This is a genomic window from Lentzea sokolovensis, assembly GCF_033949975.1.
Classification (GTDB): Bacteria; Actinomycetota; Actinomycetes; order Mycobacteriales; family Pseudonocardiaceae; genus Lentzea; species Lentzea sokolovensis.
The window spans coordinates 55,632-113,302 of the sequence record NZ_JAXAVU010000001.1 but is presented as its reverse complement, the minus strand read 5'-3'; the positions used below and the strand labels follow the sequence as shown (position 1 = coordinate 113,302).

The window sequence follows — 57,671 nt, the reverse complement described above, 5'->3', positions numbered from 1 at the left end:
CGGCGATCGCACCGTGGGCGGGCAGTGCCATGGCGTCGTGGCTCGGCGGCTATCCGGCGGTGTTCGTCGTGCTGGGCGCGATCGGGGTGCTGGCGGCCGCGTTGTCGACCGCCAGCGTTCCGCGTTAGTCGAGCAGTTCGGCGACCAGACCGCGCACTCGGCGGTCGATGTCGTCGCGGATCGGACGGACGGAGTCGACGCCCTGGCCCGCAGGGTCCTCGAGTTCCCAGTCGAGGTAGCGCTTGCCCGGGAACACTGGGCAGGTGTCGCCGCAGCCCATCGTGATCACGACGTCGGACGCCTCGACGTCCTCGGTCGTGAGCTTCGAGGGCACCTCGGCGGTGATGTCCAGGCCCCATTCGGCGAGCGCCTCGGCGGCGGCCGGGTTGACCTTCTCGGCCGGGGCCGAGCCGGCGGAGCGGACCGCGATCCTGCCCATGCCGTAGTGCTGCAGCAACGCGGCGGCCATCTGGGAGCGGCCCGCGTTGTGCACGCAGACGAACAGCACCTCGGGGGTCTTGGACACGGTCATCTCCTCGTTGCGGGTGGCGTTTCACGAGGGAGGCGCCCTCGTCGGGACATCAGATCTACTTGAACTGAAGTTTGTCGATGCAGATCACACTGCGTGTATCGACTTTTGTCAATCCAAGCCGCTATGGTCGTCGTCATGACGAGCCCGGACCAGACGCTGCTCGACTCGACGACCGCCGCGCGCCTGTTCAAGGCGCTCGGCGACCCGATCCGCGTCGAGCTCGTCAGCCTGGTGCGCCGGACCGAGGGTCAGGAAGCGTGCTTCTGCGACCTCGCCGACCAGTTCGACATGCCGCAGTCCTCGCTCAGCCACCACCTGAAGATCCTCGTGCGGGCCGGCGTGCTCAGCCGCGAGCGCCGCGGCACCTGGAGCTGGTACCGCATCGACAACGCCGCGATCGACACCCTCGCTGCCGTGCTGGCGCCGGGAGGACCGCTGCGCGACGCCGGCGCCTGCTGCGACTGATCCGGACGGCCGAGCCCACCGATGACCCGTCGTCGGGCGATGACACCTGCCCTCACCCTGGAGAACTGTTGAGCACCAAGGAAACCGCGGCACCGGACGTGCTGCACCGACTGTCCTTCCTGGACAGGTTCCTGCCGGTGTGGATCGGCGTCGCGATGTTCGGCGGACTGCTGCTGGGCCGGTTCGTGCCGGGTCTGCAGGGCGTGCTGGACGCGGTGAAGGTCGACGGCGTCTCGTTGCCGATCGCCCTGGGGCTGCTGCTGATGATGTACCCGGTGCTCGCGAAGGTCCGCTACGACAAGCTCGACACCGTCACCCGCGACAAGCGCACGATGGTGCTGTCGCTGGTGCTGAACTGGGTGCTGGGTCCGGCCCTGATGTTCGCGCTGGCCTGGATCTTCCTCGCTGATCTGCCGGAGTACCGGACCGGCCTGATCATCGTCGGTCTCGCGCGCTGCATCGCCATGGTCATCATCTGGAACGACCTCGCGTGCGGTGACCGCGAGGCCGCCGCGGTGCTCGTCGCGCTGAACTCGGTCTTCCAGGTGGTCATGTTCGGCGTGCTCGGCTGGTTCTACCTCGACCTGCTGCCCGGCCGGCTCGGTCTGGGCACCGCGTCGGTGGACTTCTCCGCGTGGGAGATCGCCAAGTCCGTGCTCCTCTTCCTCGGCATCCCGCTGCTGGCCGGCTACCTGAGCCGCAGGGTGGGGGAGCGGACCCGCGGCCGTGACTGGTACGAGTCGAAGTTCCTGCCACGTGTCGGCCCGATCGCGTTGTACGGACTGCTGTTCACGATCGTCATCCTGTTCGCGCTGCAGGGCGAGACCATCACGAACCGCCCGCTCGACGTCGTCAGGATCGCACTGCCGCTGCTGGTCTACTTCGCCATCATGTGGGCCGGTTCCTACGCGCTGGGCAAGGCCTCCGGGCTCTCCTACGAGCGCACGACCACGCTGGCGTTCACCGCTGCGGGCAACAACTTCGAGCTCGCCATCGCCGTCGCGATCGGTGTGTTCGGCGTGACCTCCGGGCAGGCGCTGGCCGGCGTGGTCGGGCCGTTGATCGAGGTGCCGGTGCTCGTCGCGCTCGTCTACGTCAGCCTCTGGCTCCGACGTCGATGGGTGGCTCGTGCTCAGGTCTGACGTCGTGGTGATCGGCGGCGGTCAGGCAGGGCTGGCCGCCGCCTTCTACCTGCGCCGCGCGGGCATCGACCACGTGGTGCTGGACGCCCAGCCCGTGCCGGGTGGGGCGTGGCCGCTCACGTGGAACTCCTTGAGGCTGTTCAGCGTTGCCCGGCACAGCTCGTTACCGGGCCGGCCCATGCCGTCCTTTTCGGACGGATACCCGACGGCGCAGCACGTCGTCGACTACCTGACCGCGTACGAGAAGCGCTACGACATTCCCGTTCAACGTCCTGTTCAGGTCGGCTCGGTGACCCGCGACGGCGACCGGCTGGTGGTGCACGCCGATGCCGGGACCTGGTCCGCACGGCACGTCATCAGCGCGACCGGCACCTGGTGGCGGCCGTTCCGGCCGTTGATGGACCTGCCCGGCCGTCAGCTGCACACCGTGGACTACCGCGACCCGCTGGAGTTCGCCGGGCAGAAGGTCGTGGTGGTCGGCGGCGGCAACTCCGGCGCCCAGATCGCCGCCGACCTCGCGCCGCACACCGAGCTGACCTGGATGACCCGCCGGCCGCCGCGGTACATGCCGGACGAGATCGACGGCAAAGCGCTGTTCGACATCGCGACGCGGCGCGGCGGCGTCGGCGAACTCGGCGACATCGTGGCCGTACCGTCCGTGCGCGAAGCCCGCGACAACGGACTGCTCGTTGCCACCTCGATGGACAGCGAAGCCCTGTCAGCGGCCGACGTCGTGGTGTGGTGCACCGGATTCCGGCCCGCCCTGAGCCCCCTCGCGCCGTTGCGACTCCGTGACGCCAAGGGACGCATCGCCGTCGACGGCACTACCGCAGCGGAAGAACCGCGCCTGCATCTGCTCGGCTACGGCGGCTGGACCGGACCCGCGTCCGCGACCCTCATCGGGGTAGGGCCGACCGCGAAGGCCACGGTCGCGAAGATCGCCGCGACGATCAGGCCGTGATCGCACGCCGTTCGCTCACGCCGCTCAGCATCGCGGCCATCCGATCGGTCGTCTCCGGACGCACCCAGTAGTAGACCCACGTGCCCCGGCGCTCGCAGTCGACCAGCCCCGCCTGCCGCAACAGCTTGAGGTGATGCGAGATCGTGGGCTGGGACAGCTCGAACGCCGGGGTCAGCTCACAGACGCAGACCCCGGCATCGGGTCCCGAAGCGATCATCGACAGCAGTCGCAGGCGCACCGGGTCGCCGAGCGCCTTGAACATCGACGACAGCTCCGCAGCCTGAACCGCTGCCAGCGGATCCTCCTGCAGTGGTGCGCAGCAGCCAGCCTCTTGCTTCGACATATTTCAATATTGACGGCACTCGGGGTTTCGCGCAACACTGCATAGACAAACTTCGATACAGCCTGGAGGTAGACCGCTCATGAGCGAGCAGACCGAGCTGCGCGAGACCGTCCGCGCCCGCTACGCCGCAGCCGCGACCGCCGTCGTCCAAGGGGGAGGCGGGTGCTGCGGACCGCAGACCGCGCAGGTCGACGAGACCTTCGGCGCCACGCTCTACCCGGCGGCCCAGCGAGACGAACTGCCCGCCGAGGCCGTCGCCGCCTCACTCGGCTGCGGCAACCCCATCGCCGTCGCCGAACTCCGCGAAGGCGAGCGGGTGCTGGACCTGGGATCGGGCGGCGGCATCGACGTCCTGCTCTCCGCGCGCCGCGTGGGCGCCACGGGCAAGGCCTACGGCCTGGACATGACCGACGAGATGCTCGCGCTCGCCCTGTCCAACGCGGAGAAGGCAGGCGCCGCCAACGTCGAGTTCCTCAAGGGCGACATCGAGGCCATCCCGTTGCCCGGCAACACCATCGACGTGGTGATCTCCAACTGCGTCATCAACCTCTCGGTCGACAAGCCCGCCGTGTTCGCTGAGACGTTCCGCGTCCTGCGTCCCGGTGGCCGCATCGGCATCTCCGACGTGGTGGCCGACGACCACCTCACGCCCGCCGAACGAGCCGAGCGCGGCTCCTACGTCAGCTGCATCGCCGGCGCCCTCACGTTCACCGAGTACCACGAGGGCCTGGAAGCCGCGGGGTTCACCGGCATCGAGATCACACCGACGTTCGAGGCGGCCGATGGCATGCACGGGGCCATCGTTCGCGCGGTGAAGCCACTCGGCATCGACCCCGTCACCACAACGGCTCCGGTGCAGGCCGAAGGCTCCTGCTGCGGTGTCAGCGCCTGCTGCTCCTCGGACGAGCAGTCCGTCGACCCCGGCGTCACCGTCGCGGAGGCCAAGACCGCGTCTGGTTGCGGTTGTCAGAACTAGCGGTGTCAGGGGAGTGGCGCTCGGTTTCGCAGGGCTGGACCGAAGAGATCGCCGAGTTCTGCTAATCGCCCGCGCAGGAGGTGTCTCCAGGGGAGCGGACCTTGGACAGGAGTGAACGCAGCTGGTCGGCGTCCGCAGGGGACAGGTCGGCCAGCAGTTCGCGTTCGATCGTGTCGATGGTGCCCTGCATGGCCGTCAGTGCGGTGCGGCCCTGTTCGGACATCTCGACGATGTGCCTGCGGCGGTCCTCGGGATCGCGCTTGCGCTCGGCGAGTCCGGCGTTCTCCAGGTCGTTGAGGATCGCGACGAGGACGCTGGGGTCGACGTCCAGCACGTCCAGCAGGCTCTGCTGGCTCGTCGGGCCGTTGTCGCACAGGTGAGACAGCGTGAAGCCGTGCCTGGGCGTGAGGCCGTAGACGCTCAACTGCCTGCGCAGCCGGGCGTCGACATCCCTGCCCAGGTGCATCAGGAGCATTCCAACCCGTTCCCCGTCCACCCCACAACTATAGCCGTCGCCTAAACCATTGATCTGGTTCAACGATCTGCTATGTTCCATCGTATGTTCATCGCAACGCTTGTTCTCAGTGCACTACTCGCCGTCGCCTTCATCGGGGCCGGGGTCTCGAAGGTCATGAAGGTGCCTGCGATGGTCGCCGCCGCCGAGACGCACGGGTTCACCGCGGACGGCTACCGCAACATCGGCCTGCTCGAGGTCGCGGGCGCCGCGGGCCTGCTCATCGGTCTGTGGTGGGCGCCGCTGGGTATCGCGGCGGCCCTCGGTCTGACGCTGCTGATGGCGGGTGCGGTGATCGTCCACGTGCGCGCTGGGGACAAGGTCGCCGAGACCGTGCCGGCGGTCGTGCTCACGCTGCTCGCGGGAACCGCATTGGTGCTGCGGATCGTGACTGCCTGAGGAAGGTCGCAGCCCACAGGAAGAAGCAGCGAACCGCGGCAGCGTCGCGGTTCTACCGGCTGCCCGCACCACCAGTCAGACCAGGGATCAGGTTCAGCCGGCCGATCAGCGGGACGTCAGGAAGAAAGCGCGTGAGGTCGAAGGCCCAGCCTGACTTCTGCTGTCAGCGACGCTGACTCGTCGCACACCCCGTGCTTGAATCCGGGTTTGAGCTTCGCGGCCGTGATTGCCGCGCACGACCGATCGCTGCGGTTGCTGCCCGTCGGTCATCAGCTCACCGGTCAACTGGCGATGATGTTCACAATGGCCTGCTGCACGTTCGCCGGGCTGCACCGGCTGTTCGGCTTCCCCCGTCGCCCGCATGCAAACCTGCGGCAGCTTGATCCGCAGGTCAGGTTGGTGCCGGGTCAGGGGCCCGAGCAGGCGAACATGCCGATGGGGCCGCCTTCGGAAGTTGCTCCGAGAACGGCCCCGTCGTGACCTGTCATGCCTGGTCGGTCCACCACTTCTGGCCGGCCGCGCCAAGCGTGGAGATCGGGTCGTAGTAGGGGTAGCGGCGGTCCAGCGCCTCGGGGTCTTCGAGCTCGATCCCGGTCCGGTAGTTCTTGGTCCAGTAGGAAATCCCGAGCTCACGGTCGTACTCGGCGAGCTGGTGCACCCACCGCTTCCCGACGTACGGCACATCGCACACGATGCGAGGCGTCGCGTATCCCGGCAGGTAGCCCATGATCGCGTGCTGCAGCTCCTGCGCCTCCCACACCGACACCCGCCAGTGCTCCGCGTTCGGGATCATGTCGCACATGATTCGGCGGCACGCCGGATGGACGGTCTGACCTGGCTGTTTATGAGAGCTTGGCGCTAGTTGATGATCATGGGGCCCCTGTGGGGCCCCTGGCCGAGAGGTTGAGATCTCGAATTCGAGATCGCTCGCCCGCGAGAAGGTCCTGAGACCGTCCTCAAACAGGCGGTGCAAACAGTGTATCTGCGGCCAGCCTGGCTCGTCCGTAGCTCGACGGCATGAGATGAGCATAGGTCTTCAGAGTGAAGGCCTCGCTTGAGTGGCCGAGGAACACCGACAGTTCCTTGATGCTGACGTTCGAGGCGAGCATGTGCGACGCGTACAGGTGCCTCAGGGCGTGCATCCCGTCGTCGCCCTTGATGTAGGGGATCCCGGCGACTGAGAAGGTTGGCTTCCAGATCTGATTGAGAAACATCGATCCGCGCCACGCGGTCACACCGCGGTACGGCAGGATGAGGTTGGCGGTGTGGGTCTCCTTGCTGTCGTTCTCTCCCCAGGGAAGTGTGACTTCCACTGACGGATAAAGCTCGCAATGATAGTCGATGTGGTGCAGCGTCCCGCCCGAGATTGGAACGATGCGGGTCTTGTGACCTTTCGGGAGCTTGAACTTCAACTTCCCGTTGATGTAAGTAACCTGCAGCCTGCAGTGATAGGTCATGTCCTTGCGGTTGATGTCCTCCCTGTTGAAAGCGAGAATCTCGCCCTGTCGGAGCCCTAGTCCGCCGCCGATTGGCACTACCACCTGATGTTCAGGCGGAAGGGAGTCGTGGATCCCTTGGAGCTTCTCGTCCGTCCAAGGTGTGATCAGTTTCTGCACCGGTTTGGGTGCCGAGATGGTGCCGAGCTTGCACGGGTTTCGGTGAATCTTTTCGTCCACGACCGCTGCGTCCAACATCGCGGACAGGTTGATCCAGACCTGATACTGGTAGTTCACCGCGATCCCGGACACGTTGTTCATCCAGGCCAGCCAGTTCCTGATCACGGTCCCATCGAGCGCGACCTCGTTCAGTGACATGTCGCCCATGAACGGGTAGACCTGGCAGGCGAACAGGCTGTCGAGCGAGGCTCGGCTGCGTTCGTCAGGTGACCTGCCGTTCTTGTAGCTCTCCGCGTACTCGCGGACCTTCATGTCCCCGGCTTTGGGCGAGACGTATGCCTTGGTCCTCAGAGAGTTTTCGATCTGGGTCTTGAAAGCCTTGGCTTCCTTGTGCTGCTTGTCAGGGAAGCTCTTGTTGTCCTCCTTGCCTCCGGGAAGCTTCCAGCGGACGCGGTAGCGGTCGCCTTTGCCGTAGCGCGAACTCTTCTCCATCACGGGACGACCCTTTGCGTCCCGGACTACTTCTTTGGTGACCGGATCCTTCTTCTCTTGCCACCAACGGTCGTCGATGTACGCCATGATGCCTTCTGCAAGTCGAGCATGTGAATGATGGGCGCACGGCTCGGCGACGGGGAGTGGTCGCTCATCAGCCTTGTTTGCCCAAGGAGTACGCCAGTGTGGCCTGCTGGCGGTTTAACGTGCGCTCAACGCCGACCGGATCATTAAGTCGCGGTCAAATGCGGCGGTGTATGAAGCTGGTAGCGCACGAATACCTGATGGTTGAGCGCAGTCAGGTCAGCGGCTCTGCTCGGCTTCGCCTGCAGGCTCGTTCGCGCCTGAGCGTGTCGCCGAGAACTGTTGGTACAGCTCGGTGGGATAGAGCCTCGCGTGCAGCGCAACTTCCAGGCCGGATATCGACCGCAGATCGGGCAGCGTCTGCCCGTCGAGGATCCTCGTCACGGTCGGATGCGTGACGCCGGCCTCCTTGGCGATCGACCGCAGGCTCCCGCTGCTCGCATGCACCGCGGCTTTTAGTGCCTTGGCGAACGCGACGGCGAAGTGCGCGCTGACGGGAGCGTCCGCGCGGAGCTTGACGTCAGGGAATGTCCCTTCGATCACGTAGGCGGCGGGCGGTTGGTCGCCGCTGCGTCGTGGCACCTGGCCCTCCCGTGGGTGATCGAGCATGTGAACCCCTCCCATTCTGGCGGTATGCCTCGCGGGTGGCCTCGCGAGGCCGTCTCTGGTACATCTAAGTACCGATGGTACATAGATGTACCAGTTTTGAGTAGTCCTGAGGGTTGTGGCATCGCGCTGCGTGGTCGAGGGAGGGGTGGCCGGGTTCGACCTTGCCGAGCGCTGCCTGTTGATATGGCTGTCAGCCGCTTGTTCTCGCTGGGTTCGCGTTGTGCTTGGGATGACAGTTGGGACATGCCTGAACACGACCGTCGTCGCGTTGGATCAACCTGCGGTGCGGTTCGGGGCCGTCGCAAGTTCCACACCATTCGGGCCGGGCAATGGAAGTCCGGCCGTGCGTGGGCTTGGGCGGCAGGTTCCGCAGTCGCGAATGGATCACGGCTATCGGGGAGCGGGCGCTGTGAAGGTTCTCCGCCAGGTGCCGGAGGATCTGGTCGGGTTCGTGTCCTGCCGCCAGGGAATCCCGGACTTTGAGTTCCAGGGCTCTCTGGTCCTGATGCGAAATCGGTGCAACGGCATGGATTTTGTCGATGATTCCCGCTGCTGCTCTTGCTGACTCAGTCGTTGCCGCGTCGTCGGTGTCGCCAGGGTGAGCGCGAGATGCTGGGGACGGGGAGAGGGCTGTGTGGGACGGGTTGGGGGACATAGCTGTGTCGTGGCTGCGGTGGTCAAGCACTGTCGCCCCTGGGGTGGCGCCGGTGTCACGGGTGACAGATTGTCCGGGGTGGCGTTCTGCCGGGAGTGTGTCGTCGTCATCTGCGGTCCTCGATGATGGGCTGACAAGAAGTTCCAGGTCGATGGTGTATCGGTTGCTGCGTCGGCCGCCGCCTGGCTCGATGGCGACAAGACCTGCTGAGCTGAGGCGCTGGAGGAGTCGCTGGACTGTTCGCTTGTTCAGCCTGGTCTTGCGGGCGAGGGTGTCGATGGAAGGCCATGCATCCGTGCCGAGATCATTTGCCTGATCGGCGATCGCCAGAAGCAGGAGAAGCTCGTTGCCTGCCACGGGTGCGTACTCCCAGGCGAGTGTCACAACTTTGATACTCATTCTGCTCGATTTCGTTGATTGCGGATGTGATCACGTCAATCGTCGGCTACTGGTTGGACAGCCACTCTCTAACCAGATGAGGTTCGTATCGAACATGTTTGCCATACCGTCGCCACGGCGGCCCTGTGTTATCGCTACGCCACTTTTGTAGTGTCTTTTTGGGTATTTTCAAGAAAGCTGCGACCTCGTTGGGATCCCATAGTGGCTCGGCGTACTTCAGCGATCGAATCGCCGATGTCTCGCTGCCCGGTCGACTCCCGCTCTTCGAAGTGGGGTTATGGCCTGTGTTCACCTGTTGACTCCCGTCTCGTCTCGGTTGAAGCCCGAGGTTAGGAGTCGAAGGTCGTCGGCCGCTCGGGCAAACGGAGCGGCTACTGGACGAAGTGCGGCGCGTCGGCGTGTGCGTTCACCCGAGCAACTGCCAGGGCCGTGGGGCTCTTGTGGGCGCGCAGACGCCGCTACGCCACGGCGTCAATCGCGCTCCGTGGAATGGACGGCCAAGAAGCGGGGTCCAGCCAAATCTCATCCAGCACGATTACTTCAGTGTTTACTGAAGTTAAGCCGCCACCTTGCACCGGGAACAAACCACGCGGGACTAAGACATGCCGCCTCGACGACTCGAGCCAGCTGCTCCTGCGCCAACTGGTTCGCCAAGGGGAAGGACTGCCCCATCGGGTAGGCCATCTCGGAGCATCCGGTAGTCGTCGAGGTGAGCGTCGTGGACGAGGCGCGCGTCGCCAAGGATCCCGTCGAACGCTTCGACGTAAGCCGCCGAGAACGGGATGCCCAGGTACGCCAGGCCGCGCGTGCCGGGCCAGGTGCTGTCGTGGACGTTGCCGGCGTCATCGACGGCCCACGCGTGCGGATAGGCGATGCCGACGGTCGACAGTGCGAAGCCTTCAACGTAGGTCAGGCAGTGAACGGTCGCGTACGCCGATGCGTTCGCGAAGCACCTTCCTGCGGCGCCGCGGACGTGACCAGGTGGAAGCTCGGTTGGGACTCCCCAGTACCCGGTTTCGAGCACCAGTTCCTCAACGCAGGTGAACAGCCAGGTCCTGGTGCTGGCGAAGGCGGCATGGATCTCAACCTGAGTCGAGAGCCAATCGACCAGATGTGACTGGTGAGCCTCGCGTTGTACAGACACCCGGTGATCGTCCCAAACGTCGTTGCGCCTTGGTACATCGCCGCGTCTGACTGGTTTCTCGTCCGCTCAGGTCTTCTGTATCTCGTTCACGTGGGCCGTAGCGGGCCCACAGGGCCGTGAGGTGTCAAGGCGTCCGATGTCCTCCAAGTCACCGACTCCGGCTTCATCGCATCCGGCGACAGTCCACTTAGTCCTTGTGCTTGTGGTTTCAACGCGGGTTTAGCACCCGCGCCCGTCGCATATCCATCTCACGCTCGTAGGGGAATCAAGATGAGCATCGTCGTACCCAAGGCCGACCCGGTTCTTGCCGAACTCGCCGCGTCCGTCGGAGAGCAGGGCTCGTTCTCGTGTGGTCAGAGGATCTTCACGCAAGGAGATGCCGGACATCAGCTCTACATCATCCAGTCGGGCATGGTGAAGATCGGCCGCTGCACCGCGGATGGCAGGGAACACCTGCTGTCGATCTGCGGACCGGCCGACATGTTCGGCGAGCTGTCGGTGTTCGATCCAGGACCTCGTGCCTCCACTGCAACGGCGGTGACCAACGTGAGTGCCGTGAGCGTGGGGCGCACTGCGTTGCGCAAGCGGATCAACGCTCATCCCGAACTCGGGGAGTACATGCTGCGCGTTGTCGCGCGTCGGGTCCGGCGCTCCAACAACATGGTTGGCGACGCGATCTTTGCGGATGTTCCTCGACGTGTGGCCAGGGTGCTGCTGGAGCTCGCGATGCGCTTCGGTGAGTCCGGCAGGTCCGGCATGCAGCTCGACCACGAGCTGTCTCAGGAGGAGATCGCCCAGTACATCGGTGCTCGGCGGGAGAGCGTCAACAAGGTGCTCTCGAACTTCGCCCGACGCGGCTGGTTGGAAGTCGGCCACAAGAGCGTGTTGATCCGCGACCCAGCGCGTCTTGCTCGGCTCGCTCGTTAGGTCGAGCGCATACGAGCCACCGTCGGTGGCATCGCTACTTCTCCCTTCCCGCAGTCCTACACATTGCGCCTCTGTGGATCGTCCTATAAGGACTGTTTGTCTGCAAGGCGGGCTACCGAACTCCGGCTACTCGCGGTTGCAACTGCGCGAGCGGCGCGAACGGCAGGAGTGTCAAGCTCCTTGTGTCGACGAGAACCCTGTCCTGCAACACTTCATGGAAGACACGGCAAATCATGCTTTCCGTTGTGCTGAACCATGACGATGTCGAGGCGTTCGGCGCGGCTGAAACCGTGCTGCTGAAGAGACAAGGACGCCGCTTCTACCTGTCGCTCGCTCTCGAGCTGGATCTTCGCAGCGTGGCCAGGGGAGTGACAGCACGAGAGGAGGAGTTGTTCAACCTTCGTCTGAGCGAACAGGGACAGCGGGTACGCGTCATCGCGGCCGTAGGGGAGATGTTCGGAACTGAGCATGGAAGTCTCGCCTCGTGGTCGCTGATCGATCATCCCGATGCGACGGGACATCTAGCGCTGTCGTGTGCGCAGAGCGACTCTCGCTGGAAGACCGTGGCGCAGATCGTTCGTCCAGGCGACGGAATCGGCCTTCGATTCATCGGCAACACGCAGCCACATCTGCTGCTCAGTCGCGGCCAGGTTCGTGACGAGGTTGAGTTCGAGATCCGTAGGCGAACGAAGACGTTCACATTCCTGCTGGGCGTCACAGTCGGGCCACCGGACATCGCCCAAACAGTGCGTCACGAGGCATAGCGGGACTTGCCGATGGGCGGTGCCGACGACTGTCGATCGTGCACTGTGACAACAGGATGAACGCCGTTCGGTTACTGGAAAGGGACTCCAGTTCGAGCCTGGCGCTCAGGTTCAGGCCCAGCCGTCGTGAGGCACGACCTCACGTTCCAGTTCGACGCTATAAGCGTGTGCTGGTCGATCGTCGGACGAAGTACATCAATCGCACCAAACCCAATGGAGTCAAAGTGATTTCAGCAAGTCAGCCGACCGACGCTGTCCTCCTGGCCAGGGCGCACCTGTCCCTGGTAGCTGGATCCTGCGTCGGCGAACAGGCGGACCTGACCGCACTGTCTGCCCTAGTCGCCGAAGTCGGTCCAATCGAGGCGTCGAACAGGATCAGTTCCGGTGACTTCGTGTTCGCCTCGAAGAACGCGATGTCGGGCGGCGGTGCTGTAGGGCTCGCTCGCCGGCACCTGGAAGAGATCGGACGCTGCGGCGGGAGGCTTGTAGTCCCCGAGGACGCTGAGTGGCCCGGGGAGAGGTTGGCGCCGCCGTCTGAGGGTGGCCGTCGTGATCGTGGCAGTGGTGAGCCACTCGCGCTCTGGGTCCGCGGGCCTCATTGCCTGTCAGAGTTCCTGGGCAAGGCGGTGGCCGTAACCGGGGCACGCGCAGCTAGCCCCTACGGTGTCCAGGTAGCGAGTGAGTTCGGATCTGACCTCGCTGCGAATGGCGTCACCGTCGTTGCTGGTGGCGCCTACGGCATTGACGAGGCGGCACATCGCGGAGCGCTCACGACCGACGGCCGAACCGTCGCGGTGCTGCCGTGTGGAGTTGACGTGGCGTATCCCGTGGGCAATTCCGTTCTGCTGGAGCGGATCTCACGCGAGGGACTGTTGATCAGCGAGTACTCGCCGGGAGTCGTGCCTGCACGACAACGTTTCCTGGCGCGGAACCGGATCGTTGCCGCTTGTAGCGATGGCCTCGTGGTCGTTGAGGCCGGCAGGCGCAGCGGAACCTCGTACACCGCCAGGATCACGGCCGTCCTGGGGCGAGTTGTGATGGCCGTGCCGGGACCTATCACCTCCGCGACCTCGGTTGGCTGTCTTGAACTGATGCGCGACGGACGCGCGATCCCAGTCGGTTCCACCGCAGACATCCTGAAGGCCCTGCAGAGCCGCACTGACGGCGTGGGCGGCAATCGAACGATGCTCGCTTCCCAAGCGGTCTGTCCAGAGGCGGCGTCATGAGGTGCGGTCTGGACGTGCACGTCCACCTCCGCGACTGCTCGCAGTCCTTTCCACAGCGCGCGGACTCTGATCGTGTGTACGTCATCGAGCTCCACGACACCTTCCTCAAGACTCGCTGGTCGATCGGCCGCATCATCGGGTCACCCGGCTACTGGCTCGCACTGATCATCGGTGCGGAGCGCTGGACGCCACCGTTCCCGACACGAACTGCGCTTTGCACCGCACTGATGATGATCCGCGGCGAGCGTGCGGCCAACTGGAAGTTCGATCGACGGCTACCGCTCGATCAGGACTGTCCTCGCGGCTGTGCGGTGCGGCGCCACTAGGTGGCGCCTTTCGCCCGGCTCGGTGTGCGTGTTCGACCTCCAGGCACCGCTCATGTCCAGCGGCTCACCGACCTCGATGAGACCGTCAAGGAGCCGGCCCAGCTCGTCCAGTGCTGCAACGTCCGCGTCCCGCCAAATGGAGTGCATCTCTTTCGTGCCAACACGATTGGCGTAGGAGCGGCGTCCTTGGCGTCGACCATGTCAGTCGTGACCGGCTCACAGCTCAACGGACCAAGCAGTCGCAGCTCGAAGCGCCGCGTGAACCATCTGGTTAACCGGACTGCACTTTGGATCTATCGGACCCTCGTGCAGCACGAGTCTGCGCTTCGAACGCCAGCGACTGGATGATCCGCGCCGCACAGGCCTTGGTTGCCGCGGTCGGTCCAGAACGCCGTTGTGGTGGCACGCACGCGGCACCGAACTCCGCGCAATCGCTTGCCAGTCATTCGGATCGACATCCGATCGCGTGATACCCGCATCAAATTTCTCTTTCTGATTAGCGCAGATACCGAGCGCGCCTACGAACAAGTGGCGGCTCTTCCGAAAAGGACAGCTGATGGTAAAGATCAACTGCAAGGACGCCGGGGCGCTGCTTGCCAGCGTGCCGCCCTTGATCGGTTTCACTCCGGAGAACTCCCTGGTCTGCTTGGTCTGCAACGAGGGGATCGTGGTCATGACTATGAGGGTCGACCTTCCGGACCCTTCCCAATCTGATGCCTTCGCTGAACAGATCGCGCAGATGGTCCTCGGACAGGGCGACAACGTCGTTGCGATCGTGTTGGTGTTCGGAGGCGGCGAACTCACATCCACCGGGCAACCTCCGCACACCGAGGTGATCACCGCGCTTCACCGAATCCTGGGCGACGTTCACCTGCCGGACGGGGTCGCGCTCTGGGCCGAGGCCTGTGTGGAAGGTGCGCGCTGGTGCTGTTACTGCGGCGAATGCGGCATGTCCGGCACGCTCCCAGATCCATCGGCAACCGAGTTGGCTGCTGCGAGCGTCGCGGCTGGGAAGGTGACACACGCCAGCCGGGAGGAGCTGGCGAGCTACGTCGAGGCAGCCTCCGAACAGGACCTCGCCCGGAGGGCCGAACTGCTCGGCGGCATGTCCACGACGCGGGCTTGTTCCTCCCGAGAGGGACTCACCATGATCCGGGACGCCGTCGACGCCTCAGCACGAGGCGATCTCCAGGTGGACGACGCCTTCGTCGCACGGATGGCACTGGCGTTGGACGATGTTCGGGTCCGTGACGCTTCGTTGTCCTTCGCCACGGACGCGCAGGCCGTGGCGGCTGAGCATCTGTTCTTCACGCTCACCCGGGAGTGCCCAGCTCCGTACCGTGCTGAGCCTGCAGCCTTGGCTGCGTTTTACGCCTATCTACGGGGAGAAGGAGCGCTCGCTTCGGTAGCGCTGGACGTCGCGGTTGAGGTTTGCCCGGAACACCAGTTGTCCAGGCTGCTACGCGCCGCTTTCACGGCAGCTGTCCCACCTGCAGAGCTTGGTTGCCTCGCGCGCCAGGCGGACATCGACGCGGCAGTGATCTTCGCGGAGCAGGCCGACACGTAGGCCCGCCTTCCGGTCGAATCGCGCGATCTCGGTCAAGAGCTACTAGAGCGGTGCCATCCGCATCCACCTTTGTCGTCGCGGCATCTGCCGAGCTCTGACGGACTCGAGTTCGGTCGAACGTGCCCTCGGCCGAGCGATCCCGTTCACGCAAACCGGCTACATCGAACAAGTTTGGTCGCAGCGTCTAGTCCGAACCGCGGGATGTCGACGGGTCGACGCCCCGCAACTGTCCACAACAGATCCGCACGGAACGAAACGATCTATGACGAGAGGATCAGCCATGGCTGGAGAAACGACGATCACGGTGGTCGGGAACCTGACTGCCGACCCGGAACTGCGCTTCACCCAGAGCGGTGCGGCCGTGACGTCCTTCACGGTCGCCTCCACGCCCCGCAAGTTCGACAAGAATTCGGGCGAGTGGAAAGACGGCGAAGCGCTGTTCCTGCGGTGCAACGTGTGGCGGCAGGTCGCCGAGAACGTGGCCGAGTCGCTCACCCGCGGTTCGCGAGTGCTCGTCTCCGGACGGCTGCGCCAGCGTTCCTTCGACACGAAGGAAGGCGAGAAGCGCACTGTCGTGGAGCTTGAGGTCGACGAGATCGGCCCCTCGCTGCGCTACGCGACCGCGAAGGTCAACAAGGTCAGCCGTGGAGACGGCGGCCAGCAGTCTCGTGGTGATGGTGTCAGTGAGTCGCCTGGCGGATCGTGGGGATCTGGCCCGGCAGCCGACGCCGGCGGTTTCGATGACGAGCCCTCGTTCTGAACTCTGATTCACCATCGGGCCCGCCGGCATGTCGGCGGGCCCGAACTTCTGTCAGGTCACGTCCACGCATCGACAACACGTGAGCGACGTCCACCAGGGCTACGTGAAGTCTGGGATCGGCAACACATTGATGAGGACAGCCAGATGTACAGGATCAGCGGCATCCGGAAGATCGGCCGTGGAGAGTACGCACTCCTGCTTGAAGAAGCGTGCACATGGACGGAGGTCCAACGCGCCTTGACAGACATAGCCGCCCAAGGCTGGGAGAAGATCCGTGTGACTCCTGGGCAGTTCAGTCAGGAGGCAGAGGAAGCCCATGAATGCAGCTTTTCAGGTGTGTTCGGGGTTCAGGCGTGACACGCCACCTGGCGAGGCTGCTCGACAGGTTGGTCGATGGCCTCGGGCAGCCCCTGGAAGGTCTCGTCCGGGATCGTATCGGCGCTTTGGACGCAGATCCTGGGCCAGGCACCTGGAACGCCGCGTACTCGACATGCCTGAGCAGTTCCGGCTCCCGACGGACATTGCTGAGCTTCGTGCGATCCGTAGACCCCCGCTGCCCCAACGCGCCGATAGCCGGCTACGCGATCGACAACCCGGAGCGCTGGAACGGCTATCACCCAAGCCAGCTGACGCTGCGCATCGCGCTACGACATGCAGCTAGCCATATCGAGCGACTTCGCTCCACCCGAGCCTCACGGTCCACCTCGCAGCGCTGTCCGCCGTTCTGGCCGCCACCTGCGTAACGGCGGCGATGGTGGTGGCTCGTCTCTCCGAAAGAAGGAGCTATGCGTGAGTTTCCCGCCACCAACGGCACCTCCGCCGCGGTCCGAACATCATCTTCTCTGCTTCTGCTCGACTTCATTTCGGCAACCTTCGGCTGTCACCGCGCACAACGGGGCTTGCAAGTCGTTCGCGCAGAAGCTCCCTCTCTTCCTGCGTGGACTGCGGCGTCGGTCGTACTTCTCGACGAGCGGACCCTGACGCTCTGCCTACAGCGGAATCTGCCCGCACGCACCGGCATTCTGCTCGTCACCGCGGTCGACTCAGATCGCACACCGTGGTGCGAGGCCGCACGCATCAGTGCGCAAGGGATCTACTGCCTTCCTCTCATGCGCCGTCCTCTCGCGGCTGCGCTCGAAGCGGCTGACAACGTACTCGCTGTTGTCGGATCAGAGAGCTTCTCAGGGCGCCTCTAGTTTTGTTTGTTCAACGCCCTGTTGGCGATGAACGAAAGATCCAGTGTTGAGGGCCCGATCATTCGAGGCCGGCTCTGCAAGGACAAGAGAGTCCTTGCAGTTAGTAACAGTTCAGGAATCTCTGCGACATCGGATCGACCGACCCGTCGCATCCACAACGAGGTGTCGTGCTGTCTTGCGCCGGCATAGCCGCTGCGCCAGACAGCACCGGCCCCTTCGTGGCTGACCAGTAGGCGCGATCGCCGCGCCTGGTCGCCAACTCTCATTGAACACCCAGACATTTCGCCGCCGGGAGCACGGTTCCCGCGCTGATGACTACTCCTCGTCCTCCGGCCTGCCCACAGGGAAAGTAGGTACCTCGTGCCGACCGAGCTGATCCAGCGTCCGTTCTTCGTCTACGGGACCCTCAGGCGCGGGTTGTTCAACTACCAGAAGCACCTTGAGGGCCGCACCGCTGCGGAGGAACGGGGTCGCTTGCACGGGTACTGCCTTTACGACGCCGGCGGGCTTCCCCTCGTTGTCGGAAGGACTGGCGACACCAACGGTGTCGTCGGTGAACTCATGAGCGTCTGGCCGGACCAGTACGACGACGTTCTCCGCCAGCTCGACGAGCTCGAAGGCTACGACCCTGCCGATCCGACGTGCATCTACGTGCGAGTGCTTGTCCCGGTCCGCTCGAACACCGGCCCGGTTTCCGCCTGGCTGTACGAGGCCGGCGCCGCCGTCGTGCGCGAACTCACCCCGGACAACAAGGTTTCGGGTGGTGACTGGGTGTTGCACCAGGCCGAAATCCCCGATGTGTCCGCGAGAAGGAACGACGTCGTCGGCTGAGCGACGCCTCGGATCAGGTGTGGCTTGCGCCGTCTCGTCCACTCCTCGAACTCGTTGAGGTGCAGATCTCCGTCCTGTGAGGACGGTCAGGTCGAAAGATGCTGTTTGCTGGTGACGCAGTCCGGCTCACAGCTCCGTGGGGTGGTCTGTGAAGCGCCGCGATCGGTGTCATTGGCGGGGGAGTCGGCCGCATTCTGCGGTTCGCACAGATCTTGTTCCTGTCCTCGACCTTCCGTGAAGACGAGTCGGTGTCGTGCAGCGGAGGCCCCGGCACTATCGCCACCGAGCTTGCTGCCACCGACGAACGCATCGTCATCACGTGTTGGCAGTGGCGGTACGGGTGGCCTGGTGCAGTACTACCAACTTGAGTCCCCGTAAGGGATTGGCGGCCGTCCACTCCATGGTGAGGCCTCGCCATCGCGCCACACGACACCACGTTCATCCGCCTACGGGAGCCGGAAGGCTTCGTGAGAGGCAGACTCGAAGGACGGTAGAGATGACCAGCGGAGGAGCTGACAGCATTCCCGTGCGGGTGGCACGCGGCGCCGCCCGGCTCGACTGTGCGCAGCCGGGATGGGCGATGCGCGTCGACGTCACCGTGCTTGACCTGCAGAGCACGACGGACGACCTGCTCGGACAGATCTTCGGCAGCCACTACAACGGCATCGACACACTTGGACTCACCAGGGAGGCCAGTCAAAGCCACGGCTTCTACGCGCACTGCGCGAGCGTGGATCACGGATGTAGCTGCGACGTCGAGTACGCCCGCCTCACAGCCGAGTGGGCGCGAGTCGTCACCAGCCGGCAGGCGGCTACTGCGGTCGACCGCCCATAGCTCTTGGCGTGGCTATCTCGTCGACCTTGCGCCACAACACCGAGCAAGCCTCGCTGCCGCGGTGCAACGTTGTGTTGTCACGGTTGGTGGAGTGACTTCGAGTGCGGGGTTCGGTGTGGCTCAGCCAACAGACTTCGACTCCGGTCTGCCGTGCGGCCGTGGCACGAACGCAGACGACCACGCCACATTGTCGCGGCTCCTGTGTGCTTCCGATCTCGCTCTGCTGCGGGCAAAACCCTCACGGCGTCCAGTGATGAGTTGGCCGGGCTCGCGTTCTACGAGAGCGATGTGGACGGCGCAGTGCCGGTCAACTTCAGGTCGATACAGCGCTCGGGGTTCCTGCGGATCGTCACCGAGCTTCTGTTCATCCGTCCGGTCGCCATGGACTGAAGGACACTCGCCAGTTCTCGCAACTCCTTCGTACGCAGCGGATTCGGCCGAGCCGAGTCCGCTTTCTCGCGCGACCACGCACTCGGCACGCCTGCGCCCGATCGACGTTCCCCCTCTATTCCAAGGAGAAATACCACGTGAGCACCAAGACCGACGACCGAGTCGACCAGCCTGTCGACGAAGGCACGTCCACGGCCGCGGCCGAGACAACGCCTGAAGCTCCTGGAGACTCCATCCAGGTGATCATGGAGCGGGACGGCTACGAGCTGCTCTTCGCCCACCCGCGTGCGCTGTACCTCGGCAAGGACGTCACGGAGAACACCAGGCAGACCGTCATCGAGGACGAGGTCTTCTCCAGCAGCGTCGAACAGTTCGGCGTCGACATCGTCATCGAAGCACGCCGTGACCACCACGGCCGCCTGGCCGTTCACGACGGCAAGATGCGCACCCTCGCCGCGCTCAAGGCTGGCCTGGACAAGTTGCTCGTGCTCGTGCGGCCGAGCAACGACGATGACGATGAGCGCGATGCCGTCAAGGCCAGGATCTTCAGCCAGCTGCGCATCAACGAGCGCCGCGCTGACATCACCACGGGCGACAAGATGGCCGCGCTTCATCAGCTCGTCCTGCTCGAGGTGACGCCTCAAGAGCTGGCCACGCAGCGGCACATGCCGCTGAAGGACGCGAAAAAGCTCCACACCGCGGTGCAGTCGAAAGCCGCAGTCCAGGCGTCCCAGAACAACGAGAACCTGACCCTCGACGACATGCTGCTGATCGCGGGTTTCGAAGCCGAGGTCGACCATGATCCCGAGGCTGTCGAGGCCCTCACCCAGACGGCACAGACCAACCGGTACGGCTTGAGGAACAAGGCATACGAGCTCATGCAGCAAAGGCGGGACGCCGATCTGCTTCGGCCGTTGCAGGCGAAGTTCGCCAAGAACAAGACTCCGATCGTGACGGCGATGGAGCTCGCGGCTGACAACGACTCCGCTGCTCTGACGGCGCTGCGTCCCAGCCCCGCTCACGAGCCCGGCACCGCCCTCACTCCTGCGGGGCACAAGAACTGCCCCGGAAACGTGGTGCTGATCGATTTCGAGGGGCACGGCGAGACCCGTAAGGCGGTTCCCGTGCACCTGTGCCGGGATTTCCAGGGGTATGGCCACGCCATGCTCGATGCCCCGAAGGGCGTGGCGGCTCTCAAACCGGTCGGCAAGATGACCCCGGAGGAACTGGCCGATCGACGACTGACGATCAAGTTCAACGGGGAATGGCCTCTCTCGATCGAGCCGCGCCAGGCCTGGATGGCGGAGAAGTTCCGCGAAGTGAAGTACCCGAAGGGCTTCCGGATCCACCGCCGGACCGCACAGCTCGCGGTCGTCGCCGGCTACGAGTTCAAGAGGGCCATCGAGCACTCTCACCCGCTGCTGAGGGAGTGCCTGGCCGGAGCCGCAACGAGCGGCGAAGGCGTGAAGCCGGCTCTGAGTCAGGACGCACTTCAGAAGCGGATCGACGGCGCGAGCGAGGAGCACGCCGCCATGCTCACTCTGGGACTTTGGGCGTTCGCGGTCGAGGCCAGGATCTCCAAGCAGAAGAGCCCGTGGAAGAACGCCGGTCCCGAGACGGTTCTGCTGATGACCATTCTCAAGGAGCTCGGCATGGGGCTCAGCCCCGTCGAGAACTACATCCTTGGGCTCGACGATGACGGCCGTCCACTCGACGGCACCGCTGGCACGGCCGACGTTGCCGAGCAGGTTGAGGCCTCCAACCCGGCGAGCTCGTCTGAGCCGGTAGCCGCCTAGCCAACGGGTAGGGGCCACCGCGTGGATGGCCCCTACCCGCCCGAGAGAAATGAGCCGGATCGTGAGCTCCCGGCAACTCGCGGCAGCGCGTGCTGCGGCAGCCCGAGGGTGGCCAGTTGTGCCGGCGGGAGTCGACAGCAAGGTCCCTCTGTTCGAGGGCTGGGATTCGGTGGCAACCACCAGCGAGGAAAAGATCTCAGTCTGGTGGGCGAGAGTCCCCTACAACATCGCCATTTCGTGCCGGGCAGCTGGGCTGGTCGTCCTCGACCTCGACGCCGCCCACGGCGAACTCCCACCCGCCCAATGGGCACGTCGGGGCGCTCGTCACGGGCGTGACGTGCTGAGGCTGCTTGCACACGACCTCGGCGAACCAGACCCAGTCCACACCTACCGCGTGTGGACCCCATCTGGAGGGGAGCACCGCTACTTCCAGGCTCCCCACGATGTCGCACTGCGCAACACGGTCGGGGCCCTCGGCTGGCACATCGACACGCGCGCCCAGCACGGCTGCATCATCGCGGCCGGGTCAGCCCTCCGAGTGGCGGGGAAACGGCGCCTGTATCGCCTCGCTCAACCTCTTCTGCCCGTCGCACCGCTACCCCTCTGGATTGTCACAGCGCTCACGCCGCCTCGAGCAGCCGATCTTCCTGCTCGCGCGTCCGGAGGCGTGATCTTGCCCGCACGCCGTGCGACCGCATACGCGGCGGCCGCGATACGCGGAGAAACCACGAAAGTGCGGGAGGCGAGGCCTGGAACCCGCGCTCACACGCTCTTCATCGCCGCGATCAAACTCGGGCAGATCGTCGGAGCTCGGTGGCTCGACGAGCAGGATGCCGTTGACGCACTGCTCATTGCCGCTTCGGGCCACGAAGGCGTGAACGGCTGGACATACGCAGAATCCCTGCACCACATCATGAACGGGATCGCACGCGGAATCCGGGAACCACGCGCAGTCCTCGACATCGCCTAGCTGCCACTCGTGCCGAGTTCACGACGCCTAAGGCGCGTACTTCGGCTGGCCGACCAGTGTCGGCGACCTCGACTCACTGGCGTGTGAGCACGTCTAGCTACGCGGTGGTCCACCTATCGCCTGGTACGTAAAGACAAACCCGCGCTCTCTCGTCCAGAAGCGCTGGAGCGTCACGACCTCCGCGATCGCACACCCTAGTCCGTTTCGCGCATCGGCCCTTGACCCGCGTTGACCGACAAGTGGTTCGCGGGAGGGCCCGGCCGGAGGTAACCATGTACGGTCTGCCAAGCCCCAGCATCGGCGAATTCGGTGCTGTGCCACCTGCTTTCGGTGACTATGTCGTCTACGAGGGAAGTGTCCTCGAAGCGTGGGGTCGTTACCGAGTCGTCGAGATCACCGAAAGCCCGTCGGGAGATCGCTACTCGCTCTCCGCCTACCAGGACGACTTCGTGGTGCTGCGGCGCGTCAGTCGCCGCTCGATCGCCACGATCCCCTTCGGATACGTCCATCGCGTGCTCAATCCGGTGGAGCGCATCGAGGCCGTACTCCGACGATGCGCCGAGGAAGGCATCAAGATCGACATCGCAGATGACGAACAGCTGTCGACACACGTGCTGAGCCTGCTGGCAGGCAACCGCCACGTCGAAGCTGACGCCTGCCTGCTGCGCGCCGAGATGGCCAGCGGAATTCTGACCGCTCCCGCCTTCCGCTACCGCATCGGGCAGCTTCGCATCCGCGGCAACGACGAGTCGTACCTGACGAGCGACTCCACACACATCACCACCTCAGCAACCTGTGACGGCACATTGCCCGGCGTTTCACCCGGCTGACGGCTCCCAGAACGCCTGCGAGCAGGTCGCGCCCCACACCTGCGGAGCTGCAGAGGACCTTCTCACTCAGCAACGAGAAACCGTTTCACGACAGGGCTTTGTGGCGTCACGGACGCAATGACCGGGCGCCACCTGCCGGGTGTGCCGCGCAGCCCCCCGCCTCCTGCCCCCAAGGCGGGTGCGGGCGCGCGGCACACCCACCTCAACTCCTCAACAGAAGGCGATAGGACACCTTGTGGCCGGCTACATCCACCCGTTTGACGACCCGGACATCCCCGCGAACCCCAACCCGCGCGTGTGGGTGTTCTACAGCCGCGGCGAAGCCTACGACGCGGTGCAGTCACACGAAGACATCCACGACGGCGACATCCTCTACGTCCCACCCGCACGCGTGATCGGCATCGCCACGTCTGCGTGGCCGTGCGCCTACACGCCACTGCCTGCCGGAACCGAGACCGACGATCTGCACACCCTGGCGGCCGGCCACACCTGGGAACAGTTCGCCCACGGCCGATACATGAACGCCGTCACCCGGATCCGCAACCCGACTGACGCCGACCTCGACACCTACGCCGACAACCTGGGTTGGCGATGGGAAGACGTTCCCCACGCCCTGGCCTACCAGTATCGCGCCGACGAGTTCTGCATGGGCTGTGTGCGTGCGGTAGCTGGGCTGGTGCCTGCCAGCGACGATCTGCGGCGCCTGCACCACGCGGCCTGGCACTACGAGGCCGCGCTGCGCGGCATCGATCTCAGCGACGAGTCCAACTACGACTCAGCCGATTTCCCCGAACCTCTTAAGGTCCCGGCGAACCTCCAGCACGAGCAGGACGAGGAGGAGTCCGTACCGCTGAAGCCCCGCGTTTGCGGGAACTGCGCCACTCCGCTGACGCTCAACGGCCCGCCCAGCTGAATCCGGCTGGCCCACCTCAATCGCCTTCTGCGAGGAGAACCTCATGCCCGTGGAGAGCGGGACAGCGGACGAGGCCGGTCACAAGATCGGTGACGTCTGCCTGACGTACATCGATGACTCGATCTATATCGAGATCACCAAGCTGGCATCGGACCGGTACGAGTTGGGCTGGTCCGACCAAGTGGCAAACGAGTGGTTCGAAGAACTTCCGTCTCTGCCGATGGCCGTGGTGCGCATGGCAGCGATCCTGCAGTGCGGAGAGCACAGCTGGGACCGCGGCACGGTGGACCTCGAAGAGTTCACACCCGCCGCGACGAAGTTGCTCGACTTCGCCACTTCAGGCTGGGAGACCCACAAGAACCAAACGACAATCCACACTGGAGAGACACTCTTACCGATCGACACCACCGCGTCGTCGGATCTGAAGTCGGCGCAATGACCGCACCCAGCGATCCAGGACTGAACGGCCCGGAGCAGACAGGTGCCGAGCACACGTCGGCAGCTTCTTCCGTTCACAACGTCTACGCGGTGCGGCTGCACCACGACCGCGGCACCATCACGTTCACTGTCGGACTCGCTAGCTCTCCGCGCTCGGCGGTGGACCTGGTTCTCGCGGCCGAGCATGCGCCGCGCGCTGCGGTGAAATGGGTAAGGCTTCAACCCCGATGTGACTACTGCACCAACCTCGCCACGCGCTACGCGCGTGATAGTGGCGACGACACCCCTTGTGCTGGGACTGCGCCCGCACACAGCACGGCGGCACTGCCAGGGCAGCACGCGAAGCCACCGGCAAGCTGGGCATCAGTCGGTACATCGAGATCCCTGAAGACAGCTGGGCCACTCCACCGCAGCAACGGAGCACCACCGACTCCTGAGGGGCGCCGTGCCTGAGCCATGCGACGTGCCTTCATCACGCACCGGCACGGGACGGCCCGCACCCGCGTTCAGGAGAAGTCGATGAACGACAACATGATCCGTCTGCCTGGCCATCCGATTCTCGGCGTAGGCGATCTCGTCCACTACGACGCCTCGTTCGCCGCGACCTGCCCGTCAAGATCGTCGGACTCATGCCGACGCACGAGCACGGGCGCGACGTCATCAAAGTTCAGCTCATGACCACCTTTTCGGTTGGCTCGCAATTGCTTCGAACCCCGTGAGCTCATCACGGCCGAGCCGACGAACGTACTGCCACGCACGGGCTGGCGAACACTCAGCAGCCCGTTCCACAAGCGACACGCCCTCGGGCGGTGTCTTGCCTGGGAGGCCTGCTCATCGTGTGGGCGCGAATCGCGCCAGCCGAAAGGTGGAACTCCTCCACACCAACCGTTGAGTGCCAGGCCCCGCCGTTGACGGGCGTGGTCCGCCTGGACGACATCCTCGGTCGGCTGTACCTCGACGTCATCTGGACGGGAGCACCACCTGGACCATCCGCTAGGGGCAGGGACGGCGTGGCATGCCTGCGCACCTCCGCTCGGCACACCGATCAGGAAGACAGATGAGCGTCCACTTCCTATCGACAGCAACCAGACAGGCCCTGGAGCGCAAGTATCCCGGCTACGGCCTCGTCGACCAGATGACCCGCGAGTTCTACCGGCGCGACGCGATCGTCCGAGTCCCGTTCACGGTTGGCGAGTGGACAGACTTCACGAACGAGGTATGGGATACCCACGGCGACATCAACCTCGGCGAGCGCGTACAGGTCCTCGCCTTCGCCAACGTCGGACTCCGCGCGATCGCGGCCATCGTCGCGGTCATCAGCCCACGCACTCGCGAACCGATCATCAAACACGGTGTGGGCCTCGGACACCTGATTCTGCCCGCAGTCTCGCCGGGCGCACGGCGCATGTACGTGGACTACGCGAGCGATCCGAGGGTCGCAAGCCGGCACAACCGTCGCCCCACCGCCCAGCACGAACGAACCTCAGACCTGTCCGGACCGCGAGGCGATGTCGAACTCCGCTTCGTCCCTCCTCGCATGCCGGAGGAATGACCAGCGCCACCCCGCTGCCAGCTGCACGCGGTGCACGATCAAACTCCGCCACGAGCCGATCGCATCGTCTCCGCTGAGCCGCTGTCGGCACCCACGCGAAGTCGATCCGCGCTACCTGCCCAGCTCGTCGCATCAAGCCGCCAGTGGGCCACGCCCACTCCCCAAGCCGCCGCGCTTCTGAACCGACTCATCCAGCACTACAAAGGAGATCTTCCATGCCTGAAAACCTCTTCCTGCAGATCGGCGACCTTTGCGGTGTGCCCCGAGACGTCGGACACCCTGACCGGTTCGAGGTCAAGTTCATCCTTGGTTTCAACAACGACCGCCGCTTCAGCAAGGACACCGGTCGCTGGGACGACGGAACCGCGACCTTCCTGGATGTCGTCTGCTCCGGCACGCTCGCCAAGAACGTGTTGGAGAGCGACTGGACCACCGGCCTGAAGATCATGGTCTACGGCCACCTGACCAACAACGACTCGTTCGACCACGAGATCGGCAAGACCATCCCAGCGTTCACGTTCAAGGCGATCCACGCTGGGCCGAGCGCGCGGCGCGGTCCGGTCACAGCGATCAGGGAGCGGAAAGCTCGTCACGAACCAGTCCGCGCCGGCGACATGTTCCCTCAGGTCGCCCGAGCTCTTGAAGAGATGCAGCGGCGGCGCACCGAGCCTGCCGTCGAGACGCCGGCCGCGGCGTGAACCACCGACTGCGAATCGACCGAGACACGACTCGCAACGATCAACACGAGCCTCCTGGCGCAGAGTTCGACGCCGCCATGCCTCGGCTACACAGGGGCATGGCGACCGCCCTCCGTGAAGCAACGGACCTGCGCTGTGTTCCTCCGCCCTGAGCTGACTGGAAGTCCAATGAGCTACCGCACATCTCCCAGCCGCACCTTCCAACTAAGGCTCGCCAACGGCCGCCTGCTGTACGTCGCTCCCGTGATCGCCGGCCGGGTCCGAGGAGTTGACGCTGACGGCGACGTTCTCGTGTGCGACGAGGACATCAAGCGTGCCGACGGCACCGAACGCCTTGTTCCGCTGACGCCTTGCTGCCACGCCACGGGAAAGGGCGCTTCCTATTCCGAGACCAACGTCGCCTGCCGGCACTGCTGCCAGGACGTCGGCCCCAAGTACGGAACAGATGGCCATCTGGCAGTTGGTCTCGCCGCGACCGTCGCTTCGGTGTCCGTGGAACGCCAGCCGGGCGAAGTTCTCACCTTCAGCGCTACGGCGACCGACGGTCCCACCTCACTGGCTCTGGTTGGAAGTAGTGGCAGCACGAACGAGCTGCGCGAGCGGTTGTGGGCGGCGACAGCCAATTCTGGCCTCCCTGTCATCCATCGCAGCATCACGGTGCGCGTCGACCCACACCGGAAGCTTCCTCCTGTCACGTCGGCGGCCATCGCCGTGGCCGCTATCGCGGCTGCGGCAGGAATCTCGACGCGGCGGATCACCGATACTGCCGTGATCGGCGACGTGAGCCTCGACGGCGGCCTCCGCACAACGGGCGACATCTACGCCGCAGTCCGGGCAGCCCGCGCCCACGGCATCAGCCGGGTCATCGTGCCGGCGACGTGCCTTGAGGAGATCGTTGAACTGGATGACCTCGAAGTGCTTGGTGCTCATCGCCTGGCAGAGATTGCCGAGTGGCTGCGTGGCGACGACAACGCGCTCCACAATCTCACTTCGGACAAGCCGAACTCTCCGACACGTTCCGTGCCGGATCAGGAGTGAGGCCTCAGCTCTTGGCTGAGCGATGAGTCGCTGACACGCGCTGGGAGCCGTACAAGGCTACGGAACTCTGCGAACACACGGGATGGGTGTGCTGGCGGCTTAGGCACGAGGCCCACCGCCCGAGGACGGAACCGCGACAGTCAGCCGCCAGCACGGTGCTTCAGCGCCGGAGGCACACCATGCCTGATTTGCTGAAGACCTTCACACCCTACCGTTCGTGGATCTGAGGTGTGGAGCACTGTCGACCTTGCGCCTGGCGTTGCGCGTGATGCTCCTGCGAGGCATGACCGCGAGAGTCGCGGTGAGCGTGACCACGAATGCGCCGCACGTCGCGGGCCTGGTCGCGACGACCAGACGAGTAAGTACGTCGGCCGGGAGAGCTGGACCAGCCCCTGTTCTTGTCGGAGCAACACAGCGCACCAGGGGGTTGCCGAATGGCGAGCAGGACCATCCGCAGGCTTCCTCAGGCCAAACGAGCAACCCAAGCCCCGTGGGCGCCGGCGACCGCACGTGAGCGGTACGCCATCGAGAGCAGGCGCCAGCGCCAGAACGCGAGAGAGATAGCGAACGGTGAGAGGTGCGGGACCTGCGGGTTTCCGAGTGACATGCCGAACTGCCCCGACTGCCTGGCTGGAACCTGAGCCGCGGACACGAGGACTAGCAGCCTTTATGTCGCAGAATCTGAAGCGGCAGCGTTCCCTCGATAGCTTAGGTCGCCATAATCAGCAGTTCCGAAAACTGTGGCTGATTCCGAAATTCGACTCACCTACGGAAGTGATGAAAGGGGCGGCGCATTGTATGGGTCGGTGACGGCCTGTCAATTAGCCTGTCCAATGATTTTTTGGCGCCCGAATGGCGCGGGGCCCCTACCGCCACGCAATTCGGGCGCCAAAAAATCACCGGCCAAAGATGGCGAATTGACAGACCGCCACCGACCCGCGGTCAGGAAGACAAGGGCAGGCCCCTGGCCTGCCCTTTCGTGGCGCGCCGCCCCTTCCATCACTTCCTCTGCGTGGCACTGAGAAAGAAAAAGAGTTCAAAGAATTACTCTTTCGGCCGCGAAAGGCTTGCATTGCAGCCCTATTCTTTATAGGATCGAAGTGCAAGAAAACGCCGGGGACCGCGACCCCCGGCGGCCGGAAAACACCACCAAAGGTTGAGTCTCATGACGAATGAAACGTCTGTTTCGGAAATGTTGGAAGATATTGACCTGCTCCTCGACCTTGGCGGAATGGCCGAGGCACGCGAGCTGGCTGCACAGATTCTTGACACCGCAGACCCCGAAACCCTTGAGGTACTCGCTCACATCGCCTGGGTTCGTGAGAACAACACCAAGACCGTCAACGCCCGGATGCGGGACGCTTGGAAGCGCAGCACCTTGGAGCACCGCGAACTCATCGAGACGTGCGTCGTCCTGTACGTCGATCCGATCACCCCGCCCGTTGACGAAGCAACTCCGGCCGAGCCCGAGGTCCTGCGCGCCGACGTGCACATTCCCACCACCCGAGCCGAAGCGCCGGAGTTGCGCACGAGCTACCGCAGGGACGTCGTCGAGTTCAGCCCCGTCCGCCGGAAGGTCGACCCGGCCGCCCGCATCGCCCGCAGGACCAAGAAGCAGATCCGAACGGCCATCAAGTGCGCCAAGACTGTCCACCGCTACCAGTGGAGCCGCGCCGGTGTCGACGACCAGCCTCCGATCGAGGACAGGCCGTTCAACTACGAGAACGACTACGACGAGACGGCCGTTCCCGCGCTACAAGGGCTCGCGTGCGTCCACTGCTGGCAGGAACGCAGCGCAAAGGACAACCGCCACCACACCGATGGACTCTGCGACCGGTGCCGCAGCCTTGGCCGCCCAGGGCTCCCTTCCCTGCCCGCCACCGCGTGGCGAGACGAAATCATCGCCGCCAGGTGCAAGTTCATCGCCACGACTTTCCCGCGCTCGACCGCACTGGCCATCCTCCGCAAGGAAGCCGACGCCTACAGCCCGGCCGACCAGTGGGACATGAAGCGGCTGGTGCACAACAACTTCGGTTGGAACGACGAATCGAAGAGGTTCGAAGTGCGGGAGACGCACTACGCAATGGCCGCCTAGGCCGCACAGCCACACACCGGGGATGCACAGCCCGACAAGGAGGTGCATCCCCGGTGGGCGCCGCGCGCGAAGCCGGGGTGCGCCGGGCATCGAGCCCGACACACCCCGAGCGAAGGCTGCCGCCCTCGCACACCCGCCGCCTGCGGCGAAATGGACCGCCTGCGGCGGCGCACCTCACGCGACCTCGGCCCACAGCCCGCTGACACCAGCGCGACAACCACCTCCGCGCATCCCCAGGGCCAGGAGTCAACTCGGCACCCGCGCCTGGGAACTTGCCTAACCCAACTCATCGTCGGGCGGTTCGGACACAGTGGCTGGTGTCCCCAGAGCGCCAACCACATTCAGGTCACCCCGAACATCAGTGCGGACCTCGGGGGAATCTCTGGATGCTCGCGGGCTTGACGCCCGCGCATCCTCAACATGATCGAGCGCCTGGTCCTCGGTGTCTCGCGCCCGACGAGCCCACCTTCGTAACGAGGCGACCTGGATACCGGTGTGCCGATGAAGCTCCGCATCCCGGAACGTCGCACCGATGGCACTGAGCTCGGCGCCACTCAACGCCTCGACCACCGCCCGTCCTGCAGCCAGTTCCTTCGCATCCAGCTTCGCGTCCTCAGCCGCAAGATCTCGCTCCAGCTGATCGCGCAACGCCTGCTTGCGACGTTCGACGTCCTCCAGCTCCTTCACGGCCGCCGCCGCTGCCGCCGCGATCGTCAACACCGCCCGCTCGCGCAGCTTCCGTCGCTGCCGCTCCTCTGCGCGAACCTCATCTCTGATCTGTGCAGCCGTCTTCACGTCAACCCCTCCTGAGTGGACGGACCCCCTCCATGGACGCTAATGCACACGCACATTCCAGCGCTCGACCAACCTGCCTCACCAGGTCAACCGACGCACAGCAGCTGACAACCCCAGGAAGTCGCATGGCGGCCGGATATCGACGGCCCTATGGGCCGGCAGTTCTCGTGCTGATCGCTACGCGATCAGGGCAGGCTTTGCGCCTGCGAAGGACAACAGCTTTGGACTAAGGTATCGCTATCGCGATACGAAGAAGATGATCTTCGAACCCTCCCACGCGCAACGCGACGGGAGAGGTATGCCCGGTGTCCTGGGTAACGCCGATCGGCAGTGCACCAGAACAGGTCGACTACCGGCTCGGACAACAACACGGCTGCGTCACAGGCATCTCCGGCGACGCACAGCTCGAATACCGCACCGACGCTGAACGCCCCCTCATATGGATCGGCCAGGCACTGGCCGATCTGGGCATCGAGGCGGGCACCGAGCTGACCGCGGAGCATTTCCCGCTCGCCCGAGCCATGATGGACGGCTACCACCCGCGCTCTGGCGAGCAGCTCGTAGAGCACAAGCTGGGCGTGCCCATCGAGGCCAAAGTCCCCATCGCGCAACTGGTTCGCATGATCGAAGGCGTCGCGCGCGAGGCCCAAGCGGACGTCTCTGAAGTCCTCCGGCACCGCCAGGGCCGCTGGTCCGGAACAACCTCCAAACGCATGCTCGACATGTTCAACCGCGCCAAGCGCTCAGTCGGGCGTCACGGCGAAACGGCCATGCTCCGCGCCGACCACGCCGGCCAGCTCGCCGACGCCGCCGAACTACGCCTCGCCACCGTGTGGGACCCCGGCGTATTCGAAGGTGCAGCAGTAAATCTCACCAAGACCATCACGATCACCGCCAAGGACGGAACCCAGAGCGACGCGGTGGTCGACAACCGCATCATCATCGGCAACCGAGGCTACGACATCACCCTCACCCTGCCGAAAAGCTTCTCTCTCCTGCGCGAGTTCGTCGATGAGGACACCGGTAACGCCCTGGACGCCATCTACCTCGAGCAAGGTGGCGCCACCTTCGCCTGGCTGGAAACCAACACCGCATACGGGATGCGCGGACACCACGGCGACGGCTCGACGGCCGAAAAGGTTCCTGGCAACGGCTTCGCGGGCTGGGCCATGATCCACCCCGCGGCCCGACCCGCCGCCGGCCAATGCTGCGGCGACCCGCACTGGCACGTCCACTACACGATCACCAACATGACCAAGGGCTTCGACGGCAAGTGGAGCACCGTAGCGGCCGGTGGCCGTGACCTCATGCGTCACATCCCAGCAGCCGCGAAGCTCCTGGACGGCAGCGTCCGTCACGTCCTCACCCAGCGGTACGGCGTCGCCTGGCGCCGCTCCGAACGCACCGGCCAGTGGGAGATCGCGTCCATTCCGGACGCCGCCATCAAGGAGTTCTCCCAGCGTGGCGCCGACATCCACGCCATGCTCCTCGACCTCGGCTTCACCGAACAAGACGCCTCACAATCGCTCAAACGCATGGTCAAACAAGAAACCCGCCAGGCGAAAAACGACACCTCCGAACCGCAGTTGACGCGCCGCGAGCGGAACCGCCAGCGAGCCATCGACGCCGGTCTCGACCCCGACTCGATGGCCCAAGACGCACACATCCCCGGGATGCCAGAAGAAGCGACCCGGCAACCAACCATCAACGAGCTCGCAACCGCACTGCAGGACGTTGAGCGCGGCCTTACCGCACACTCCCGCAGATTCTCCCGCGTCGACGCGCTCGCTGCCGTCGTCGACCAACTTCCCAACGGCGCTCAACATCACACCGTCGAAACCCTCACCGACGAGGTTCTGCGACACAACGGCTTCGTACCACTGATCAGCATCGACAACGACGACGACAGCCCTGCGGCCGGCGTGGGGGAGCGCCACCAACTCGGCGCCGACCACATGACGAACGCCCAGCTGTACACCACCCAGGACATCGTCACGGCGGAGAAAACCATCATCGCTGCCGCCCAAGCAAGCCACGAAGATCAAACCCCGATCCGCGTTTCCCGAACCACCGCGGAGATGGCCGCCGACACCATCGAGGCGACCAACGGCTTCACCCTCTCCACCGAACAACGCCGTGAACTGCTCAACATCGTCACCTCCGGCCAGGCAATCGACGCACTGATCGGCGGGCCCGGCTCTGGCAAGACGACCCTCATGGAAGCAGCGCGCGTCGCCTACGAAGCCGACGGATTCGTCGTCGCCGGTGCCTCGACGCAAGGCGTTGCGGCACAGAACCTTCAAGCCGCGTCGAGCATCTCCAGCCGAACCGTGGCCCAGTGGAGATGGCGCATCGACCACAAGGATGGCCTGAACGGAATCGACGTCCTGATCCTGGACGAGGCCGGCATGACCCACGACCGCGACCGCGCAGCCCTCTACCGAGCAGCCAAAGACAGCGGCACCAAGATCGTGGAAATCTTCGACCCCAAGCAACTGCGCGGCGTCGGCTGCGGCTCAATGGTCGCGGTCGTGCACAAGATGGTCGACGGTGGAGCACTGCTGGACAACCGTCGCCAAGCCGACGAAGACGAACGCGCCGCCGTCGCGGCCTGGCGCGAGGGCAACTACGTCGAAGCGCTCACCTCCTGGGCCGACCGCGACCGCCTAATCGTCGGCAAGACAAGCCAGGACACCACTGCCGCCATGCTCGCCACATGGATCGACCAACGAATCGGCGCACCCGACCCGCACACCGAGATGCTCGGCCTGCTCATGGTTGCCAGCACGAACGAACAGGTCAACCGGCTCAACGCCGGCGCCCAAGCCGTACGCGAAGTGCAAGGCGAACTCGGCCGCGGCCGAACCTACGACCTGCCTGGTGGCCACACACTCCACCTCCACGAAAACGACCACGTCCTCGTCCGAATCAACGAACGCCACACCGACGACCCCGACGCGCTCAACGGTTACCGCGGAGTCATCAACCACATCGATGACACCGGCCACCTGGCCGTTACCTGGACACGCGCCATCCCCGGCGGACACGTGCGCGAGAGCCGCACCTTCGACCCTAGCTACGTCGCCAAAGGCGGCCTGACGCACGGCTACGCCCTCACGGTCCACAAGAGCCAAGGTCTCAACATCAACGAGACCTGGACGGGGGAGGACGACGAACAACGCGGCGGCGCCGTGCTCTTCCATGCCCCAGGTGCTGACAACCGAAGCTTTCTGGTCGCGACCTCACGGCACACACAAGCGGTCTGGACGTTCGCATCCCAGCAGGACTTCGAGACCCCGCAAGACACATACATGCTCGGCGAACCAGACTCCGCCTTCGCCCGCAGACGCCGCGTCATCACCAAGATGGTCGAACGGGCCGTAGACACCGAGAACAACGCCAACGACCGGCCGGTACTGGTCGACCTGAAGCAACTCAAAGATCCCTTCCCCAAGCCGAAACCTTCCGACTCCAACACACCTCAAGCCGGACGCCACGCCGCCAGCGCAGAACAACGAGCAACCGCCGAAGAGCTGCTACGCGACGTATGGCGCGACCACGAGGGTGTCCAGGCCGTAACAAACGGAAGCGCGTTCGACACCGTCGCCCGCCTGATCGACCGATTGAGCTCAAGCACAGTCGATCCTCGGGACACACTTGTGCGCATCAACCCCGCCGTGATGGTTCGACCTGACGTGCGGGATGCCAGTCGCCTCGTCGTCGCCGCCCTCAAGCGCATAGCCAAGCCGTCCAAGGAATCCGAACACGGTAACGGCGCCTCAGCGCTCACGCATGAAGAACAGCTGCGCGACCAGGCAGCGGACCTCCTCCGCGAAGCATGGAACGACCACCCGAACATCGAACTCGTCATCGCTGGCTCAGCCTTCGGCGCACTCGCACACAACCTCGCACGTGCAGCCGACGCCGGCCATGACCCGCGGGACGTACTCGCTGCGATCGATCCCCAAGCACTTAAGGAAAAGGTGAACCCGGCGGCATTCGTCGCGTGGCGCATCCGCACCTCAACAACCACCGACGCTCGCGCGATCACTGTCGACCAGGAGCGTGCCGGCCTGGGCGTCGCCGCGCGCTTGAATCTTCTGATCCCGAGCTACGAACGTACGATGGCCCACTTGCAGCCGGTTACCGGTGAGAGCCCTGGTACGAACTTGAGCGCACCTCAGCCCGTCAGGGTCTACGGCATGTGGCCGTCATGGTTGCCACGTCCGCCAAAGCTGGCCGCCTTGGAAGGCCGCGACCGCGCACTTGCCTCAGCAGCAACCGCAGATGCCAAACGGATCCAGGCACGCGTGGTCCAGCTCGCGCGCGACGCCGCTCGAGACCGCCCGGAATGGGTTGAACAACTCGGCCCCGCACCCGAAGGCGCCGCCCAAACGGCTCGGTACCTCGCAGCACTGGCGATCCTCGCGGCCTACCGAGAACAACACGGACTTACCGGCCCCGAGCCTCTAGGAGGAGCGCCTACAAGCGATCAGGCCCGATCCGCGTTCGAGGCAGCTAAGGGCGCGGAACAGCAGGCTCGCCGTGCCACGACGCCGAGTCCGGCATTGGCCATCGGAGCCCGTTCGACGGCGGATCCGCCGAACCGAACACCTGTTGCGCCGATTCACACGAAGGTAACAGGAGAGAGGCAACGGCTCATCGACCAGCAACGCCGGGAGGCAGGCGCCCGCCGTCGTCGCGAGCTCGATCACCAGCCGCACGATCCTCGTCGCGGACCACGACCAAGCCCGTAGACGACTGGTCGAGAGGATACTGAGATTCGTATGGGGTCACCTGGTTGGTTGAACTCTCAGGGACACGTGGCCGTGTCAGCGTCCAGTTCCTCGTGGATTTACCGGCTCTGGTGGCCAATCGCGTGTGCTGTGGGCGGAAGTCAGGACGTGGCGGGGAGTCCACCTGTGGCATGATCGCCGACGTGAACGGCCTCCAGGACGATGCGGTGCAGCCAACGCTGCGACGCGCGTCGGTTCTGAAACAGCGCAGGTAGGTAGCCGAGTTCGGCTCCCTGCGGCTTCGTTCGTTCTTTCACCTTCGCGCGGCTCAAGCCCGCAACTTCGACCTTGCCCCTGGAGTGTCATGACTGCCGTCATCGTGACTGCCGATGGCCACCGGATAGCCGTCGATGTGGATGCTGTTGCGGCACGCCACGCCAACCGATTGCTACGTACTGCCGGTCGTCTTACGACTGACTACGCGCGTGAGGAGCGACGCTTTCGCAAGTGGCTGTGGCGGCACTGGGGAAAGGCACTCACGCTCTACTTACTCGCGTGGCACGAGACGAATGCCCTGATGACGCGCACTGTTCAACAGCGCGACAAGAACCCTGCTTCGAGTGTCGATCAAGTACTAGAAGTGCTGCTGGGACTGCAAACCCGTGCGTGTAGCGCGGCCCACGATGCTTACGCGCGCGTGCGAGGCGGAGCCTTTGGTGCCGCGCTCGGACGGTGCCGCACGCTGCACGAGCTGGCCGTGATCGCGCGCGTGATCGGTGAGTACGGCCGCAAGCCCGAGCACGCGGATCTGGCCGAGCGTTACGTGCTGCACGAGAAGGTGCTCGCATACAACGACGCGCTACGTCACCAGAAGCATGCGACGACACTGGAACAAACACCTATTGCCGCTGAGGAGCTTGACCGCCTGCGCGCCGAGCACGACGAATTGGTGAACCGGTTCGGCCCGCACTATCGAGGCAGCTACGGCTGGGCTCACGATCTGCGACGCGAAGGCCAGAACCGGATGGAGTTCGCCGACCTGACCCGGCTTGCCGAGCTGGGGCATCTGGAGCCCTACTACCGTCGTGCCAGCCACGAGATCCACGCCGACGCAACGGGCATTCGTTTCGCGCTGCTTGCCGTCGACGAGCAGCTGCTGCCGACAGGCGGCAACACGACAGGTTTGGTTGAGCCGGCCAATCTGGCTCTCCTGCTTCTGCAGCACTGCACGACGAGTCTGGTCTTGTTCGGTATCAACCCACGGCAGGCCCACGCGATCATCTCCCTTCGTGCGATTCAAGTTCTGGTGGACCGCACCAACATCGAGCTGGTGGCGGGTTACAGGAGCTTCGAAGCAGCAACCTTGCACGCCAAGACGAGCAAGTGGGCACGGCTGCGTTCGCGCTGGGCCATGTACCGACTCAACCACGCTCTCTCCGTGGCATTTGATCGCGCAGCGGACGCGGAACCGTCGGAGAATGACAAGATCTAGCTAGGTCTCGTTCTGGAACCGTGAGATGGAGGCCTGTGATCGGCTGTCCAAGGAAGACTTGACCGTCGTTCACCAGGTCGCTCGTTAAGATCCTGCACGACGAAGTCGAGGATGCCATCGTCGGTCGGCTCTTGGCGCGCGGCCGGTTCGACATGCTGGCGCTGTGCTTTGCATTCCCTCCAGTCCGCGTGAGCGTGAAGGTTCTGAAGGGTCGGCCACAGCCATCGGTTGCGCCACGCGGTCATCTCGTCCGAGGGTTGCTCTCCCGAGCAGTAGGCGTGACGCCACGCCGCGTAGAGGTCGGTGAGCTCGTCGACGGCGACCGTGTGGCGGTACCAGCACGGCGGGATGCTCACGTCCGAAGACAGGGGATACCGCGTGATGAGGTGGTCAACGAACCATCGCAGTTCACCCCATAGCTGGGCGGCCTCATCGCGGGTGAGAACTCCCCAGGCCCACCGGTTGGGACGGCTTAGGTTCACTCGCTCGACAAGGCTCTCCTGCAACTCCAACAGGAACTCGCGCAACGCCTGGATCTGGTCGCGCGACGTCGCAACGGAGCCGCCAAGCTCGGAGACGACACCCGCGAGCTCGGCCAGCTGGTGGTCATGCAGTTCGCTCGTTGAAGCGAGGTCCGAGACCACATCAGGCAGGAACTCCACGTCCAGAACCGGCACGGCCTCGACGGGCGGGTGTGTTCGCTTTCTCTCGCGGACGGCCGCCTCGTCGCTGGGATCGGGTGGGTCGAACGGAGTGTCAGTCATCGTCTGCAGGCGTCTGGAGGTCCGCGGCGAGGCCGGTTTGGGAAGCAGCGAGTAGCTTCCGCGCCTCGTTTCGGCTTTGAGCGACGAGGTCGGCCAGGTCCGGAGTCTCCCACCAACCTGGGAGATCGACCTTGGCCGCGCGCAGGTTGCGGTAGAACAGCAAGCCTTCGCCGTCGCCGAGCTCCCGGATTTCGTCGATGGTCAAAGCACGCTGCCTCCAAGGGGAGACCGTGACCTGGTCGCGCACGGCGGTGCCGGTGGACACGCTGGCCTGGTCGACGATGCGTTCAGGCAGCAAGTCCGAGAGTGCCAGTAGATCCTTGGAGTTGCTCAAGCCTCCGAGCACGAGCTTGATCGACGCGCAGTCCCAAATCTCGGTTGCCTCTTCGAAACCCCAGCGCTGCCGCAACTGTGAGAAGTTCTGCACGTATACGTAGAGCTGTATGCCACGGCCACCCGAGTCGGCCAGCCGTGCGCTCAGATCGTCGACCGGGGTGATGTTGGCTGCCTCGTCCATCACGATCCGCAGCGGTGGATCCAGCCGCAGATCGCCGTAGGCGGGTGCGTTGAGCTGCTCGGCGGTCGGGTGTTGAGACAGGATGTCCGCGCGGTGCAACACCTCGACCATCAGGGCATTGACCATCGGTGCCGCGGAGTTCTTGCGGCCGCGGGAAACCATGTAGAGCGTGTCGTGGCCGCTGCGGATGAAGGCGTCGATGTCGAACTGCCTGTCACCGGGCTGGGGTGTGAGCGCCCGCATGATCGTCGGTGAGGTGAGTGGACGAAGGAGAAGTTCGAGTGTGGAGTAGATGCCGCCGGCGCCGGAGGTGTCGCTCGTGCTCTTCAAACTGTCGAGCAGGTTGCGGAGTCCGTCGGCGATCGCAGGCGCCGCTCGCTCGTCCGTCTCGAGGATCTGCGCGGGCCGGTAGGACTGGCTGGTCGTCCACAGCCACAAGATGCTCAAGTCGGAGCCGCTCAATGCTGCCGCGTGCAACATGGCGGCGAGCACGCCCTCGCTCTTGCCGCTGAAGTACCCGCCGTTCTTGGTGTCCTCGAGCGGCCGAGCGCTGCAGATGGCGACGGCTCGACGCAGAGCTACGTCGAAGTCCTCGCAGCCGCGAATCGGGTCCCACCGCAGTTTCTCCGGCCAGGGCACCCGGTTCTCCGGATCGAACACCCACACGAGTCCGCGCTTCGCGCGTTCCATGATCGTCAGTTCGATCAGGTCGAAACGGGTCGAGGTGGCCACGAGCGCGCCGGGGGCTCGCAGCACGTCGGACACCGCTTGCCGGGCGGTCTTGCCCATTCGGACAGGGGCGACTACGAGTTTTGAGTCCTCATGGCTTCCGTAGATTCCCTCGCACGTGCCTGGCCACCGAGCGAACAACGCGCCCGCGTCATCCGCGCTGATGTCGAGGAAGTTGGCCAGTGACGGGCGCAACCGTGGCGCATCCTTGGTGACGGCCCTGGCACCGAGACGTTCTTGGACGGCGTGGCGGTCGGCCAGACCGGACCGGAGTTCGGCGCGGCGCTGATAGATCCGGTTCCGCCAGGCGAACACCCGAGTCCACAGCGCCAACTCGGCTGCGAGCACGACGAGCACCGAACCGTAGGTGAGGACTGCTGGTCCAGGCCGAGGGTCTGTGGGCCAGCCTGCAGCGGGGTCGGACAGGTGTGTCGCCCAGCCGATGATCGTGGACGGCAAGAGACGGGGTGGCGGCCACGCCCAGCCATGCCCGCCCAGCCAGCCCGACAGAGCGCCGCCGACCAGACCAGCCAACAGGACCGTTGCCAGAGCCGCGCCGAGCAAGGGGTAGAAGACCCCGTAGAGCGGCCTCGGCGACGACGGGATCTGGTGCTGCTGGCCGGGCCTGCTCATACGCGCCAGAGCATCCCGGTCAGCGCGCTGTCGGTATCGGTGAGCGCGATCTCGCGAGGTGAGCGCTCATGCCGCACGAGGATCGGGTCACGGGAACTGATCTGGAGCAGACAGGTGCCCTGCGCCAGCGTCATGATCGTTTCTTCGGTCCCAGGCGGAAGGTTGTAGAGCGCGACGCAGGCAGCCGCATCCGCGTAGCTTCCCTGGCAGTAGATGAACCTGGTCTCCGCTTCCTGCAGCAGCGCGCGACCGGGACTGTCGGCGTCGAGGTCAACGAGGTGCTGGAATCCCGCAACGGTCGACAGACCAAGTCCACGGGAAAGCTTGGCGTTGCGACGAAGAATCCTGCCGGTCGAGCCCTCGGCGACGTGCCAGGCCTCCTCGATGACATCGATCGTTTGCTCGGCGCGCTCAGAACGCGCCGCGAGCATGTTGGTCTGCCACGTGGTGATCAGCGCCATGACCACCCGCAGAGCCGGCCCCTCGGTGGGCAGAGCGCTGATGTCGAAATGCGTGAGGCCGCTGGGATGATCGAGATTGACCTCTGCGCTGGTCTCGTCGTCAACCAGGCCCGCGAGGTCTTCCTCGATCATCCGCTCCAGCCCGAACGCTGGGTCGAGACCCCAGTCCTGCAGTTCGGACACCGTCCGGTTCAGCGACTGAGCCTCGGCGGTTCCAGGGTGCAGCAGGTGGTGCACGACATCGCCGATCACCGGCACGCGACCACGCTCGCGGGCATCGCGGGTCGCGCTCACCAGCGCGAGGCGCAGCGCCTTCCCTTCGCGTTCGGTGACCGGCCGCGCGAGCGCTTCGGCCAGCACAGCGCGCAGCAGCATCATCTGACCGGTTGGCCGATCGGTGCGGTCAATCGTTTGACCGGCGTCGTCGATCTGCTCGCTGCCCAGCGCAATGACCGGATCAAGGAGATTGAGGCGACTACCGGTGCCATCGACCGTGAACCGGATGCTCGGTGCCCCCAGGTACTGGGCCAGAGCGGTGTATTCGCCACGCCCGGCTTGCAGCTTCTTGTCGAGCACGACGACGCGCCGGCCCCGCAGCAGCAATTGCCGGGTGCAAGCCCAAGTCTTGAGCAGGGAACTCTTGCCCTTGCCGACATCCCCGACCACCGCCACGTTGACCGAGCTGATCAGCTTGTCCTCGTAGCTTATGAACGGGTCGTGCACGACGAGTTGGCCTGACAACAGATCTGTGCCGACGATCAGCCCTCGGCTACTCGTCGGCGGCGAGCTGAGCGCGAGATTGAGAGCCTCGGCCTGCCGGGTTGTCGTCGACATAGGTTCGTTGCGCGGCTCGTACCAGCCCCACTTGTCCAGCCACCGCCGACGGGATGGTGGCGGCAGGAACTCCAGTTGCGGTGGTGGCGCAGCTGGCTCCGGTGGCCGCCATCCGACCAGCGGAGCCGGTCGCGCGCGACGAGAAGCACGTGTCCACGCGCTGGCTCGGCGCGACATCATCGGGTCTCTTTCACTGCGGCACTACCCGCCAGAGGCCGCGCACTCCGGGGGACACGTTCCTCCCAGAGTTGTTGCAATAACTGGAAATCCGGTTGGCACACGCCGCCCCAGGAACCATAGATCTCGCCTCGCAGCAGTGCGCTGGCCAAGCACTCCGTGCGGACCGGGCATCCACTGCACAGCCCGGCAATCCGAGCTCGTTCATCACGAATCGCCCGCCTTCCCGCGAACCGAGCCCCTTCGCCGGGAAAGAACACATCCGGATCGCTGACGCGGCAGGGAAGATCGGGCACGGCACCGATCAGCTCGTCGAGCGCTTGCCAGTCGGTGCCTGCATGGCGCAGCGCGTCGGCGATTCGGGCGTAGTGGAAGATCGTTGGCGTGCGCATCACGCCACCGCCATCCCGCGCGCGAGCGGGTAGGTGGCGATGACGGCCGAGTCCTGCGCACGGTCCTGCCAGTCCAGTTCGGTGAGCGCGGACTGGGCGGCCTCGTTTGCGACCCGCATGCACGCGCGGCGCAGCTCTGCAGCACCGTCGGCGGTCACCGAGATCGCCATCGACCAGTCGACGCCCTGATGCCCGGAGCCGGGCGCGAGATCATGCAGGCGGCGTTGCGACGCTGAGAGCATCGTGCTGTCGGTGCCGTCGTCGACGCGGCCCTTCTTCGCGTCCGCCAGAATCGACGCGCCGTCCTGGGCGACGTCGGCGCGCGCCCGTGCGCGGGCGAGTTTGTCCGGCACGAACTCCATGCGCACGCTGAGCGTCCGGATGACCGACGGGGTGACCGCCGTGAGCAGTGGCGCGAGCCATCGCGGTCCGAGCGGCGCCGGGGCGATCCCGTCGCGAGGAAGGAACGCGGTGCGCGTGTGCCACGCCTCGTTGACGACCATGTGGTCGGACTCGGTGGTGTAGCTCTGCCAGCAGGTGTCCCACCGCACGCCTTCGTGCTGGTCGATCGGCCACCGCGGGTCTTGCAGCGACCGCAGCACCGCGCAGGTGCGCTGCTCGCCGAGGACCTGCGGGCGGGTGAGCTCGGCACGCACGGCCAGGTCCGCGAGCCGCGCGAGCTCGTCGCGCACCAGGCCCGCCCACCCTGAGGGACCGTCGGCGTGACTGCGTGCTTCCTCGTAGAACTCGCCGGTCAGCGGGAACCGGGCCACGAGGTAATTTCGGTGCTGCTCGGCAGTGTTCGCGGTCAGGTCGACGAGTTCCTCATAGGACTCGATCAGAGGTTCCAGACCGGGCCGGGTCGAGAGCCGCTGGGAGATGAACTCGCGGTGCGGTGTGGCGTCGTGCGGGACGATCCTGTTGATCTGCTGCAAGCCGCGCAGGTACGACCCGGCCTTGGCCAGCTGCGAGAGCAGCACTCCGTAGCGGACGGACGCGACCTCGTAGGCGCGTTCGGCGCGCAGCCCGGACGCCTGGCCCTGCACCTCCATGAGAACGCTCAGGTAAGAGGGTTCACCGGGGTTGTGGTGCCACAGGATGAACATGTGCTCCCACGGGGTGCCACGCAGGTCGAGCGGTTCGACCCGGCCCAGCGGCGTGGGCAGCGTCCACAGTGGCCCGAACAGGTCGCTTGGATCGGACTCGCGGGCCAGCTGCGGCGCGATGAACGTCGTCTCGCCGCGGATCCGGCGGCGGCGCCACCGCCACGACCACAGGACCTGCGCGGCGACCGAGCGACGGCCCCACGGCCGCACGAGCCCGTAGGTGCCGGCGAGTACGGCGAACCCGCTGATCGCCCCGGCGAGGTCGCCGACCGCCAGCCACAAGATGAACGCGATCGCTCCGGCTGCGGCGAGCGCGACGTAGGCGGGTGTGCTCAGCGAGCCCAGCAGACCTCGGCGGCTGATCTCGCCGCCCAGTACGGAAATCCTCATTTGTCGTCCCCCCGGACTGTCTCTTCATCGGCCTTGACGGCGCGGTGAGCGCCCTGTCGCATCTTGTTTCCGGCCGCGAGCGCGGCCTGCGCGGCGATACCGATCGGCCCCATCGCGCCTCCGGCCGCCGCTCCTGCCTGTGAGGCCTGTGCGGAGGTACCCGCCGGAGCATTGCCACCGGGACCGGTCGCCGCTCCCGGCTTGCCCGCCCCGATGCCCGGCGCGGAGCCGCCCGAGCCTGCGGCGGAGACCGCGTTGTTCGGGCTGCCCTTCATCTGCGGGACGCCGGACTTGCCGCCGGAACTGCCGCCGGACGCCTGCGGTTTCGACGACGGCTGTTGTTGCCGTGCCTGTGGCTTCTGGCCAGCGCTGTAGGTCTGCGCGATGGAGTGGGCGCCGCCTTGCCCGGACTCGCCGTCCTTGTCCTCGCTCTGTGAGCGGCTGTGCTGGTGGCGTTCGAAGGCGGCCATGCCCGCGCCGACCACCGCGGCAGTGCCGAACCCTGCGGAGGGCTGCGAGTCGTGGGAGTCCTCGGCGGTCGGCAGCAACGGCGCGTACTTCAACAACGCGAACGGCGCGAAACCGACCACGATGAGCGCGACGATCACGACCACGATCTGGCCGAGCAGCGGCATTCCGCCGGCCTTCATCGCCGGAATCGAGAGGTTGCCGTCGATCAGCGCGAACACCGCGCCGAGCAAGAAGTACAGCAGCGGCTTGGAGAACAGCAGCCCGAGGTAGGTGTAGACCGGCCGGGCCGCCTTGAGCCGCCACCGCGGGTGCACGCGCATGCCCCACGCGATCCCCGCCACCAGTCCCGACAACGGCAACGCGACCGACTGCAGGGCGAAACCCACGAAGACCGCGCCGGTACCGAAGATCAGCAGCCCGAACACGATGCTGCCCACTCCGGCGCCGCCGGGGATCATCACGGCGGTCACCTGGGACAGCGCGGCCAGTTTCGTGATGGCGCTGCCGATGTAGTCGGACTGCCACGCGGCGATGCCGCTGGTCATCTTGCGCACGGTCGTGTGCAGCACCGTCGCGATCGCGGGCGCGAACACGGTCAAGAACATCCCGAGGGGCAGCTGTTTGAACAGCGCCTCCTGCAGGTCCTCGCGGCCGCCGCCCCCGGAGGCGGTGCGGGAGATCATCAGGACCGACATCAGCGCCATGACCATCAGCCCGAGTCCGGTCGACGCGCCGTAGGTGGCCAGGAACCACGGCGAGCCGGGGTCGAAGTTCCCGACGGTGGCCAGTCCCTCGAGTAGCACCCGGACTGCGAAGTCCACGGCCGAGGCGTGCAGAGAGTTGGCGAGCTCGTCCATCGCGCCGGCCGGGTTGGCGACGAACTTCGCAATGTCGACGGCGACCGACAGGATCGAGGCGAAAGCGTCGATCTGCATGCGCCCGGCGGCCAGGTGCGCCTCACCGATGATCTTGAAGAACGCGCCGATCTTGTCGAGCCAGTGGGTGTTGTTCGAGATGAACTGCGACAACCCGTGGAAGAAGTTGGCGATCGACTCGTTCCACCGGATGCAGCGTTCCTTCTTGTCCGGCACCATGACTGCCCGGCCGCAGTCGACGAAGAACGCCTTCTGGCAGTAGGACGACACGGCGTCGGCGCACGGGTCGCTGAAGTTCTTGATCAGGGTGCTGTCGCCGGCGGCGTACGGCTTCATCCGCTCCAGCGACTCGGCGTCCGGTTTGGCCGCCCACGTGAGGCCCCACGTGTTGCGCACGGGGGCGGTCCACTCGCGTATCTCGTCGGCGCAGTAGCGGTACGCCACGTTGAAGGAGTGGTCGGGGCCGAACACCGCTGGGAACGTCGCCGGGAGTTCCGGTGGTTCCCGGTTGACGTCGGCGGTGTTTTGGTCGGGCCAGAACTTGGCACGTTCGCTGGGCGGCGTGGCCCAGTACAGCAGCCGCGACTCGACCTTCATGACCTCGTTGAGGTAAAGGCTGAGGTCGCCGCCTTTGTCCTTGCACTCTGGTGTGCTGAACCACGGTCCTTGGCGGAACTCGCTGGTGTCGCCGACGTACTTCACAAGGTTGGGAGGGAAACCCTGCGGGGTGTTGCCGTTCGTCGGCGGCTGTGCGAGCGCCGCGGGCGCGAGTGTGAGAAGTAGCGCCAGAACCGTTCCACATAGGACGGTCAAGCGTCGGAACATGCTCCCCCCATAGGTTTGCCGCTTACTCGATCGTGATGAAGAAGCTGTAGAAGGCGACCTGCTTGCGCTCAGGCGCCGGGGCGGTGTCGTCGGTGCCGGGCTGCGGGCCGTCGACGGTCTTGACGGTCGCGACCTTCCAGGTGTCGGCCTCCCAGACCAGCCGGTAGGTCACCGTCGACCACCGCTGCGCGCGGATGACGCCCCGGCTGCCCAGACCTGGGCCGATGCCGACCGAGGACACCCACAGCTCGATGACCGCCTGGTCGCCGGTGAAGTCCTTCACCGCGAAGTCGGCCGGTGCCTTGGAGGTCCGGTCGTCCCCGCTGGTCGCCTTGGTCTGGGAGAACAGCTGACGCGTGGCCTGGTCGGCGCTGCTGGCGATCCACGTGGTCTTCACGACCTCGGGGTCGGCGTGGCCGTGCGCGACGGCGGGTTGGAGCTGTACGGCGATGATCGCCGCGCTCGCTGCGCCCTCACGGTCGCGGGTGAACCCGCTCGGCACCCCCTTGGTGATCGTCTTCGGCCCGTGCTCGCGCGCCCCCGCACCGCTGGGCACGTCGCTGGGCTGCGTGTGTCCGGGCTGTGCCTGCTCGCTGGACGCGGGCAGCGCGTACCGGCCGACCAGAACGCCACCAATGAGCACGACGGCGACGGTGAGGATCAGGACGAGCACGCGAGAGGTCCTCGGCCGGGGACCGGCCGGCGCGCTCGTGGGCGTGGTGTGGGACATGTGCTTGGCTCCGGTTCCCCTAGAAGATCGCGATCACTGCACCGAAGATCATGCCCAGGCCTGCCAGTGCGATCAGAGCGAATACCGACTTCTTCGCGGATTCGGTGTGTTCGTGCACGTCCGCGGAGTAGCCGCCCTTCTTGGCTCGCTGCAGCTCGACCGTGGCCCGGATGAAGCCGAACGCCACGATCAGGAACGCGATGCCCCACACGCCGCCGAGCAGCGTTTTCCAGGTGGAGTTGAACGCATCCCCCCACACTCCGAGATCGGGTTGGACGCCGTCGAAGGGGTTGGGCGAACCGGTCGGTGCACCGGGCGGGCCGGGCTCTTTCTGCGCGAGGAACGTCACCTCCGGATCGTTGCGGTGAAACATCATGTGGCCTTTCGAAGGTGCAGCTCGGTGACCGGCGCGGGCGCGCCGCCGGGTGGCGGCGTTGCGGTGTCGGCGGGCTGCTCGGGTTCGTGGTGCTCCTGTGCGGGAGGGGATGACTTGCCTGCCCAGGGTGGTAGTTGGTCCGGGCGCGGGGCCCGCTGGGCCGCGAGCCTGTCGGCGACCGCGGCCGCCGCGCCGACCCACGTGCGGCGGGAGGCCTCGCTGATCCGGGCGTGCACGATCGGCCGGCCGCCCGCGAGCTGCGGGTCGAACGGCACCTCGACCACCAAGGCGGTGCGGGCGGCGAAGTAGGCGAGCATCTGCCGCCGCAGTGCCGGGGGCGCGGCCGCCGTGGCGGGGCCGACGACGGTGACCGCGCCGGCGACGAGGTCCGGCCGCCGGGTGTCGAGGTGGTCGAGCATCCACGCCGCGCTCTGCGCGACATCGGGCTCGAGCGTGATCGGCACGACCAGCTGGTCGGCCATGCCCGCGGCCCACTGCCAGTTCCCCGCGCGGACGTTGTTGCCGGTGTCCATCACCGTCAGCCCGAAGTACCGGCTGAGCAGTAACCAGATCCGGCCGCACTCGCCGGGCCCGATCTGCTGTGCGCGGGCCGGGTCGGTGTCGCTGGCCAGGACCTCGGCGCGCGTGGGTTGCGAGCGCAGGTAGTGGGTGAGGTCGCCCGCCGTGCCGACGGCGGTGAGCTGCTCGGCGGCGCCGAGCAGATGCCACACGTGGGTGTCGGGCGTGGCGACCTCGGCGCGCTGCGCGAGGGTTCCGCGCGCCTCGTGGTTGTCCCACGCCACGACCGGTCCGCCGCGCAACGCGGCGAACGTGTGCGTGAGCATCAACGTGGTCGTGCTGACCTGGGCGCCGCCCTTGGGGTTGGCGACCATCACCAGCCGCCCACCTCCGAGGTGCTGGCGCACCGCAACCTCGGCCTGCCGGTGCCGCGCCTCGTCACGGCCGGGACCGGGTTTGATCAGCCCGCCGGTCGCCTTCCGCAGCCGGGCGCGCCATCCCCACATCGCCGGATCAGCCGTCACCGGCGGCTGCACGGCCACCAGCTGCTCCGGACCTGGACGGTCGGCGTTGACCGGGTTCGCAGGCGCAGCTGCAGCGCTCCCCACCGGGGCGACTCCGTGCAGATCGACGGGTTCCTCGGCGTTGTAGCCGGTGCCGGTCACCACTGCGGCCCCCCGCGCGAGAGCCCCTGCTGTGGTGGAGCGACGTCGTGATCGGGCCCGCGTTTCGGGCGCACCGCCGCGAGAATGCGTTTCGCGACGTCCCTCAGCGACGTGCCCGAGCTGGATGCCTCCCGCGCCGGACTCGTCCGGGATACCGGACTGTTGTCCAGGGCTTCGGCTAGGCGCGTCGGCTGTGGCGCGGAACCGGTGACCGGGACTGGGATCGGGAAGTCCGTGAATGCCCAGTAATTTCCATTCACATCCCAATGGACTAGTCGGCGCTGATGGTCCTGCTCGACCGCGTCCTGTGCCATGGCTGCAGTCGGTGCGGCGTGAACAGTCCATCCGTCGGCGTGGACTTCTGCATAGCCGTGCCGTTGGACCTGTGTCAGAAGCTCTTGAAGCTCTTCCACAGAGTTGACCCTGAAGTCGGAGACATCGTCGACGTTTTTCTGGACGCTCACCGGGTTGTACAACAACCATCCGTTTTCTGCGTCTGGTGGACCCGGTTCGTTGTAGGTGACGAAGCTCCACCCATGAGTAGGGTCTTCTCCGATCCGTACGAGGAGCTCCAAGCTTTTATCATCGTCGGGGACGTAGGTACCGAACGCTGGTTGCCAGCCCCACTCCTCCGGATTCCAGCCGGGTGGGATGCGAATAGGAGGCACCTCCTCCCATTCCGATGAGGGCATGTCTACTGGCCGGAATTCCATTCCACATCTCCCTTCGCGGTCGACTCGTGTTGTGAACCGAGGTGCTGTACCTTCATGTGCGAACTCCTTCTCTGGCGTTTACGGAATTGGCCGGGCGCCGACATTCCGGAAGTCCCCGCCGGTTCTGACTTTCGAGACCTTCACGACATCGCCGCTTTGCGGGGCTTCGAGCATCATGTGTTGTCCGTTGATGGCGCCCAGGTACATGGCGACGTGATGAGTGCCCCAGAACAGCAGGTCACCTGGCCTGGCCTGGTCGAACGGGACGACGAGCTTCGCGCGGGTGAGCTGCGCGTCCGAGGGCCGGATGATCTGCACTCCGGCCTGCGCATACGCGTACAGCGTCAATCCCGAACAATCGAATCCGACTTTGTTGTAATCGCCGTGCGCGTCGGCGACGCCGCCGTCACGGACGCCTTTCGTGGGACCGTCTGCATTACCGCCGCCCCAGGAGTAGGTGATGCCCAGCCATGACAGACCAGCCGCGATCGCGGTGGCGACCTGCGGGGAGGCCGCACGCACGACGCCAGCAACCCCGGCCTCCGGCGGCAGGGTGACGTCCGAGCCGGTCACGGTGACCTGTATCCGGCCCTTGAACGAGCGGTCCGCGCAGTCCAGCGGCGGCCCAGAGCCGTCGTAGAGCGCGGCCACGACCGCCTCGGCGAACCGCTGGTGTTTCTCGTAGCGCCAGCCCTCACCGCTGCGCTCGACGTCCTCGGCGAGTTCATGATTCGACCGGGCGTCGGTCTCGTAGCTCGGTGCGCGTTTGAGTAGCACGGCGAAGAAGCCCTTGGACGCGGCGGCGGCGTCGGTGCGGTCGTAGCCGACGTAGGCGTTCCAGGGTCCCGGCGCGATCTGTTGGAATACGCCGACGGCGTTTCCGTTGCGCGCCAACGGGTTGAGCGTGGATTCCTGCATCCCGGCCTGCAACGCGACGACCGCGCCGCGGCGGGTGATGCTCATGCCCTTGGCGACCCCGAGGATCTGCTGCACCGTCGCGGTCTGCGTCGGCGAGAGCACCACCCCTGCGAACGAACCACCACCCGACGGTGGCGCTGGTGCGCTCGGACCGGTGCCGGGCACCTGGCACGTCGCGGGCGGGATGATCGCGTCGGCGTCGGCGCGGCGGGGTTGCAGCAGCACCAGCACGAGCAGCAGCGCGGCGGCCAGTGCGACGAGCGGGATCAGGAGAAGTTTCATCAGCCGGCCTCGACGTGGATGTCGACGAGCCACCGGCCGTCGGGCTGGCGCAGCACCGTGCGAGTGGTGAGCACGTGCTCGGTCTGGAAGGCGACGTCGGCCGCGAGCAGGGTGCGGGTCGCCGTCGCCCGCACGTAGACCTGGTCCTCGCCGCGCGGGGCCTCGGGGATGAGTTCGGCGGTGATCCGGTCGCAGCGGGTAGACAGCTTCTGCTCGACCACCGAGCGGTACGCGGCCTCGCTGTCCCCGGCTCGCAGGTCCGCGGTCTTGCCTGCAGTGGTGGAGAACACCGTTGCCCGCTCGACGTTGTTGTTGCGGGGCTGGCGGTAGTCCGAGGCGCACCACTGCGTCATCCATGCCCGCGTCACCGCGACGGGGTCCGCGAAGTCCGTGGTCGCGGCGGTCGGCGCCGTTGGGGGCGGCGGCACCGTCGACGGGGTCCCGGCGGGCGCGGACGGCGTGATCGGCGAGACGCTCGGCAGCCGCAGACCCGATCCGGGCGGCGGTGACGGGCTGGTCGCCGGGGTCGACGCGCTCAGTTCCGGCCTGGGCGGTGCTGGGACCGTCCGTTCGGGTGCGGGGGAGGAGCAGCCCGCGCACAGCAGCACGGCGCCGAAGCCGGTCGATATCCAGGCGCGCATGTGCTTTCTCCCTTCCAGAGCGGGGTGTGCGATCGGTCAGGCCGGGTGCGGACGACGCGTGCCGGGTTGCGTGCCCCGCTCACGCCGGCCGGTCACGGCGGGCCGCTCTTGGGTGGTCGGGTGTCGTCGGGACTGCGGTTGACGGCACGGCGGCCGCGCGGCCTGGAGGCCTGCCACTCCCGGAAGGTGCGGTCGCCGACGAGCCGTTGGATGTGCGGGATGTGGTTCTGCCGCATGCCGACCGGCGACGGGCCCAGCACGGCGTCGAGGTCCGTGGCGGCGTTGGTGTGCCACCCAGCCGCCGCGATCGCTTCCTCGGTCGGGAAGACATCGGCGACGCGGTGCCGCGTCGGGTCGATGAGGTGGTCCTCGCGGCCGCCGTAGCTGTAGATCCAGCGGAAATTCTCGGGCGCGTTCGGTACGGCAATGCGCTCGAATCGGGAGATTTCCTTGGTGTAGCAGTAGATCAGCGTCCCCGGTGTCGCCCGCGCCACCTCCAGCCAGGTGGACAGGTACAAGTCACTGAAGAAATCGCCGGCGTCGTGCACTCGGAGCGCCGCCCCGTCGAACTTCGGTGCGCGCAGCTCGGCGATGATGTCCGCGGTCCACTTTTCGAGGTCGTCGAGGATGCGAGCCAGGTTGCGTTCGTGCTTGGCCAGCACCTGCGGGAACCGGAACGTTCCCGTCCGGGCGTAGCATGCGCGTGCACAAACGCCGGCCTGCTCACACGTCACGTACCGGCGGCCGTCGGGCAATTTCCCTGCCAGCGCGGGGATCGAGAAGTTGTGGATTCCGTGCGGACGCAGCCACCGATTCTGGGTGATCATGCGTTCGGGCCTGTAAGTGTTTCGTGGCATCAGGTTTCACCTCGCACGCGCGTGTTCCCTTGTGGACGGTGTGTGAAGAGTGGGACGAGCGTTGCGATCGACGGGCCCAGGGCGACTGCGAGCAGTACGCTTCCGGCCCCGAGTGATCCGTTCGCGACGGCGATCGCCGGGTTGATCATGAGTACGCCGGTGAGCAGGCACAGCACGTCGGCGCCCATGCGGATGCGTGCCGGGCTCCAGTCCGTGCGGCGGGCGATCGCGACCATCAGGCCGTCGCGGGGTAGCGCGCCGAGTTCAGCCGACAGGTACAGGGCGGTGCCGACGGCGAACATGGCGCCGCCGAGCAGCATCGCCATCACCCGCAGCCACACCACTTGCGGCGCGGGCAGTATTGCGAGGGTGAGGTCGGCGACGACAGCGGGGATGATGACCGAGGCGACGGTGCCGATGCCGGGCTTGACGCGCAGCGCGAGATTGAGCACAAGCACCGTCGCCTGCACGGCGATGATCGCGCCGCCGATCGTCCATCCGAATCGGTCACCGACGGCCCGGTGAAAAACGTCGAGCGGCAACAGCCCCATGGAAGCCGTGACGAGCATGCCCACCGCGATGCCCATGAGCGCGTTGCCTACGACGACCTGGCCCAGCCGCACCACGAACGGCCGTGACTCGTTGGCCTCGGCGGCGGGCTGCTCCTGTGTGGGATCAGTGGGCATGACCGCTCACCCACTCGCGCTTCGGCACCGGCCCGCGGCGGTCGAGCGCGGCGGCCCCGGCCTTCTCCAGCAGCACCAGCAGGTCGTCGGCGACCTCCGGCGCAGCTGCGAAGATCGGGTCTCCCAGGTGCGAGGCCGGTCCGCCGGTGCCCGGCCAGCTGACGACCGCACCGGCTTCCTCGCAGATCAGCAGCCCGGCGGCCCAGTCCCATTCGTTGAGGTAGTGCTCGAAGTAGCCGCCGTACGTGCCTTGCGCGACGCGGCGGATGTCCTCGACGTGCTCGATCATCCGCGCGACCACCGCGGCCTGCGGGCCGCGCTCGGCGGCCTGGTAGCTGAAGCCGGTGGCGAGCAACCGCTGCGAGAGCGGCTTGTCCTTGCGGGCGTCCAGCGGGATCCACTGGTGACGCACGGCCGGGTCGTAGAAGCGGGCGCCGTTGCCGCGCCCGGCGGAGTAGACACGGCCGCTGGCCGGTTCGGCGACCGCACCCGCGAGCACGACGCCGTCGACCTCGATGGCGATCGACACCCCGTACTCCGGCGCGCCGGCGTGCAGGTTCGCGGTGCCGTCGACGCCGTCCGCGATCAACCTCAGCTCGCCCGGACGTGCTTGCGCCACACCGCTTTCCTCACCGGTGAAGGAGTGCGGGGCGTCGCCCCAGATCTCGGTGGCTTCCTGGCGCATCGCGGCTTCGGAGGCCGGGTCGCAGTCGGTGACGTAGTCGGTCTCGCTGCTCTTGGTGGTCGCGTCAGTGGCTCCGGGCCGTGCCAGGCGCTCGCGCACGGTGCGGGCACCGGTGCCGGCGAGGTGCTCAGCGTGGATCTGCAGCTGACGGGTATCGAAATGCACTAGGTCTCCCTGACGGTGGTAGATCACGGGCGGGGCGGGCTGGATCGCCCGATGAGGCGGTGGCGGCGCGCCGAGGCGGAGCGGCGTGACATCTCGCTGTGGCCCGGTGCAACCGGGCGCGTCAGGGAGGGGCGAGAGCACGTCGCGCGGAACGAAACTCATGGCGCGGGCCCGAAATCGTGCATGCGGACCCTCCGGCGCGGACCGGGAATCGGGGGCTGGTGGGCGGGGGCGCCGAACGTGGACGTGCCCAACCCCAGCCGGCACGTCCACGCCGGCACGTTCGTGATCATCGGCCCGCTCCCGTCACGACCGGGCACACCGCGGTGATCAGCCCGCCGCGCGGTGCCGCGAGCGCGAGCGCGGGAAACACCTTGCGCAGCAACCCGATTCCGGCCGTGTTGGTCGTGCCGACCGACGCGGTGACCGCGAGCACCCCATCGCGGGCCGCTTCCTCAGCGAGACGGGCCGCGAGCGCGGTGCCCGCGCCGTGGCGCTGCCATGCGTCCTCGACGAGCACGGCGATCTCGATGCCGCCGGCGTCGTAGAGCATGGACGCGACGCCGACCATGCTCTGCTCGGTCCACGCGGCGACGGTGAGCTGGTCGGCGCGCGAGGGCAGCGCCTCCAGCAGCAGCCGGGCCGCGCCGGGAGTCCCGCCGTGGCAGCGGGATCGCAGCGTCGCTTCCGAGCAGCGGGCCAGCAGCCCGCGCAGTTCCTGCATGGTCGCGTCGTCGTCGGCGTAGACGTCGAACACCTCGAAGGTGGTCACGCTCCCCACCTCCGCGCGAGCAGCGGCTGCGACTGCAGCAGCCGCAACGGCCGCGCCGCGACTGGACGGGGCCACTGCAACGCCTGCAGCAGGGCGGTCGTGCCGCGCTGGCCGCTGATGAAGAAATGTCCGCCGGGGAACGTCGTGTGCGTCGCGTCGGGCGCGAGCTCCAGCCACCGGTGCGTGGTGCACGCCGGCGCGTACCAGTCCGCCGCGCCCGACCACGCGAAAAGCGGGCAGTCCAGGACCGGGAGCGTGCCGGGCCAGTAGGTCTCGCACGCGGTCAGATCGGCGCGCACGCGCGGCAACCACGACCGCAGGAACTGCTCGTGGCGCTGCAACCGCGGCGGCAGGCCACCCATGTCGATCAGCTTCGCCAGCAGCTCCCGCTCACCGAGCAGGTGCAGCGGGTGCGGCGGGCGAACCATCGGCGCGCGGCTGCCCGAGACGATCACCGCTTGCGGCGTGCGCTGATGCTCCTGCATGCGTACGGCGACGGCGTGCGCGAGCAGCGCGCCGAACGAGTGCCCGAACAACGCCACCGTGCCGTCGCCGTCGCCGGTGTGCGCGAGCAGTGCGTCGGTGATTGCGTCGACCAGCCCAGGAGTCAGTTTGGTCACCGGGTCCTCGTCACGGCGGTCGTCGCGGCCGGGCAGCGCCACGGTCACCAGGTCGATTTCCTGGGGCAGCAACGGAATCCAGGAGTTGTAGGCGGTGGGGCCGGCGCCGGACCAGGGGAACGCGACCAGCGTGTGCCGGGTGGGGCCGGGTCCGTTGCGGTACCTCGCGAGCCACCCCGAACTCGAGGAAGGTGACGGAAGGCGTTCCGGGGACGCCGGGGCGGCGGGCGGCGGGGTCGTCAGGATCGTTGACATGTGATCACCACACGGGCACGGAAGTCGGGACAGGACGGGGGAGAAGCACGCCGTGTTGCGGGGCGCGATCACGCAGCACCCGCCAGAACACGATCTCGTCCGCAAGAACGGCGGGCATGCCGCCGGGGTAGAGCGTGCCGCGCGACATGATCGCCGGGGCCTGCGGTTCGCGCGGGCCGTCGAGCTCGATGGCGTAGTGGGTGCCGCGCGGTGCGTCGGGGATGAGCTCTCCGATCGGGACCGCGCCGTCGCGTAGCAGGACGAGCTGCTCGGGCGTCAGGCCCAGGCGCGGCACGTGGATCAGCGACTTGATCGACGCCAGGTGTGGTCCGTCGGCGTTGAGTGGGACGAACACGCCGTTGCGGCGCAACACTTCTGTCCCGGCGGGCAGGCCGAGCAGCATGCCCTCGTGCTCGTCGACGACGTCCAGCCGGTCCGCTTCGACAGGTACCCGCTTGAGCGGGTAGCCGGTCCACCAGCTCAGGATCGTGGAGAACTTCGGCGCGACCCGGATCCCGCGTGCGAGCCGGGCGGCTCGATCGGTGAGCTCGTCGGTGGCCGCGCCGGGCTTGAGCGGAATCACCTGGTCCTCCTTCGCAACGCTGGTGGTGTGGGGCTGGTGCGCCCCACCCCCGGGGAAGTGGGGGTGGGACGCCGGATCTAGGTCCGCGAACCGGTCCTGGCCTGGATCAGCCGGTGACCGGGTGGTGGCCGTCCTGCAGTTGGGGTGTCGGCGCGGGCTGCGGCGTGGTGCCGGGCTTGGGCGTCGGCTTCTGCGTGCCGGTCGGCGGCTGCCCCGGCGGCTTGCCGGTCGGCTGGCCCGTGGGCTGCCCAGTGGGCGGGTTGGTCGGCGGGTTGGTGGGAGGCACGGTGGCCTTGCCGCACTTGACCACCGCGACGGTGATCGTCTGCGCGACCTTGTCGCCCGCGCCGAGGATCTGGATGGTCGCGCCCGCCCCGCCGCCGAAGCTGACCTTGAGCTTCGGGTCGCTGGGTGCCGCGCCGCCGTGGGCGTAGCTCACGGCGCCGTCGGCGCACTTGGCCGACACCGACCCGATCGCCTTGCCCGCGACCACCACGTTGGCGACGGTCGCTTCGGCGATCCCGTTGCCGGCCTTGACGGTGATGCCGCTCGCGGACCAGCCCATGCCGGACACCGAGCCCGACGCGGTCTTGACCTCGCCGTCGGAGGCGACCGAGGGCTGCGCGGCCTTGTTCTCGTTGCCGGACGCGGACACGCCGTACGCCGTCGACGTACTGGCCTGGGCGGCAGCGAGCCCGTGGACCTGGGCGTTCGCCGGTGCCAGCACGGACGCCGAGCCCGCCGCCGCGAGCGCGCCGATGCCGGCCGCGGCGAGGAACAGGCGTGTGGAGTGGGTGGTTGTGCGGACCACGTGGTCCCCCCTTGATGTGGTGTGGCCCTGGGGCCGGGTACGGGAATTCACTTGATCAACACCGGGGTGCCGAGCGGCAGGTCGCCGCGGGTCATCGCCTCGGTGAGGCTGGAGAGCGCGTCCGGCGGGATCCGGACGCAGCCGTCGGAGGAGGCCGTGCCGTAGACCTCGGGCGTGGGCCAGGTGTGCAGGCCGACCGTGCCGGGGCCGCCGCCGAAGGTCAGGTGGGTGTCGGAGTGCGTGCCCAGTGGCAGCACGACCTTGGAGAACGTGGAGCCGTTGTCGCGCAGCGCGGCGAGCAGGAACGTGCGGCCGGCCGGGGTGATCGCGCCGGGTTTGCCGATCCCGGCTTTCCAGCGGCCGGTGACGGTGCCGTGGGTGGTGAGCGTGACCTCGAACGCGGGCCGGTCCACGGTGATCACACTGGGGCTCTTGGCGACGGTGACGTCCGGGGTGTCGATGTGCATCCAGGCGACGGAGTTGTTGGGGCGTGAAGGAAGCGCGACCAGCGCCCACCCCGGCTGGGTGTCCAGGATGGACAGCCACGTGTCGGTGCGGGTGATGTTCGGCTCGATGCCCAGCGGCTGGGTCGCAGGGACGACGGCGACAGCGTCGCCGCCGGGCGCGGCGTACACGGGCACCGCCGTGGTGGGGTGGGCGACCAGCCCGCCCGGCACCTGCTCGGGTGCGGGGTCGCGCGGGGCGGCCGGGGTCGTGGCGAAGGTGGTGGCCTGCGGGAGCGAGGCGAGTTGATCGGCGCTCACCGTCTGCGGTGCCACGACCGGCGTTGTCTCGGAGGTGAGGGTGCCGCTGGTGGTGTCGTTCTGGCCGAGCGGGTCGATGCGCTGCTCGCCGGCGGTGGGCCGGGTGAGCGCGATGCTCAGCAGGGCAGCGAACACGGTGACGGCGACCAGCCCGGCGCCGGCGAGCAGGGCGGGCCTGCGGCGCGCCTGCGTCGGCGGCGTCTGGTAGCGCCGCTCACCCGAGGGGGATTGCGGGCCGGGCGTCGGCCGCTGCTCGTCGTCCTGACCAGCCGGTCCGAGCTGGTCACCGTCGTGGATCATCACGACCTCCTTTCTGCTTCTCGGTGGGGACTGCGGGTGCGGCGTGCCGGTCGCCCCCGAGCGGCGGATCGCCGCACCCGCAACTGGGGGTCTGGGGTCAGTGCAGGAGCACTGCGGTGCCAGCGGGCACGTCGCGCAGGGCGTCGCGTACGCCTGGGGGAGCGGGAACACAGCCGGTGGAGTCGACCTGGCCTAGCGCGGACACGGCGGGCAGGCCCGGCACCGTGATCCCGCCGATCGGGCCCGTGCACAGCCGGTCGACATCGAGGCGGAACGGCCACAGCACCCGCAGCAGCCACGGCAGCGCATCGGCCTGGCCGCCGGCGGCGACGAAGCTTCGGCCGCCAGCGCGGGCCGGTATCGCGACCGACGCCGGTGTGCCGGTGAGGGTCGATGCTGCAGCGGTGCCGTGGCCGAGTTCGGCGAGCACCGTGACCTTGCCGGTGACGGTGTTGATCTCGACGCGCCTGTCACCGTGGGCCAGTTCGACCTGCGGCCGCAGGTGGATCCAGCCGACCGCTGCCGCACCGGTGGGGTGCGGGCGCGAGGGCAGCATCACCAACGCCCAACCCGGCCTGCGCTCAAGGACCGGTGTCCACGTCGGCGTGAGCACTTGCCGCGGCGGCAGCACAGCGAACGCGCACCCGCCAGGCTCGGCATATACGGCGGTGTCGTCGGTGGGATGCAGCACGACCGTGCCCGGATCAGCCCCAGGTGCCGGATCGGCGGGCGCGCCCGCCAGAGTCACGCCGACGGCCGCGCGCGGCAGCGCCGCCATCTCCGGCTCGTTGATCGCTCGCGGAGCGACCTCAGCAGGGTCCTGCTGCGTGGCAACGGGTATCCGGTCCCGCAGCGGCCCGGCGGCAGTCGCCGTCGCAGTCACCGTGTCCGGAACCGGTGCAGGTGCAGCGGCCGGGCGGCTGATGTCGTGCATGCGCAGCAACAACGCCACGAGCACGACCAAGGTCACGGCCAACAGCAGCTTCACCATCAAACCGGACCGGCGCCAGTCCACCAGCCGCATCAGCATTGCTTGGCGCAGCAGCATCATCGCGGTGAGGGGCTTGAGCGGCTGAGTCATTTCCAGGTCGGTCTCTGGCCCGGCGGTCAGCCGCGCGGTGCTCGCGCCTACGACGGCCAAATGACCGGACAGGGGAGTGATGACGACCTCGTCGCCCAGGCGGGTGCTCACGGCGTCTTCCCGGCGATGACCTCGCCCACGTGCTTCACGATCGTGCAGGTATCGCCGGGAAAACGTCCGTTGGTGATCGTGAGCGCGGCGGTGCCGTTGGCCAGCGGGATGATCGCGGTGCAGGTCGGCTCGTTGCTCGACTTGTTGATGCCCGGCTTGATCAACCCCGGCTTGGTGCCGAAGGTGTGCGGCTGCGAACCCTCCTGTTCGGATTGTGCGGTCTTCATCTCGCCCGGCTTGGCCCAGACCACGAGAGCGATGAAACTCTTGGTCGGAAGAGGTTTTCCGCTCGGATCCGCGCCCTTACTCGGCTCTCCGTTGTCGTACCTGCATCCCGTGCGGAACACATCGGTGGCGGACGGCGCACGCAACCGGGGCTTGTTGTCCTTGTCCGGCCGCACTTCCTGCGGGAAGGCTCCCCACCCGAGCTGGCACGGGTCGTACGGGGCGCCGACGG

Annotated in this window: 58 protein-coding genes and 1 pseudogene (2 of these 59 cut by a window edge); 27 read left to right on the top strand and 32 right to left on the bottom strand. The window is 66.4% G+C overall.

The features are described 5' to 3' along the window. Nucleotides 1-128 carry the end of an MFS transporter gene (locus SK854_RS00590; protein ID WP_319972947.1) on the top strand. The gene continues 1,060 nt to the left of window position 1, outside the view, so the window shows 128 of its 1,188 coding nt (coding positions 1,061-1,188); the start codon falls outside the window, past its left edge; it ends in the stop codon at nt 126-128. Here the strand turns inward: SK854_RS00590 and SK854_RS00585 are convergent. Next, entirely contained in the window at nt 125-526 is a 402-nt protein-coding gene (locus SK854_RS00585) for an arsenate-mycothiol transferase ArsC (protein WP_030476180.1), read from the bottom strand. The genes SK854_RS00590 and SK854_RS00585 overlap by 4 nt on opposite strands. 141 nt (nt 527-667) lie before the next feature. On the opposite strand from SK854_RS00585, the gene SK854_RS00580 reads away from it, so the two are divergent. From SK854_RS00580 to SK854_RS00570, 3 genes are all read left to right on the top strand, one after another. Continuing rightward, a complete protein-coding gene (locus SK854_RS00580) occupies nt 668-997 on the top strand; it encodes an ArsR/SmtB family transcription factor (RefSeq protein WP_319972946.1) in 330 nt (109 codons plus the stop codon). A gap of 68 nt (nt 998-1,065) precedes the next feature. Beyond that, complete coding sequence (gene arsB / locus SK854_RS00575) at nt 1,066-2,139, top strand: ACR3 family arsenite efflux transporter (protein ID WP_319972945.1); 1,074 nt, start codon at nt 1,066-1,068, stop codon at nt 2,137-2,139. Continuing rightward, nucleotides 2,126-3,100, top strand: a complete 975-nt coding sequence (locus SK854_RS00570) for an ArsO family NAD(P)H-dependent flavin-containing monooxygenase (protein WP_319972944.1) — start codon at nt 2,126-2,128, stop codon at nt 3,098-3,100. The genes arsB and SK854_RS00570 overlap by 14 nt, the downstream gene beginning before the upstream one ends. Here the strand turns inward: SK854_RS00570 and SK854_RS00565 are convergent. Next, entirely contained in the window at nt 3,090-3,443 is a 354-nt protein-coding gene (locus SK854_RS00565) for an ArsR/SmtB family transcription factor (protein ID WP_319972943.1), read from the bottom strand. The two genes, SK854_RS00570 and SK854_RS00565, sit on opposite strands and share 11 nt — an antisense overlap. Before the next feature lie 79 nt (nt 3,444-3,522). On the opposite strand from SK854_RS00565, the gene arsM reads away from it, so the two are divergent. Continuing rightward, a complete protein-coding gene (arsM, locus tag SK854_RS00560; protein ID WP_319972942.1) occupies nt 3,523-4,419 on the top strand; it encodes an arsenite methyltransferase in 897 nt (298 codons plus the stop codon). Between the two features lie 61 nt (nt 4,420-4,480). Here the strand turns inward: arsM and SK854_RS00555 are convergent, their stop codons facing one another. Beyond that, nucleotides 4,481-4,915, bottom strand: coding sequence for a MarR family winged helix-turn-helix transcriptional regulator (locus SK854_RS00555; protein ID WP_319972941.1), 435 nt, complete (start codon nt 4,913-4,915; stop codon nt 4,481-4,483). Nucleotides 4,916-4,978: 63 nt separating this feature from the next. Here SK854_RS00555 and SK854_RS00550 point away from each other — a divergent pair, with 63 nt between their 5' ends. Both SK854_RS00550 and SK854_RS00545 read left to right on the top strand, forming a co-directional pair. Further along, on the top strand, nt 4,979-5,332 hold the full coding sequence (locus SK854_RS00550) for a DoxX family protein (protein WP_319972940.1): 354 nt from the start codon (nt 4,979-4,981) through the stop codon (nt 5,330-5,332). Between the two features lie 207 nt (nt 5,333-5,539). Next, nucleotides 5,540-5,812, top strand: coding sequence for a hypothetical protein (locus tag SK854_RS00545; protein ID WP_319972939.1), 273 nt, complete (start codon nt 5,540-5,542; stop codon nt 5,810-5,812). Between the two features lie 4 nt (nt 5,813-5,816). Here the strand turns inward: SK854_RS00545 and SK854_RS00540 are convergent. From SK854_RS00540 to SK854_RS00520, 6 genes and pseudogenes are all read right to left on the bottom strand, one after another. After that, nucleotides 5,817-6,134 (bottom strand): annotated as a pseudogene (locus SK854_RS00540) (lysine 2,3-aminomutase); the annotation flags it as partial. Nucleotides 6,135-6,288: 154 nt separating this feature from the next. Then, complete coding sequence (locus tag SK854_RS00535) at nt 6,289-7,527, bottom strand: tyrosine-type recombinase/integrase (RefSeq protein ID WP_319972938.1); 1,239 nt, start codon at nt 7,525-7,527, stop codon at nt 6,289-6,291. Between the two features lie 216 nt (nt 7,528-7,743). Then, a complete protein-coding gene (locus SK854_RS00530) occupies nt 7,744-8,133 on the bottom strand; it encodes a hypothetical protein (protein WP_051769977.1) in 390 nt (129 codons plus the stop codon). Nucleotides 8,134-8,323: 190 nt separating this feature from the next. Next, a complete protein-coding gene (locus tag SK854_RS48175) occupies nt 8,324-9,187 on the bottom strand; it encodes a helix-turn-helix domain-containing protein (RefSeq protein ID WP_084401213.1) in 864 nt (287 codons plus the stop codon). A 46-nt stretch (nt 9,188-9,233) separates the two neighbouring features. After that, nucleotides 9,234-9,479, bottom strand: a complete 246-nt coding sequence (locus SK854_RS00525; RefSeq protein ID WP_245816162.1) for a helix-turn-helix domain-containing protein — start codon at nt 9,477-9,479, stop codon at nt 9,234-9,236. A 303-nt stretch (nt 9,480-9,782) separates the two neighbouring features. Beyond that, nucleotides 9,783-10,331, bottom strand: a complete 549-nt coding sequence (locus SK854_RS00520; protein ID WP_030477422.1) for a hypothetical protein — start codon at nt 10,329-10,331, stop codon at nt 9,783-9,785. Nucleotides 10,332-10,601: 270 nt separating this feature from the next. Here SK854_RS00520 and SK854_RS00515 point away from each other — a divergent pair, with 270 nt between their 5' ends. The 18 genes from SK854_RS00515 (at nt 10,602) to SK854_RS00430 (ending at nt 29,483) form a co-directional block, all read left to right on the top strand. Further along, entirely contained in the window at nt 10,602-11,258 is a 657-nt protein-coding gene (locus SK854_RS00515; RefSeq protein WP_030477423.1) for a Crp/Fnr family transcriptional regulator, read from the top strand. 245 nt (nt 11,259-11,503) lie between these two features. After that, entirely contained in the window at nt 11,504-12,022 is a 519-nt protein-coding gene (locus SK854_RS00510; protein WP_144065350.1) for a hypothetical protein, read from the top strand. Between the two features lie 167 nt (nt 12,023-12,189). Continuing rightward, nucleotides 12,190-13,248, top strand: coding sequence for a DNA-processing protein DprA (gene dprA, locus SK854_RS00505; RefSeq protein WP_319972937.1), 1,059 nt, complete (start codon nt 12,190-12,192; stop codon nt 13,246-13,248). A 74-nt stretch (nt 13,249-13,322) separates the two neighbouring features. After that, complete coding sequence (locus SK854_RS00500) at nt 13,323-13,574, top strand: hypothetical protein (RefSeq protein WP_319972936.1); 252 nt, start codon at nt 13,323-13,325, stop codon at nt 13,572-13,574. A gap of 556 nt (nt 13,575-14,130) precedes the next feature. Next, on the top strand, nt 14,131-15,141 hold the full coding sequence (locus tag SK854_RS00495; protein WP_319972935.1) for a DUF4192 domain-containing protein: 1,011 nt from the start codon (nt 14,131-14,133) through the stop codon (nt 15,139-15,141). A gap of 280 nt (nt 15,142-15,421) precedes the next feature. Beyond that, nucleotides 15,422-15,901, top strand: a complete 480-nt coding sequence (locus tag SK854_RS00490; RefSeq protein ID WP_319972934.1) for a single-stranded DNA-binding protein — start codon at nt 15,422-15,424, stop codon at nt 15,899-15,901. A gap of 1,556 nt (nt 15,902-17,457) precedes the next feature. Then, a complete protein-coding gene (locus SK854_RS00485) occupies nt 17,458-17,928 on the top strand; it encodes a gamma-glutamylcyclotransferase family protein (protein WP_319972933.1) in 471 nt (156 codons plus the stop codon). 496 nt (nt 17,929-18,424) lie between these two features. Continuing rightward, nucleotides 18,425-18,763, top strand: a complete 339-nt coding sequence (locus SK854_RS00480) for a hypothetical protein (protein ID WP_319972932.1) — start codon at nt 18,425-18,427, stop codon at nt 18,761-18,763. 258 nt (nt 18,764-19,021) lie between these two features. After that, entirely contained in the window at nt 19,022-19,153 is a 132-nt protein-coding gene (locus SK854_RS00475) for a hypothetical protein (protein WP_319972931.1), read from the top strand. 137 nt (nt 19,154-19,290) lie between these two features. Then, the gene (locus SK854_RS00470) at nt 19,291-20,949 is read left to right on the top strand and encodes a hypothetical protein (protein ID WP_319972930.1); all 1,659 of its coding nucleotides are present in this window, start codon (nt 19,291-19,293) and stop codon (nt 20,947-20,949) included. A gap of 25 nt (nt 20,950-20,974) precedes the next feature. Beyond that, nucleotides 20,975-21,919, top strand: a complete 945-nt coding sequence (locus SK854_RS00465) for a bifunctional DNA primase/polymerase (protein ID WP_319972929.1) — start codon at nt 20,975-20,977, stop codon at nt 21,917-21,919. 272 nt (nt 21,920-22,191) lie between these two features. Next, nucleotides 22,192-22,749, top strand: a complete 558-nt coding sequence (locus tag SK854_RS00460; protein ID WP_319972928.1) for a hypothetical protein — start codon at nt 22,192-22,194, stop codon at nt 22,747-22,749. 235 nt (nt 22,750-22,984) lie between these two features. Continuing rightward, a complete protein-coding gene (locus SK854_RS00455; RefSeq protein WP_319972927.1) occupies nt 22,985-23,662 on the top strand; it encodes a hypothetical protein in 678 nt (225 codons plus the stop codon). Between the two features lie 43 nt (nt 23,663-23,705). Further along, nucleotides 23,706-24,101, top strand: coding sequence for a hypothetical protein (locus tag SK854_RS00450; RefSeq protein WP_319972926.1), 396 nt, complete (start codon nt 23,706-23,708; stop codon nt 24,099-24,101). A gap of 1,056 nt (nt 24,102-25,157) precedes the next feature. Next, nucleotides 25,158-25,652 (top strand): hypothetical protein, encoded by a 495-nt coding sequence (locus tag SK854_RS00445; RefSeq protein WP_319972925.1) that lies wholly within the window; start codon nt 25,158-25,160, stop codon nt 25,650-25,652. A gap of 215 nt (nt 25,653-25,867) precedes the next feature. After that, on the top strand, nt 25,868-26,350 hold the full coding sequence (locus tag SK854_RS00440; RefSeq protein ID WP_030477440.1) for a single stranded DNA-binding domain-containing protein: 483 nt from the start codon (nt 25,868-25,870) through the stop codon (nt 26,348-26,350). Nucleotides 26,351-26,518: 168 nt separating this feature from the next. Next, complete coding sequence (locus SK854_RS00435) at nt 26,519-27,388, top strand: magnesium chelatase domain-containing protein (protein WP_319972924.1); 870 nt, start codon at nt 26,519-26,521, stop codon at nt 27,386-27,388. Nucleotides 27,389-28,619: 1,231 nt separating this feature from the next. Beyond that, nucleotides 28,620-29,483, top strand: a complete 864-nt coding sequence (locus SK854_RS00430) for a hypothetical protein (RefSeq protein ID WP_319972923.1) — start codon at nt 28,620-28,622, stop codon at nt 29,481-29,483. A 276-nt stretch (nt 29,484-29,759) separates the two neighbouring features. Here the strand turns inward: SK854_RS00430 and SK854_RS00425 are convergent, their stop codons facing one another. Beyond that, nucleotides 29,760-30,278, bottom strand: coding sequence for a hypothetical protein (locus SK854_RS00425; RefSeq protein WP_319972922.1), 519 nt, complete (start codon nt 30,276-30,278; stop codon nt 29,760-29,762). A gap of 305 nt (nt 30,279-30,583) precedes the next feature. Here SK854_RS00425 and mobF point away from each other — a divergent pair, with 305 nt between their 5' ends. Further along, complete coding sequence (gene mobF / locus SK854_RS00420; RefSeq protein WP_319972921.1) at nt 30,584-35,035, top strand: MobF family relaxase; 4,452 nt, start codon at nt 30,584-30,586, stop codon at nt 35,033-35,035. 343 nt (nt 35,036-35,378) lie between these two features. Continuing rightward, on the top strand, nt 35,379-36,506 hold the full coding sequence (locus SK854_RS00415; RefSeq protein ID WP_144065345.1) for a DUF5677 domain-containing protein: 1,128 nt from the start codon (nt 35,379-35,381) through the stop codon (nt 36,504-36,506). On the opposite strand, the gene SK854_RS00410 is transcribed toward SK854_RS00415, so the two are convergent. The 22 genes from SK854_RS00410 to SK854_RS00305 all read right to left on the bottom strand — a co-directional run. Continuing rightward, nucleotides 36,503-37,270 carry a hypothetical protein gene (locus SK854_RS00410; RefSeq protein WP_319972920.1) on the bottom strand — a complete coding sequence of 256 codons (768 nt, stop codon included), beginning with the start codon at nt 37,268-37,270 and terminating at the stop codon, nt 36,503-36,505. The genes SK854_RS00415 and SK854_RS00410 overlap by 4 nt on opposite strands. Then, nucleotides 37,263-39,149 carry a type IV secretory system conjugative DNA transfer family protein gene (locus SK854_RS00405; protein ID WP_030477447.1) on the bottom strand — a complete coding sequence of 629 codons (1,887 nt, stop codon included), beginning with the start codon at nt 39,147-39,149 and terminating at the stop codon, nt 37,263-37,265. The genes SK854_RS00410 and SK854_RS00405 overlap by 8 nt, the downstream gene beginning before the upstream one ends. Beyond that, entirely contained in the window at nt 39,146-40,444 is a 1,299-nt protein-coding gene (locus SK854_RS00400) for an ATP-binding protein (protein WP_245816158.1), read from the bottom strand. The genes SK854_RS00405 and SK854_RS00400 overlap by 4 nt, the downstream gene beginning before the upstream one ends. Before the next feature lie 176 nt (nt 40,445-40,620). After that, entirely contained in the window at nt 40,621-41,013 is a 393-nt protein-coding gene (locus tag SK854_RS00395) for a WhiB family transcriptional regulator (RefSeq protein ID WP_084401296.1), read from the bottom strand. Next, a complete protein-coding gene (locus SK854_RS00390) occupies nt 41,013-42,509 on the bottom strand; it encodes an SCO6880 family protein (RefSeq protein ID WP_030477449.1) in 1,497 nt (498 codons plus the stop codon). Before SK854_RS00390 ends, SK854_RS00395 begins: the two co-directional genes overlap by 1 nt. Beyond that, nucleotides 42,506-44,680 carry a hypothetical protein gene (locus SK854_RS00385; RefSeq protein WP_144065343.1) on the bottom strand — a complete coding sequence of 725 codons (2,175 nt, stop codon included), beginning with the start codon at nt 44,678-44,680 and terminating at the stop codon, nt 42,506-42,508. The genes SK854_RS00390 and SK854_RS00385 overlap by 4 nt, the downstream gene beginning before the upstream one ends. 22 nt (nt 44,681-44,702) lie before the next feature. Further along, a complete protein-coding gene (locus SK854_RS00380) occupies nt 44,703-45,353 on the bottom strand; it encodes a hypothetical protein (protein ID WP_030477451.1) in 651 nt (216 codons plus the stop codon). 76 nt (nt 45,354-45,429) lie between these two features. Next, nucleotides 45,430-45,759 (bottom strand): hypothetical protein, encoded by a 330-nt coding sequence (locus SK854_RS00375; protein ID WP_319972919.1) that lies wholly within the window; start codon nt 45,757-45,759, stop codon nt 45,430-45,432. Between the two features lie 23 nt (nt 45,760-45,782). Next, the gene (locus SK854_RS00370; protein WP_319972918.1) at nt 45,783-46,970 is read right to left on the bottom strand and encodes a MinD/ParA family ATP-binding protein; all 1,188 of its coding nucleotides are present in this window, start codon (nt 46,968-46,970) and stop codon (nt 45,783-45,785) included. Next, the gene (locus tag SK854_RS00365) at nt 46,967-47,683 is read right to left on the bottom strand and encodes a hypothetical protein (protein ID WP_144065342.1); all 717 of its coding nucleotides are present in this window, start codon (nt 47,681-47,683) and stop codon (nt 46,967-46,969) included. The genes SK854_RS00370 and SK854_RS00365 overlap by 4 nt, the downstream gene beginning before the upstream one ends. A 78-nt stretch (nt 47,684-47,761) precedes the next feature. Then, nucleotides 47,762-48,883 carry a C40 family peptidase gene (locus SK854_RS00360; protein WP_030477454.1) on the bottom strand — a complete coding sequence of 374 codons (1,122 nt, stop codon included), beginning with the start codon at nt 48,881-48,883 and terminating at the stop codon, nt 47,762-47,764. After that, on the bottom strand, nt 48,883-49,524 hold the full coding sequence (locus SK854_RS00355) for a hypothetical protein (RefSeq protein WP_245816157.1): 642 nt from the start codon (nt 49,522-49,524) through the stop codon (nt 48,883-48,885). Before SK854_RS00355 ends, SK854_RS00360 begins: the two co-directional genes overlap by 1 nt. 92 nt (nt 49,525-49,616) lie before the next feature. Continuing rightward, a complete protein-coding gene (locus SK854_RS00350) occupies nt 49,617-50,351 on the bottom strand; it encodes a GP88 family protein (protein WP_211257767.1) in 735 nt (244 codons plus the stop codon). Between the two features lie 29 nt (nt 50,352-50,380). Continuing rightward, a complete protein-coding gene (locus tag SK854_RS00345) occupies nt 50,381-51,067 on the bottom strand; it encodes a YczE/YyaS/YitT family protein (RefSeq protein WP_051769989.1) in 687 nt (228 codons plus the stop codon). Beyond that, entirely contained in the window at nt 51,057-51,917 is an 861-nt protein-coding gene (locus SK854_RS00340) for an inositol monophosphatase family protein (RefSeq protein ID WP_051769991.1), read from the bottom strand. Before SK854_RS00340 ends, SK854_RS00345 begins: the two co-directional genes overlap by 11 nt. A 289-nt stretch (nt 51,918-52,206) precedes the next feature. Continuing rightward, nucleotides 52,207-52,689, bottom strand: coding sequence for a GNAT family N-acetyltransferase (locus tag SK854_RS00335; protein WP_030477459.1), 483 nt, complete (start codon nt 52,687-52,689; stop codon nt 52,207-52,209). Next, a complete protein-coding gene (locus SK854_RS00330) occupies nt 52,686-53,564 on the bottom strand; it encodes a thioesterase II family protein (protein WP_051769993.1) in 879 nt (292 codons plus the stop codon). Before SK854_RS00330 ends, SK854_RS00335 begins: the two co-directional genes overlap by 4 nt. Before the next feature lie 4 nt (nt 53,565-53,568). Further along, on the bottom strand, nt 53,569-54,147 hold the full coding sequence (locus SK854_RS00325) for a hypothetical protein (RefSeq protein WP_030477461.1): 579 nt from the start codon (nt 54,145-54,147) through the stop codon (nt 53,569-53,571). 106 nt (nt 54,148-54,253) lie between these two features. Continuing rightward, nucleotides 54,254-54,958, bottom strand: a complete 705-nt coding sequence (locus SK854_RS00320; protein WP_030477462.1) for a hypothetical protein — start codon at nt 54,956-54,958, stop codon at nt 54,254-54,256. A 47-nt stretch (nt 54,959-55,005) separates the two neighbouring features. Next, nucleotides 55,006-56,022 (bottom strand): L,D-transpeptidase, encoded by a 1,017-nt coding sequence (locus SK854_RS00315; protein ID WP_084401200.1) that lies wholly within the window; start codon nt 56,020-56,022, stop codon nt 55,006-55,008. A 97-nt stretch (nt 56,023-56,119) separates the two neighbouring features. Beyond that, the gene (locus SK854_RS00310; RefSeq protein WP_051769995.1) at nt 56,120-57,214 is read right to left on the bottom strand and encodes a hypothetical protein; all 1,095 of its coding nucleotides are present in this window, start codon (nt 57,212-57,214) and stop codon (nt 56,120-56,122) included. After that, nucleotides 57,211-57,671 carry the 3' portion of a hypothetical protein gene (locus SK854_RS00305; RefSeq protein WP_319972917.1) on the bottom strand. It continues 199 nt past the right edge of the window, so 461 of the gene's 660 nt are visible here — the last part of the coding sequence; the start codon falls outside the window, past its right edge; its stop codon occupies nt 57,211-57,213. The genes SK854_RS00310 and SK854_RS00305 overlap by 4 nt, the downstream gene beginning before the upstream one ends.

What these genes read in the sequence shown, in the direction of transcription:
- SK854_RS00580 (WP_319972946.1), top strand. Translation starts at nt 668, where the DNA reads ATGACGAGCCCGGACCAGACGCTGCTCGACTCGACGACCGCCGCGCGC.
- SK854_RS00565 (WP_319972943.1), bottom strand. Translation starts at nt 3,443, where the DNA reads ATGTCGAAGCAAGAGGCTGGCTGCTGCGCACCACTGCAGGAGGATCCG.
- arsM (WP_319972942.1), top strand. Translation starts at nt 3,523, where the DNA reads ATGAGCGAGCAGACCGAGCTGCGCGAGACCGTCCGCGCCCGCTACGCC.
- SK854_RS00550 (WP_319972940.1), top strand. Translation starts at nt 4,979, where the DNA reads ATGTTCATCGCAACGCTTGTTCTCAGTGCACTACTCGCCGTCGCCTTC.
- SK854_RS00535 (WP_319972938.1), bottom strand. Translation starts at nt 7,527, where the DNA reads ATGGCGTACATCGACGACCGTTGGTGGCAAGAGAAGAAGGATCCGGTC.
- SK854_RS00530 (WP_051769977.1), bottom strand. Translation starts at nt 8,133, where the DNA reads ATGCTCGATCACCCACGGGAGGGCCAGGTGCCACGACGCAGCGGCGAC.
- SK854_RS48175 (WP_084401213.1), bottom strand. Translation starts at nt 9,187, where the DNA reads ATGAGTATCAAAGTTGTGACACTCGCCTGGGAGTACGCACCCGTGGCA.
- SK854_RS00515 (WP_030477423.1), top strand. Translation starts at nt 10,602, where the DNA reads ATGAGCATCGTCGTACCCAAGGCCGACCCGGTTCTTGCCGAACTCGCC.
- SK854_RS00495 (WP_319972935.1), top strand. Translation starts at nt 14,131, where the DNA reads ATGGTAAAGATCAACTGCAAGGACGCCGGGGCGCTGCTTGCCAGCGTG.
- SK854_RS00490 (WP_319972934.1), top strand. Translation starts at nt 15,422, where the DNA reads ATGGCTGGAGAAACGACGATCACGGTGGTCGGGAACCTGACTGCCGAC.
- SK854_RS00480 (WP_319972932.1), top strand. Translation starts at nt 18,425, where the DNA reads ATGACCAGCGGAGGAGCTGACAGCATTCCCGTGCGGGTGGCACGCGGC.
- SK854_RS00465 (WP_319972929.1), top strand. Translation starts at nt 20,975, where the DNA reads ATGGCCCCTACCCGCCCGAGAGAAATGAGCCGGATCGTGAGCTCCCGG.
- SK854_RS00460 (WP_319972928.1), top strand. Translation starts at nt 22,192, where the DNA reads ATGTACGGTCTGCCAAGCCCCAGCATCGGCGAATTCGGTGCTGTGCCA.
- SK854_RS00450 (WP_319972926.1), top strand. Translation starts at nt 23,706, where the DNA reads ATGCCCGTGGAGAGCGGGACAGCGGACGAGGCCGGTCACAAGATCGGT.
- SK854_RS00445 (WP_319972925.1), top strand. Translation starts at nt 25,158, where the DNA reads ATGAGCGTCCACTTCCTATCGACAGCAACCAGACAGGCCCTGGAGCGC.
- SK854_RS00440 (WP_030477440.1), top strand. Translation starts at nt 25,868, where the DNA reads ATGCCTGAAAACCTCTTCCTGCAGATCGGCGACCTTTGCGGTGTGCCC.
- SK854_RS00435 (WP_319972924.1), top strand. Translation starts at nt 26,519, where the DNA reads ATGAGCTACCGCACATCTCCCAGCCGCACCTTCCAACTAAGGCTCGCC.
- SK854_RS00430 (WP_319972923.1), top strand. Translation starts at nt 28,620, where the DNA reads ATGGCCGAGGCACGCGAGCTGGCTGCACAGATTCTTGACACCGCAGAC.
- SK854_RS00415 (WP_144065345.1), top strand. Translation starts at nt 35,379, where the DNA reads ATGACTGCCGTCATCGTGACTGCCGATGGCCACCGGATAGCCGTCGAT.
- SK854_RS00410 (WP_319972920.1), bottom strand. Translation starts at nt 37,270, where the DNA reads ATGACTGACACTCCGTTCGACCCACCCGATCCCAGCGACGAGGCGGCC.
- SK854_RS00405 (WP_030477447.1), bottom strand. Translation starts at nt 39,149, where the DNA reads ATGAGCAGGCCCGGCCAGCAGCACCAGATCCCGTCGTCGCCGAGGCCG.
- SK854_RS00400 (WP_245816158.1), bottom strand. Translation starts at nt 40,444, where the DNA reads ATGTCGACGACAACCCGGCAGGCCGAGGCTCTCAATCTCGCGCTCAGC.
- SK854_RS00395 (WP_084401296.1), bottom strand. Translation starts at nt 41,013, where the DNA reads ATGCGCACGCCAACGATCTTCCACTACGCCCGAATCGCCGACGCGCTG.
- SK854_RS00390 (WP_030477449.1), bottom strand. Translation starts at nt 42,509, where the DNA reads ATGAGGATTTCCGTACTGGGCGGCGAGATCAGCCGCCGAGGTCTGCTG.
- SK854_RS00385 (WP_144065343.1), bottom strand. Translation starts at nt 44,680, where the DNA reads ATGTTCCGACGCTTGACCGTCCTATGTGGAACGGTTCTGGCGCTACTT.
- SK854_RS00365 (WP_144065342.1), bottom strand. Translation starts at nt 47,683, where the DNA reads ATGGAATTCCGGCCAGTAGACATGCCCTCATCGGAATGGGAGGAGGTG.
- SK854_RS00360 (WP_030477454.1), bottom strand. Translation starts at nt 48,883, where the DNA reads ATGAAACTTCTCCTGATCCCGCTCGTCGCACTGGCCGCCGCGCTGCTG.
- SK854_RS00355 (WP_245816157.1), bottom strand. Translation starts at nt 49,524, where the DNA reads ATGCGCGCCTGGATATCGACCGGCTTCGGCGCCGTGCTGCTGTGCGCG.
- SK854_RS00350 (WP_211257767.1), bottom strand. Translation starts at nt 50,351, where the DNA reads ATGATCACCCAGAATCGGTGGCTGCGTCCGCACGGAATCCACAACTTC.
- SK854_RS00345 (WP_051769989.1), bottom strand. Translation starts at nt 51,067, where the DNA reads ATGCCCACTGATCCCACACAGGAGCAGCCCGCCGCCGAGGCCAACGAG.
- SK854_RS00330 (WP_051769993.1), bottom strand. Translation starts at nt 53,564, where the DNA reads ATGTCAACGATCCTGACGACCCCGCCGCCCGCCGCCCCGGCGTCCCCG.
- SK854_RS00315 (WP_084401200.1), bottom strand. Translation starts at nt 56,022, where the DNA reads ATGATCCACGACGGTGACCAGCTCGGACCGGCTGGTCAGGACGACGAG.